45 protein-coding genes and 1 pseudogene (2 of these 46 only partly in view) are annotated in these 57,671 nt (G+C 64.0%); 22 read left to right on the top strand and 24 right to left on the bottom strand.

The features are described from left to right. The 3 genes from A5892_RS02335 to A5892_RS02340 all read left to right on the top strand — a co-directional run. Window positions 1–3,210, top strand: partial view of a two-partner secretion domain-containing protein gene (locus A5892_RS02335; protein ID WP_064121425.1) — the 3' portion only. The gene continues 2,139 nt to the left of window position 1, outside the view; only the last 3,210 of its 5,349 coding nucleotides appear in the window; the start codon falls outside the window, past its left edge; its stop codon occupies window positions 3,208–3,210. Window position 3,211: 1 nt separating this feature from the next. Next, complete coding sequence (locus A5892_RS20110) at window positions 3,212–3,505, top strand: hypothetical protein (RefSeq protein ID WP_150123457.1); 294 nt, start codon at window positions 3,212–3,214, stop codon at window positions 3,503–3,505. A 480-nt stretch (window positions 3,506–3,985) separates the two neighbouring features. Then, window positions 3,986–5,119, top strand: a complete 1,134-nt coding sequence (locus A5892_RS02340) for an L-dopachrome tautomerase-related protein (RefSeq protein ID WP_064121426.1) — start codon at window positions 3,986–3,988, stop codon at window positions 5,117–5,119. 174 nt (window positions 5,120–5,293) lie between these two features. Here the strand turns inward: A5892_RS02340 and A5892_RS02345 are convergent, their stop codons facing one another. Further along, entirely contained in the window at window positions 5,294–6,457 is a 1,164-nt protein-coding gene (locus A5892_RS02345; RefSeq protein WP_064121427.1) for a type III PLP-dependent enzyme, read from the bottom strand. A 277-nt stretch (window positions 6,458–6,734) separates the two neighbouring features. Here A5892_RS02345 and A5892_RS02350 point away from each other — a divergent pair, with 277 nt between their 5' ends. The 6 genes from A5892_RS02350 (at window position 6,735) to A5892_RS02375 (ending at window position 12,098) form a co-directional block, all read left to right on the top strand. Beyond that, a complete protein-coding gene (locus tag A5892_RS02350; protein ID WP_064121428.1) occupies window positions 6,735–6,977 on the top strand; it encodes a hypothetical protein in 243 nt (80 codons plus the stop codon). A gap of 81 nt (window positions 6,978–7,058) precedes the next feature. After that, window positions 7,059–8,372 carry an MFS transporter gene (locus A5892_RS02355; RefSeq protein ID WP_064121429.1) on the top strand — a complete coding sequence of 438 codons (1,314 nt, stop codon included), beginning with the start codon at window positions 7,059–7,061 and terminating at the stop codon, window positions 8,370–8,372. A 104-nt stretch (window positions 8,373–8,476) separates the two neighbouring features. After that, the gene (rdgB, locus tag A5892_RS02360; protein ID WP_064121430.1) at window positions 8,477–9,076 is read left to right on the top strand and encodes an RdgB/HAM1 family non-canonical purine NTP pyrophosphatase; all 600 of its coding nucleotides are present in this window, start codon (window positions 8,477–8,479) and stop codon (window positions 9,074–9,076) included. Continuing rightward, complete coding sequence (gene hemW / locus A5892_RS02365) at window positions 9,076–10,278, top strand: radical SAM family heme chaperone HemW (RefSeq protein ID WP_064121431.1); 1,203 nt, start codon at window positions 9,076–9,078, stop codon at window positions 10,276–10,278. Before rdgB ends, hemW begins: the two co-directional genes overlap by 1 nt. 37 nt (window positions 10,279–10,315) lie before the next feature. Further along, window positions 10,316–11,131 carry an OmpA family protein gene (locus tag A5892_RS02370; protein ID WP_064121432.1) on the top strand — a complete coding sequence of 272 codons (816 nt, stop codon included), beginning with the start codon at window positions 10,316–10,318 and terminating at the stop codon, window positions 11,129–11,131. Window positions 11,132–11,240: 109 nt separating this feature from the next. Continuing rightward, the gene (locus tag A5892_RS02375) at window positions 11,241–12,098 is read left to right on the top strand and encodes a 23S rRNA (adenine(2030)-N(6))-methyltransferase RlmJ (RefSeq protein ID WP_064121433.1); all 858 of its coding nucleotides are present in this window, start codon (window positions 11,241–11,243) and stop codon (window positions 12,096–12,098) included. A 15-nt stretch (window positions 12,099–12,113) separates the two neighbouring features. Here the strand turns inward: A5892_RS02375 and A5892_RS02380 are convergent, their stop codons facing one another. The 10 genes from A5892_RS02380 to norR all read right to left on the bottom strand — a co-directional run bounded on the left by A5892_RS02380 (window position 12,114) and on the right by norR (window position 25,665). Further along, window positions 12,114–13,226 carry a sn-glycerol-3-phosphate import ATP-binding protein UgpC gene (locus A5892_RS02380; RefSeq protein ID WP_064121434.1) on the bottom strand — a complete coding sequence of 371 codons (1,113 nt, stop codon included), beginning with the start codon at window positions 13,224–13,226 and terminating at the stop codon, window positions 12,114–12,116. Between the two features lie 34 nt (window positions 13,227–13,260). Then, on the bottom strand, window positions 13,261–14,106 hold the full coding sequence (gene ugpE, locus A5892_RS02385) for a sn-glycerol-3-phosphate ABC transporter permease UgpE (protein WP_064121435.1): 846 nt from the start codon (window positions 14,104–14,106) through the stop codon (window positions 13,261–13,263). Further along, window positions 14,106–14,981 carry a sn-glycerol-3-phosphate ABC transporter permease UgpA gene (gene ugpA, locus A5892_RS02390; RefSeq protein ID WP_064121436.1) on the bottom strand — a complete coding sequence of 292 codons (876 nt, stop codon included), beginning with the start codon at window positions 14,979–14,981 and terminating at the stop codon, window positions 14,106–14,108. The genes ugpE and ugpA overlap by 1 nt, the downstream gene beginning before the upstream one ends. 11 nt (window positions 14,982–14,992) lie before the next feature. After that, on the bottom strand, window positions 14,993–16,345 hold the full coding sequence (ugpB, locus tag A5892_RS02395) for a sn-glycerol-3-phosphate ABC transporter substrate-binding protein UgpB (protein ID WP_064121437.1): 1,353 nt from the start codon (window positions 16,343–16,345) through the stop codon (window positions 14,993–14,995). 210 nt (window positions 16,346–16,555) lie between these two features. Next, the gene (locus tag A5892_RS02400; RefSeq protein WP_064121438.1) at window positions 16,556–17,263 is read right to left on the bottom strand and encodes a PqiC family protein; all 708 of its coding nucleotides are present in this window, start codon (window positions 17,261–17,263) and stop codon (window positions 16,556–16,558) included. After that, on the bottom strand, window positions 17,260–18,909 hold the full coding sequence (gene pqiB / locus A5892_RS02405) for an intermembrane transport protein PqiB (protein WP_064121439.1): 1,650 nt from the start codon (window positions 18,907–18,909) through the stop codon (window positions 17,260–17,262). The genes A5892_RS02400 and pqiB overlap by 4 nt, the downstream gene beginning before the upstream one ends. Further along, entirely contained in the window at window positions 18,906–20,258 is a 1,353-nt protein-coding gene (locus A5892_RS02410) for a paraquat-inducible protein A (RefSeq protein ID WP_064121440.1), read from the bottom strand. Before A5892_RS02410 ends, pqiB begins: the two co-directional genes overlap by 4 nt. A gap of 115 nt (window positions 20,259–20,373) precedes the next feature. Then, complete coding sequence (locus A5892_RS02415) at window positions 20,374–22,128, bottom strand: ABC transporter ATP-binding protein (RefSeq protein WP_064121441.1); 1,755 nt, start codon at window positions 22,126–22,128, stop codon at window positions 20,374–20,376. Beyond that, window positions 22,125–23,882 carry an ABC transporter ATP-binding protein gene (locus A5892_RS02420; protein WP_064121442.1) on the bottom strand — a complete coding sequence of 586 codons (1,758 nt, stop codon included), beginning with the start codon at window positions 23,880–23,882 and terminating at the stop codon, window positions 22,125–22,127. The genes A5892_RS02415 and A5892_RS02420 overlap by 4 nt, the downstream gene beginning before the upstream one ends. Window positions 23,883–24,090: 208 nt before the next feature. Further along, window positions 24,091–25,665 carry a nitric oxide reductase transcriptional regulator NorR gene (gene norR, locus A5892_RS02425; protein WP_064121443.1) on the bottom strand — a complete coding sequence of 525 codons (1,575 nt, stop codon included), beginning with the start codon at window positions 25,663–25,665 and terminating at the stop codon, window positions 24,091–24,093. 138 nt (window positions 25,666–25,803) lie between these two features. Between norR and A5892_RS02430 the strand changes: the two genes are divergently transcribed. Beyond that, a complete protein-coding gene (locus A5892_RS02430) occupies window positions 25,804–27,000 on the top strand; it encodes an FAD-binding oxidoreductase (RefSeq protein WP_064121444.1) in 1,197 nt (398 codons plus the stop codon). A 32-nt stretch (window positions 27,001–27,032) separates the two neighbouring features. Here A5892_RS02430 and A5892_RS02435 read toward each other — a convergent pair whose 3' ends face one another. The 3 genes from A5892_RS02435 to A5892_RS02445 all read right to left on the bottom strand — a co-directional run bounded on the left by A5892_RS02435 (window position 27,033) and on the right by A5892_RS02445 (window position 29,402). Further along, a complete protein-coding gene (locus A5892_RS02435) occupies window positions 27,033–27,428 on the bottom strand; it encodes an RcnB family protein (RefSeq protein ID WP_064121445.1) in 396 nt (131 codons plus the stop codon). 141 nt (window positions 27,429–27,569) lie between these two features. After that, the gene (locus A5892_RS02440; protein ID WP_064121446.1) at window positions 27,570–28,247 is read right to left on the bottom strand and encodes a DUF2848 domain-containing protein; all 678 of its coding nucleotides are present in this window, start codon (window positions 28,245–28,247) and stop codon (window positions 27,570–27,572) included. A gap of 108 nt (window positions 28,248–28,355) precedes the next feature. Continuing rightward, window positions 28,356–29,402: a lipoate--protein ligase family protein gene (locus A5892_RS02445; RefSeq protein WP_064121447.1), complete on the bottom strand. Its 1,047-nt coding sequence runs from the start codon at window positions 29,400–29,402 to the stop codon at window positions 28,356–28,358. Window positions 29,403–29,622: 220 nt separating this feature from the next. Here A5892_RS02445 and A5892_RS02450 point away from each other — a divergent pair, with 220 nt between their 5' ends. The 7 genes from A5892_RS02450 (at window position 29,623) to A5892_RS02480 (ending at window position 36,484) form a co-directional block, all read left to right on the top strand. After that, on the top strand, window positions 29,623–30,294 hold the full coding sequence (locus A5892_RS02450; RefSeq protein ID WP_064121448.1) for an NUDIX hydrolase: 672 nt from the start codon (window positions 29,623–29,625) through the stop codon (window positions 30,292–30,294). A 72-nt stretch (window positions 30,295–30,366) separates the two neighbouring features. Further along, complete coding sequence (nadA, locus tag A5892_RS02455; RefSeq protein ID WP_064121449.1) at window positions 30,367–31,632, top strand: quinolinate synthase NadA; 1,266 nt, start codon at window positions 30,367–30,369, stop codon at window positions 31,630–31,632. Then, on the top strand, window positions 31,629–33,266 hold the full coding sequence (gene nadB / locus A5892_RS02460) for an L-aspartate oxidase (RefSeq protein ID WP_064121450.1): 1,638 nt from the start codon (window positions 31,629–31,631) through the stop codon (window positions 33,264–33,266). Before nadA ends, nadB begins: the two co-directional genes overlap by 4 nt. A gap of 5 nt (window positions 33,267–33,271) precedes the next feature. Continuing rightward, window positions 33,272–34,132 (top strand): carboxylating nicotinate-nucleotide diphosphorylase, encoded by an 861-nt coding sequence (nadC, locus tag A5892_RS02465; protein WP_150123458.1) that lies wholly within the window; start codon window positions 33,272–33,274, stop codon window positions 34,130–34,132. Beyond that, the gene (locus A5892_RS02470) at window positions 34,129–35,301 is read left to right on the top strand and encodes a cysteine desulfurase family protein (protein WP_223302774.1); all 1,173 of its coding nucleotides are present in this window, start codon (window positions 34,129–34,131) and stop codon (window positions 35,299–35,301) included. The genes nadC and A5892_RS02470 overlap by 4 nt, the downstream gene beginning before the upstream one ends. Window positions 35,302–35,636: 335 nt before the next feature. Then, window positions 35,637–35,939 (top strand): hypothetical protein, encoded by a 303-nt coding sequence (locus tag A5892_RS02475; protein WP_064121451.1) that lies wholly within the window; start codon window positions 35,637–35,639, stop codon window positions 35,937–35,939. Between the two features lie 197 nt (window positions 35,940–36,136). Beyond that, window positions 36,137–36,484 (top strand): zinc ribbon domain-containing protein YjdM, encoded by a 348-nt coding sequence (locus A5892_RS02480; protein ID WP_064121452.1) that lies wholly within the window; start codon window positions 36,137–36,139, stop codon window positions 36,482–36,484. Window positions 36,485–36,564: 80 nt separating this feature from the next. On the opposite strand, the gene surE is transcribed toward A5892_RS02480, so the two are convergent. Beyond that, window positions 36,565–37,338, bottom strand: a complete 774-nt coding sequence (surE, locus tag A5892_RS02485; protein WP_064121453.1) for a 5'/3'-nucleotidase SurE — start codon at window positions 37,336–37,338, stop codon at window positions 36,565–36,567. After that, entirely contained in the window at window positions 37,335–37,874 is a 540-nt protein-coding gene (locus tag A5892_RS02490; RefSeq protein ID WP_064121454.1) for a GNAT family N-acetyltransferase, read from the bottom strand. Before A5892_RS02490 ends, surE begins: the two co-directional genes overlap by 4 nt. A gap of 149 nt (window positions 37,875–38,023) precedes the next feature. Between A5892_RS02490 and A5892_RS02495 the strand changes: the two genes are divergently transcribed. Both A5892_RS02495 and A5892_RS02500 read left to right on the top strand, forming a co-directional pair. After that, window positions 38,024–38,986 (top strand): NAD(P)H-dependent flavin oxidoreductase, encoded by a 963-nt coding sequence (locus A5892_RS02495; RefSeq protein ID WP_064121455.1) that lies wholly within the window; start codon window positions 38,024–38,026, stop codon window positions 38,984–38,986. 151 nt (window positions 38,987–39,137) lie between these two features. Further along, window positions 39,138–40,058 carry a LysR family transcriptional regulator gene (locus A5892_RS02500; RefSeq protein ID WP_064121456.1) on the top strand — a complete coding sequence of 307 codons (921 nt, stop codon included), beginning with the start codon at window positions 39,138–39,140 and terminating at the stop codon, window positions 40,056–40,058. 121 nt (window positions 40,059–40,179) lie between these two features. Here the strand turns inward: A5892_RS02500 and A5892_RS02505 are convergent, their stop codons facing one another. Beyond that, entirely contained in the window at window positions 40,180–42,600 is a 2,421-nt protein-coding gene (locus A5892_RS02505) for a membrane-bound PQQ-dependent dehydrogenase, glucose/quinate/shikimate family (protein ID WP_064121457.1), read from the bottom strand. Window positions 42,601–43,351: 751 nt separating this feature from the next. On the opposite strand from A5892_RS02505, the gene A5892_RS20980 reads away from it, so the two are divergent. Together A5892_RS20980 and A5892_RS02520 are read left to right on the top strand one after the other, a co-directional pair. After that, complete coding sequence (locus A5892_RS20980) at window positions 43,352–43,537, top strand: integrase domain-containing protein (RefSeq protein ID WP_064121458.1); 186 nt, start codon at window positions 43,352–43,354, stop codon at window positions 43,535–43,537. Window positions 43,538–43,646: 109 nt separating this feature from the next. Beyond that, window positions 43,647–44,750, top strand: a pseudogene (locus A5892_RS02520) (IS3 family transposase). A 350-nt stretch (window positions 44,751–45,100) separates the two neighbouring features. On the opposite strand, the gene A5892_RS02525 reads toward A5892_RS02520, so the two are convergent. The 7 genes from A5892_RS02525 to mnmE all read right to left on the bottom strand — a co-directional run bounded on the left by A5892_RS02525 (window position 45,101) and on the right by mnmE (window position 56,230). Then, a complete protein-coding gene (locus A5892_RS02525) occupies window positions 45,101–46,066 on the bottom strand; it encodes a virulence RhuM family protein (RefSeq protein ID WP_064121460.1) in 966 nt (321 codons plus the stop codon). 22 nt (window positions 46,067–46,088) lie between these two features. After that, the gene (locus A5892_RS02530; RefSeq protein ID WP_082890225.1) at window positions 46,089–49,256 is read right to left on the bottom strand and encodes a type I restriction endonuclease subunit R; all 3,168 of its coding nucleotides are present in this window, start codon (window positions 49,254–49,256) and stop codon (window positions 46,089–46,091) included. Then, window positions 49,253–50,293 carry an SIR2 family protein gene (locus tag A5892_RS02535; protein WP_064121461.1) on the bottom strand — a complete coding sequence of 347 codons (1,041 nt, stop codon included), beginning with the start codon at window positions 50,291–50,293 and terminating at the stop codon, window positions 49,253–49,255. The genes A5892_RS02530 and A5892_RS02535 overlap by 4 nt, the downstream gene beginning before the upstream one ends. Further along, window positions 50,290–51,681, bottom strand: coding sequence for a restriction endonuclease subunit S (locus A5892_RS19710; RefSeq protein WP_082890226.1), 1,392 nt, complete (start codon window positions 51,679–51,681; stop codon window positions 50,290–50,292). Before A5892_RS19710 ends, A5892_RS02535 begins: the two co-directional genes overlap by 4 nt. After that, window positions 51,671–53,692 (bottom strand): class I SAM-dependent DNA methyltransferase, encoded by a 2,022-nt coding sequence (locus A5892_RS02545; RefSeq protein ID WP_223302776.1) that lies wholly within the window; start codon window positions 53,690–53,692, stop codon window positions 51,671–51,673. The genes A5892_RS19710 and A5892_RS02545 overlap by 11 nt, the downstream gene beginning before the upstream one ends. 30 nt (window positions 53,693–53,722) lie before the next feature. Next, entirely contained in the window at window positions 53,723–54,715 is a 993-nt protein-coding gene (locus tag A5892_RS02550; protein WP_064121464.1) for a restriction endonuclease, read from the bottom strand. A 123-nt stretch (window positions 54,716–54,838) separates the two neighbouring features. Then, window positions 54,839–56,230 carry a tRNA uridine-5-carboxymethylaminomethyl(34) synthesis GTPase MnmE gene (gene mnmE, locus A5892_RS02555; protein ID WP_064121465.1) on the bottom strand — a complete coding sequence of 464 codons (1,392 nt, stop codon included), beginning with the start codon at window positions 56,228–56,230 and terminating at the stop codon, window positions 54,839–54,841. Between the two features lie 348 nt (window positions 56,231–56,578). On the opposite strand from mnmE, the gene A5892_RS02560 reads away from it, so the two are divergent. Continuing rightward, window positions 56,579–57,671: the 5' portion of an ABC transporter substrate-binding protein gene (locus tag A5892_RS02560; protein ID WP_064121466.1), read on the top strand. It continues 578 nt past the right edge of the window; only the first 1,093 of its 1,671 coding nucleotides appear in the window; its start codon is at window positions 56,579–56,581; its stop codon lies beyond the right edge, outside the window.

Genomic DNA, 57,671 nt, shown 5'->3' on the forward strand with positions numbered 1-57,671 from the left:
TGGAAGCATCGTCGTGGACAGATTTATGCATCCGAAGGTTTGGATATCCATGCAGGCGGCAATGTAACGATCAGTGATCAGCATCCGATCATGAGTCGGAACATCGATATTCATGCTACTGGGAACGTCGTCACACAGTTTACCGACGACGTGTTCAATAGCGACAATATTGCCGGCATGAACAGCGACGATACCCAAAGCGAGTGGTTCAAGCAAGGCATCGATAGCGTCAATAAAATTTCCGCTGACGATAGTCTTACCATTACGGCAGGGGGTTCCATAAAGCTACCTCGAGCGCGGCTATCATCAGGCCAGAACGTATCGCTGATCGCAGGTCAAGATATAGACCTGGAAATGTTGGGATATGATGAAAAATACAAAAGATACTTTGACCCTTATGATGTAAAACAATATAGTCAGGACGACCTGAAAGCTATTTCCCCCATCTTGAGCGCGAGGTCCGATATTCTCATCAGTGCGGGACGAGATATCTCTCTCGAGAGTGGTGATGTGCGAAGCCAAAAAAATGTCATTGTCCTGGCTGGGCGAGACATGAGTCTCGATACGACGGGTTATACGGTTGAAAAACATCAAGGTAATACGTCTTGGTACGGAGAGGACAAGATTTACAGGGAAAAAACCTGGATCGACGAACAGCTGCTTCCCACCCAAATATCGGCTCGTAATATTACCCTGACGGCCCAGGGGAGGGCAGATCTCTATGCTTCCGATCTTAATGCCGAGGAGACGATATCCATATCGGCCCACGGGCCACTTTCACTCCACGCCATCAAGACGGATCATTATCATCACTGGAAATGGGGCGAGAATAAACAAGAAAGTACTCATCAAATCGAGTCCAAGCTCAACGCTGGGAAAGACATCTTTCTCATTACCGATGGGAATTTATTATTTCAAGGGAGTCGATTGACATCGGGTCAGCATATTCAGGGAGCGGCAAAGGGCGGTTTCCTATTTGCACAAGCGATGGAGGAAACCGCTCAAAGCCAAGAAAAATCATCCCAACGTAAATGGTATGGTAAGAAAAAAACCACGACGCATACCAGAAGTGAAGTCAATCACAAGGTCGTCGAATTCATCGCCGACAAGGACATCGAGCTGCTCAGCCGCGATGACAGCACTTATCAGGCGAGCAGGATCAGCGCTGGAGAGAATGCCAACCTCACCAGCCAGAACGGCCGGGTGATTTTCGAGGCGGTCAAGGATAGCCAGTTCGAACAGCGGATCACTCAATCGAAAGGCTTCTACATCAAGCACGCTGATCAGGGCTATCAGCAGGACGTTTGGCGTTTACCCGTGGTCAACGTCGGCGGAAAGCTGACCGTCGATGCGGCCCAGGGCATTACCGCCGCCATCAAGCAGGAGCAGGGCCAGACCCTCGACCAAGCACTGGATCTATTGAGCGCTACCCCAGGCACCGAATGGCTCGAGGCGTTGAAGAACGAAGAAAACGTCCAGTGGAATGTGGTCCAGGATGCTTATGCCAGCTGGAATCATCAGCAGAAAAGCCTGAATCCCGCCGTTGCCGCAGTGATCGCTATTGCGGTCGCGGCAGTGACCGCAGGTTATGGGCTCGCTGCGGGTGCAGGCAATGCGTTGGCCGCCGGTGCGACCGGTACCACGCAAGCGGTGCTGTACGGTGCCGGTGCCTCGGGCATGACCGCGCTGGCCTCGCAAGCCGCTGTGGCGTTGGTTGAAAATCAAGGCAACCTGTCCAAGACCCTGGATACGCTGGGTAAAAGCGAAGCGGTCAAATCGATCGCCGCCTCGATGCTGGTTGGTGGAGCGATGGCAGGCTTCGATCAACGGCTGCTGAATCAATCGCCAACACCCAGCTCGACCCGCCTGCCGGTGCTCAACGATGGAGACTGGCACAAGGTGGCCCAGCGCGTCGCCGGCCAGAGTTTGATCGGCGCGGGTGTAGAACAGACGCTATACGGTGGCAGCTTCAAGGAACAGCTCACCACCGCACTGATGGGTAATATCGGCGTCCAGGTTCATGCCCAAGGCGCCAAGCTGATCGGTGATAATGGTGAGATCCTCGGTAGCGGTGGCAAGGCGCTCTCGCACGCGGTACTCGCAGGGTTGAGCGCGGAGATTGGCAACGGCAGTGCCAAAGGCGCGGTAGCCGGCGCGCTAGCGGCGGAGCTGATGGCCATCTCTATGGGCGAGAACGCGGTCAAGGCTGAGGAATGGGATCGCAAAGCCCACCAGCAAGAGCAAATCGCTCGTGCATTTGGGGGGGTCGCTGGCGCCGTCTTTACCGGGGATGCGAAGGGGGCGTACAGCGGGGCGAATAGCAGTGAGAGTGTCCTTCGCTACAATTATTTGAGTCATCATCAGCAGGAGTTGATGGAAAAAGAGCTGGATGAGGCGAGCGGGTTGGTCCAGAAGGCTCTCATTCAGGCACGCTGGGGATTGTTGAGCCAATCTCAGGACGGTGCCTTTGCGGCGGGTGTTATCACCGCGGTGCCCGAGTCATTGCTGGAGCTAGCGCAAGGTATCATTGGTTCGGTGAGCAATGCCGGTGATATATGGGCATCCTTGAAGCAGCTTTACAGCGAAGAGGGGATCTTAGGTAGCGCGTCGGTCATTGGTAGTAGCGAGCTATCAAGAATAAAGGAAAATATCCAGACCATGGAAGCCCGATACGAACGGGCCGGTTTGGATGGCGCCTATGCATCCGGTGTCGAGGCCGGTAAGCTTATCATTGAAACAGCGGCACTTGCTTCTATAGTAGGAGGTATAGAAAGAGTAGGAACAGGCATCGCAGGGCGTGCGCCCAAAATCTCGGTAGGCTATTCATCAGTTGCCGACACCCCTGCGAAACTAATGGATGAGCTTTCGAAAGGAGGTGTGAAGCATACACCAGAAAGTATCGTAGATATCGCTCGAACGAACAGTAATAGAATTGTATTCTTAGAAGCGGGAAAAGGAGGAGAAGGAGGTTCAGGGTTAGCACATATTATTGAAAGGCATGCTAGCCAGTTTGCAGATAAGGGCATTCCTGTAAATGACATACCTTATGTGATAATGGCAGCAATAAAGGAAGATAAAATAGTTGGAAAAAATGGAACTGCACCTGTTTATGAGATTGTTTACATGGGAGAGAAGAAATATATCGCAATTGGTGTGGGCGACAATGGCTATATTGTAAGGGCTAATCCAACTTCAACTTGGAAGGAATGAAGTGAAAAAACTAATTTTTGGTGTTGAATATATGGCTACTCCCTTCTTCTGCCCTGACACTGATAGTATGGGTCATGTCGATATTGAAGATTTGGAGCTAAGCGCTCAGCTTGAAAAAAGCATATATGAATGGGATAAGCATTATCAGGAATCATTGAATCAGAATTATCCTCCTGATTCTATATTTGAAGAAGTGGATGAGCACAATATAGAGGGAGAGAGGCTTTTCAACGAAATAAAAAAGGAGGTCGGCGAAAAATATGACATTATATTTCATCCTTTGAAAAAAAGATGAAATGCGAAGGCAATTCGGGATGAAGTCACTACCGGCTCGATTTTGATTCATAGTAGATACTAATTTGTCGGAGGAAGATAATAAAAATAATCGCCATGTTTCATATGAGAAACTTTTTCATCGTTAATGGAATATTCCATAGATAGGGCTGTAATATGAAGGAAGATATTAGGATATTTTTTTCTTGCACGTGGCAAAAAAGGTCTCTTGGCTTACTTGCCATTAAGATGATACCGTAGCTGTAATTATTTGTGGTATGAATCCATGTTTGCTCAGAATCTACGACGCAGGCCTTTCATTACATTCGCTTGAACGCGCTGTCAGACTACTTTCCGGGACCTAACATCCAGGCCCTGCGCTCGCCGCCATGCCATGCCATGCCATGCCGTTTAGTGCCCCATTCATTGGGTGCGGTCAGCTGCGAATTCGACTACTGATTTTAGTTCCCTTCAGTGAAATTCGCATTTCAAGGAGAGCGATATGGCTTGGTCTCGTCCCGCTGCGTGGTTGACGGTGCTGCTTGCCTCGGTTGCGACGCCCGCGCTTGCGTTGGATCAGCTGGGCATCCCGATGCCGGAGCGTGAGGATCCGCGGTTGGAGGTGGTGTTCGAGTCGCCGCGGATATGGAACGGTGCGACGATCGATCCCTCGAGTGGCGAGGTGTTCGCGGTCTATCCGCTGCTCGATGGCGCCGGGGCGCAGGTCACTCGTTTGACCGGGCGGGAGAGCGCAGAGCCCTACCCGGACGCAGCGTGGAACCAGTGGGATGAGTCCGAGCCGGGGCGCCATTTCCTGCACGCCAATGCGCTCAGGATCGGTCCAGACGGGCATCTGTGGGTGGTCGATTCAGGTGTCGCCCAAGGGGAGAGCCGGCGTACGCCGGGTGCGGGTAAATTGGTCGAGATCGATCCGGCGAGCGACCAGGTGATCAACGTCCATGTCGTTCCGGACGAGGTGCTGCACGATGAAAGTTTCATCAACGATATCCGCTTCGATGGGGACTTCATCTACGCCGCCGACTCCGGCGCCCCGGGCATCCTGGTCTTCGATCGCAAAGCGGGTGAATTCAGTCGAGTCCTGGATGGGCACCCGCTGGCGACCAGCATCCGCCCCATCCATGCCAAGGGCGCGCCCCAGCTCGAAAGCGACGGCTCGCCGGCGGTGGTCCACGCCGACCAGCTCGAGGTCTCGCCCGACGGGCGCTATTTCTACTTTCAGCCGGTCGGCGGCCCGATGGCGCGGATCGAGACCCGCTGGCTCAAGGATCCCGCGCTGCGCGCCGAGGCCGACGATCACGTCGAGGAGTGGGCCGACACGCCGAGCACCGGCGGCACCGCGATCGATGCCGAGGGCAATATCTATGTCGCCGATACCAATGCGCGCAGGATCCTGCGCTTCGACCCGAACGGCGAGCACCAACAGCTGATCGAGGATCCGCGGCTGATCTCGCCGGATGCGCTGTGGATCGACGCCGAGGGCTGGCTGTGGATTCCCGCGACCCAGATGAGCCTGCTGGGTACCGACGATGGCCAGGTACCGAATTCGGTCGAGTACCCGATACAGCTGCTGCGAATGAAGATCGACGCCAAGCCCGCGCCGAATGATCACGGCTGAATACTTCGGTGTCAGGGCATCATTGCTGATCATTCTCGGTCGATACGCTGCATAGGCGCGCTACGCCGAGCATTGATTCTTCAAAAACCAATACCCCGCGCGAGTTCCCCCGCGCGGGGTATTGGCGTTGCTCCGGCGAGCTGCGCTGCCCGCTGGCGCGCTCGGAGCCCAGGCTTAGAGATAGTAGGATTTCAGCGGGGGGAAGCCGTTGAACTCGATCGCGCTGTAGCTCGTGGTGTAGGCGCCGGTGGAGAACCAGTAGAGCCGGTCTCCGCTGGAGAGGTTGAGCGGCAGGCCGTACTTGTACTGCTCGTACATGATGTCGGCGCTGTCGCAGGTGGGCCCTGCGATCACCACTTCCTCGAGCTCACCCTTGCGTTCGGTCCAGATCGGGAACTTGATCGCTTCGTCCATCGTTTCGACCAGGCCTGAGAACTTGCCGACGTCGGTATAGACCCAGCGCTCGACCGCGGTGCGCGACTTGCGTGCGACCAGCACCACTTCGCTGACCAGTACGCCTGCATTGGCGATCAGCGAGCGGCCGGGCTCGAGGATGATCTCCGGCATGTCGTCGCCGAAGTCCTCTTGCAGGAAGCGGGTGATCTCCTCGGCGTAGACCGCCAGCTCGTTGGTGCGCTGGAGGTAGTTGGCCGGGAAGCCGCCACCCATGTTGATCATCTTCAGCACGATGCCGTCTTCCTCGCGCAGGCGCTCGAAGATCACTTTGACCTTGGCGATCGCTGCGTCCCACACTCCGATGTCGCGCTGCTGCGAACCGACGTGGAACGAGATCCCGTAGGGGTCGAGGCCGAGTTCGCGGGCGAGGATCAAAAGGTCCATCGCCATGTCGGTCTGGCAGCCGAACTTGCGTGACAGTGGCCAGTCCGCGGTGGAGGAGCCTTCGGTGAGGATGCGAACGTAGATCTTCGAGCCCGGCGCCGCCTTGGCGATGTTGCGCAGGTCGGCTTCCGAGTCGGTGGCGAACATCCGCACGCCCTTCTCGTAGAAGTAGCGCACGTCGCGGGCTTTCTTGATCGTGTTGCCGTAGCTGATCCGCGAGGCATCGACCCCGGTGGCGAGTACCTTGTCGAGCTCATAGATCGAGGCGATGTCGAAGTTCGAGCCCTTGTCGCGCAAGAGTTCGGTGATCTCGGTCGCCGGATTGGCCTTCACCGCGTAGAAGATCCGCGCGAAGGGAAAGCTCTCCACCAGCTCATCGAAGGCGCGCGAGATGGTGGCGAGATCGATCACCACGAACGGCGTCTCCTGGCCGTCGGCGAAGGTCTTGAGGCGCTCGAAGGTGGCGGGAGCGTAGTAGTCGTCGATGCGGATGGTCATGCGGTGATGCTCCTCGAACGAGGCAGGAATGGGCACGTGTCGAACGGCCGGTCGATCTCTCCCTCAAGGGTCGCCAAGGCCCACTGCGCGGGCATCGATAGCCCGCTCGTCATGGCTGCCAAGCGGATGGCGAAAGCGGTGGTCGTCGTTCGTCGCGGACTTTAGGGCCGCGCTCGGTCGAGCGCAAATGAATTCTCGTGCGAACGTGATTCTCCCTCTCGCAGCGCCTTGCCCTGCGGTCTTTTGCGGGCGTCGGGCGCCTTGGTCGAGGCGCTCGATGCGATGGCCGCGCGATACGATCGACCGCGACCTCCACAACGAGATCGACAGCCACAAAGGCGTTTGGGATAGTCGGATCGGTTTCGGTAGGCGACCGACCATACGGGTGGCGGATGCGTTCAACGCCTGCGTCGCTCATGGCGCGCCGCGTGATGCTTCGGCGAGGTTCGATCTCGGCAGCGAGTACGGCGATGTCGTCCCGCTGGGCGGGACCTTCGAATGCATCGAGTCTCTGGGCTGAGCGCGCGCGAGGCGCGCTCGTTGCTCCATGGTCCCTATAGCGTCAACAATCAAAAGCAGTCGCTAACGAGGAATCCTTTCCATGTCCCACGCAACGCTCGATGGTCGGACGCAACCCGCGTCCGTCCAGGAGCAATCGCTCTACCGCCGCGTCGCCTGGCGGCTGGTGCCGTTTCTGTGCCTCTGCTACCTGATGTCCTACCTCGACCGGATCAACGTCGGGTTCGCGCGCCTGACGATGGAGAGCGATCTTGGCTTCAGCGCTTCGATCTACGGTTTCGGCGCGGGGCTTTTCTTCGTCGGCTACATCCTCTTCGAAGTGCCGAGCAACTTGATTCTGGCCCGGGTCGGCGCGAGGCTGTGGATCGCCCGGATCATGGTCACCTGGGGCATCATCTCGGGGATGACCATGCTGGTCACCGAGCCCTGGCACTTCTATACCCTGCGCTTTTTGCTCGGTTTCGCCGAGGCGGGTTTCCTGCCCGGGGTGCTCTACTACCTGACCTGCTGGTTCCCCTCCTACCGGCGTGGCAAGGTGATGGCGCTGTTCATCATCGGGCTGCCGCTTTCCAGCGTGATCGGTGGGCCGCTGTCGGGGGGGATCATGCACTTCTTCGATGGCAGCTACGGCCTCGCCGGCTGGCAGTGGTTGTTCCTGCTCGAGGCCTTGCCGACCGTGGTGCTCGGCGTGGTGACGCTGTTTTGGCTACCCAATGGCATCAGTGACGCGCGCTGGCTCGACGCCGAGCAGAAGGCGCTGCTCCAGCGTCGGCTCAAGGATGACAACGACGAGCTCGGCGAGGGCAAGCATTCGTTCAAGGATGCCTTCCTGAGCCTCAGGGTCTGGCTGCTCGGTGGCATCGACTTCTCGATCCTGCTTTCGGCCTATGCGCTCGGCTTCTGGCTGCCGAGCTTCATCCGCGACACCGGGGTCTCCGACACCTTCCATATCGGCGTGCTCACCGCGATCCCGAGCATCGCGGGCGTCCTCGGCATGCTGGCGATCGGATTCAGCTCCGATCACTTCCGCGAGCGGCGCTGGCACATCATCGTGCCCTTCATCATCGGCGCGTTCAGCATGTTCGCCAGCACCTTCTTCACCCACCAGCTGGTCGCCACCGTCGCGCTGTTCTCGCTTGCCTCGCTCGCGATCTTCGGCGCGATCCCGGTGTTCTTCAGCCTGCCCGGCACCTTCCTCAAGGGTACCGCGGCTGCGACCGGCTTCGCCCTAGCGATCTCGGTGGCCAACATCGCAGGCCTGATCAGCAACTCGCTGATGGGGCTCATGCTCGATCTCACCGGCAGCGCGAGGTTTGCGATCTGGTTCTTCGCGGCTTGCCTGCTGCTGAGCTGCCTGATCGTGCTCTGGCTGCCGCCCAAGCTGGTCAATCGCTGAACATGTGCGGGCGGCCGACGGGGCGCTACGTGGAATGAGTGTCAACACGCCCCGGGGCTAGTAAACTCCTCGCCGCAAGACATTCCCCACGGAGAACCGCCGCGATGTCATCACGCGAACTGGTGCTGGCAAGCGCCAACCCGGGCAAGCTGCGCGAATTCCAGGCGTTGCTTTCGCCGCTTGGGTTTTCACTTTCGTCCCAGGCTGACCACGGCGTCCTCGATGTCGAGGAGACCGGGCTGACCTTCGTCGAGAACGCGCTGCTCAAGGCGCGTGCGGCAGCCAAGGCGAGCGGTCGAGCGGCGCTGGCCGATGACTCAGGGCTCGCCGTCGATGTGCTCGACGGTGCGCCGGGGATCTATTCGGCCCGCTACGCGGGCGAGCCTTCCGACGACGGCGCCAACAATGCCAAGCTGCTCGAGGCGCTCAAGGACGTGCCCGAGGGCCAGCGCCAGGCGCGCTACTGGTGCGCGCTGGTCTTCCTGCGCCACGCTGAGGACCCGGCACCGCTGGTGATCCAGCGCGACTGGCGCGGTGAGATCCTCTCGCTGCCGCGGGGCGAGGGCGGGTTCGGCTACGATTCGCTGTTCTGGCTGCCGGACCAGGGCGCAAGCGCCGCGGAGCTGACCGCTGGCGAGAAGAACCGCTTGAGCCATCGCGGTCGCGCGGTGGCGGCGCTGCTCGAGACGCTCAAGGCGCTGTGATGACCGCCCGCACGGCACTGCCGCCGCTCGCGCTCTATGTCCATGTGCCGTGGTGCGTGCGCAAGTGTCCCTACTGCGACTTCAACTCCCACGGGGTCGGGCACGGTGCGGTGCTGCCTGAAGCCGAGTACGTCGAGGCCTTGATCGAGGATCTCGATCAGGACCTGGCGCTGATCGAGCCGCGGGCGCTGCGCAGCATCTTCATCGGCGGCGGTACGCCGAGCCTGCTGTCGCCGGATGCCTATGTCCGGCTGCTCGAGGCCTGCGAGGCCCGGCTCGGCTTCGAGCCGGGGATCGAGATCACCCTCGAGGCCAACCCTGGCACCGTCGAGCGCACGCGCTTCGAGGGCTATCGCCAGGCCGGGATCAATCGCCTGTCGCTGGGCATCCAGAGCTTCGACGATGCGCTGCTCGCCGAGCTTGGCCGCATCCACTCGGGCGACGACGCCGAGCGCGCGGTCGAGGCGGCGCGCGCGGCGGGGTTTTACAACTTCAACCTCGACCTGATGCATGGCCTGCCGGGGCAGTCGGTCGAAGGGGCGCTGGCCGACATCGAGCGCGCCCTTTCACTTTCGCCCGAGCATCTGTCCTGGTACCAGCTGACGCTCGAGCCGAACACCGAGTTCTTCTCCCATCCGCCCCGGATGCCGGAGGAGGAGACGCTGTTCGACATCCAGGACGAAGGCCATGCGCGGCTCGAAGCCGCGGGCCTCGAACGCTACGAAATTTCCGCCTATGCGCGCGCCGGTGGCCTGGACCGGCGCGCGCGGCACAACCTCAACTACTGGCGTTTCGGCGACTATCTCGGCATCGGCGCCGGTGCCCATGGCAAGCTGAGCCGACTCGACAGCGATGGCGAACTCACGGCGACGCGCCGCTGGAAGAGCCGCCAGCCCGAGTCCTATCTCAAGCGCCGCCGCGACCCGCGCGGCTTCGTCGCCGGCCAACGGCAGATCGAGCGCGACGAGATCGGGCTCGAGTTTCTGATGAACGCGCTGCGCCTGGTCGAGGGCGTGCCGCTTGAACTCTGGCAGGCGCGCACGGGTCTATCCAACGCGCGCCTCGCCGCCCAGACCGCGCGGGCGCGGTCGATGATGCTGCTGGCCGAGGACCCCGGGAGGATCAAGGCGAGCCCACGGGGTCTGCTATTCTTGAACGACCTGCTGGCACTGTGTGAGTCCGCGCGAGTACCGCTCGAATGACCTGGTGTCCGGCACTGCCAAGAGAAGGAAGAATGCGATGAACAAGCGTTTCTGGCTGGCACTGCCGCTGGCCGCCGCCGTGGGACTGGCCGGCTGCTCGACCAATGATCCCTACACCGGCCAGCGGGTCAGCAACAATACCGGTAGTGGAGCGCTGATCGGCGCTGGCGCGGGCACCGCGATCGGCCTCGCCACCGGCGGCCACACCAGCGGTGCGGTGATCGGCGCAGCCGCGGGCTCGGTGCTCGGTGCCGGCGTCGGTGCCTACATGGACCGCCAGGAGCAGCAGCTGCGCCAGACCACCCGTGGCAGCGGCATCCAGGTGACCCGTACCGCCGACCAGCTGCAGCTCAACATGCCCAGCGCGATCCTCTTCGCGCATGACTCGAGCCAGCTCTCGAGTTCGATCGGGCCGGCGATGGACAGCGTGGTCAACGTGCTGCGCGACTTTCCCGATACCGGCATCCAGATCGACGGCTACACCGACTCCACCGGTCGGGCTTCCTACAACCAGCAGCTCTCCCAGCTGCGCGCCCAGGCGGTCGGCGACTATCTCGCACGCGGTGGTATCGCGTTCAATCGCCTGACCATGACTGGCCACGGCGCGTCGAACTTCGTCGCCAGCAACGATAGCGAAGAGGGGCGCCAGCAGAACCGCCGGGTGACCATCACCCTGATTCCGCCGAACTACTCGAACCAGGTGATCCAGGGCCAGATCACCCCGCAGCAGTACGTGCCGGGCCAGAGCTCGCCGGGCCAGCAGTACGTACCGGGGCAGAGCACACCGGGACAGTACACGCCGGGTCAGTCGGTACCGACGCAGAGCGTGCCTACCCAGACCATCGGTAACTGAACGTCGAGGCGGACGAGGCGCTGCCTCGTTCGCCGGCGCCGGCGCTCCTGGCCTTGGCGTGTTCCATCAGCCCCTTTTCACGGCGCGTGAGGCGCCCTTGGAGCCCGACGTGCTCGCCTACCAGCATGCCTATCACGCAGGCAACATTGCCGACGTCCACAAGCACCTGACGCTGTTCGCGCTTTCGCGCCAGATGACGGCCAAGACCTCGTCGATCACCTTCGTCGATACCCACGCCGGGCGCGGGCTCTACCCGCTCGATGCCACGGAGACTCAGCGCGGTGGTGAGTACCGCGACGGGGTGCTGCCGCTATGGCAGGCGCGCGACCGTCTCCAGGACGACGATCTGCTCGATGATTGGCTCGCCGCGCTCGATCTGCTCAATCCGCGGACGAAACTGGAGTGCTACCCGGGCTCGCCCTGGTGGTTCGCACAAATGATGCGCGAGGGCGATCGCCTCGAGCTCTACGAGCTGCACCCGCGTGAGTACGCGCATCTCGACGACCTGAGCGTCGCCGCGGGCGGGCTTCCAGTCGCCGCACGGCGGCACTTCGCCGATGGACTCGAGGCGGTGGTCAAGCATTTGCCGGTGCCGACGCCACGACTGTGCGTGCTGATCGACCCCTCCTATGAGGTCAAGCGTGACTATCTGACCGTCGCCGAAACCCTCGGCAAGATCGGCGCCAAGGCGCGCCATGCGGTGGTCGCGATCTGGTATCCGCTATTGCCGGAGGAGCGCCATCTCGAACTGCTCGAGGCGAGCCGAGCGACCGGGCTGCGCAAGCTCTTGCGCAGCGAACTGCGCTATCGCGATCCCGGCAAGGGGCGCGGGATGTACGGCTCCGGCATGCTGCTGTTCAACCCACCGTGGCGGCTCGATGACGAGCTCAGGCAAAGCTTCGACCACCTCGCCGCCTTCTATGGCGGCGGCGCCAGCCATCACCTCGACTGGTGGGTGGAGGAGTAGGCGCCGCTCTCGCGATCAGAGGCTGGCGCTGAGCGGGAGCAGCGGCGCACTGCCGTGATCGAGAGGGCGGCGCTCGAGGCGTCGTCCTTCGGCATCGAACAGGTGCAGTCGGTCGATCCCGGCGTCAAGGCGCAGGCGCTCGCCTTCATCCAGCTGCCGCGCGCCGTCGAGTCGCACCACCAGCGGCGTGGAGGTGCCATCGAGCCGGCAGTAGGCCAGGGTATCGGCGCCGAGTGGCTCGATCAGCTCGACCCGGACATCGAACAGTGCCGTCTCAGCGTCGCTTTCGCGCAGATGTTCCGGCCTCACCCCGAGACTGCTCGGCTGCCCTTCGAGCCCGTCGAGATCCAGGCATGCGCCGCCGGGTAGCCGCCAGCCTGCGACGCCCTGCTCCAAGGGCAGGAAGTTCATCGCTGGAGAGCCGATGAATCCGGCGACGAAGCGAGTCGCCGGGCGCTGATAGAGCGTCATCGGCGTGCCGATCTGCTCGACTTGGCCTGCGTTCATCACCACCAGCCGGTCCGCCAGCGTCATCGCTTCCACCTGGTCATGGGTGACGTAGATCGCGGTGGTGCCTAGCCGCTTTTGCAGCCGGCGGATCTCCAGGCGCATCTGCACCCTGAGCGCGGCATCGAGGTTGGAGAGCGGCTCGTCGAACAAGAACACCTTGGGTTCGCGTACGATCGCCCGGCCCATCGCCACCCGTTGGCGCTGGCCGCCGGAGAGCTGACGAGGGCGCCGGTCGAGCAGCGCCTCGAGCCCAAGCACCCGCGCGGTCTCGCGTACCTTGGCCTCGCGCGCGGGCTTGGGCACGCCTCGATTCTTCAGCGCATAGGCCATGTTCTCGGCCACGCTCATATGCGGATAGAGTGCGTAGTTCTGGAACACCATCGCGATGTCTCGCTCCGCCGGCTCGCGTTCATTGACCCGCTCGCCGTCGATCTTGAGCTCCCCTCCACTGATCGTTTCGAGCCCCGCCAGGCAGCGCAGCAAGGTCGACTTGCCGCAGCCCGAGGGGCCGACGATGACGATCATCTCGCCGTCCTCGACCCTGAGGTCGATACCGTGGAGCGCGGCGTTGCCGTTGGGGTAGCGCTTGTTCAGCGCATCGAGAGTCAGGGTGGCCATGGCTCGTTTCCTTGGCGTCGGTGATGGAGGGTGCTCATTTCTCGCTGTCCACCAGCCCTTTGACGAAATAGCGCTGCATCGTGACGATCACCGCCACCGGCGGTAGCAGGGCCAGCAGCGCAGTGGCCATCACGGTCTGCCAGGGCACCAGGTTGTCGCCCCCGGTGGCCATCTGCTTGAGGCTGACCACCGCGGTGGTATAGGCGGTATCGGTGGTGATCATCAAAGGCCATAGATACTGGTTCCAGCCGTAGAGGAACATGATCACGAACAGCGCGGCGACGTTGGTCTTCGACAGCGGCAGCAGGATGTCGCAAAGGAACTTCCACGGCCCGGCGCCGTCGACCCGCGCCGCCTCGAGCAGCTCCGGTGGCACGGTGAGGTAGAACTGGCGGAACAGGAAGGTGGCGGTGGCACTGGCGATCAGCGGCAGGATCAGGCCGGCGTAGGAGTTGAGCAGGCCGAGATCGGAGACCACCTGGTAGGTCGGCATGATCCGCACCTCGACCGGCAGCATCAGGGTGACGAAGATCGCCCAGAAGCACAGCATCCGCCCCCGAAAGCGGAAGAACACCACCGCATAGGCGGCGAGGATCGCGATCACGATCTTGCCCACCGCAATACCGAGCGCCATCACCAGCGAGTTGAACAGCAGCTGGGAGACGCTGACCCCTAGCCGGCCGACTGGATCTCTCAGCACGGCGATGAAGTTGTCGATGCCTTCACCGCCGAACCACAGCGGCGCGATGCCGGTATAGAGCTCGGCGCGGGTATGGGTGGCGGCGGTCAGCGCCATCCATACCGGGAACAGGAACATCGCGATCGAGAGCAGCAGCAGTGCGTGGCTGAGCAGGTCGAGGCCGGGGCGATGGTAGCGCATCAGTAGTGCACCTTGCGTTCGATGTAGCGGAACTGGACCAGTGTCAGCGCACCGACCAGCAGCATCAGGATCACCGACTGCGCAGCGCTGGCGCCCAGGTCGTAACCGACGAAGCCATCCTCGAACACCTTGTAGATCAGCGTTCGCGTCGCCCCGCCCGGGCCGCCACCGGTGGTGGCATCGATGGTGCCGAAGGTATCGAAGAAGGCGTAGGTAGTGTTCATCACCAGCAGGAAGAAGGTGGTCGGCGAGAGCAGCGGGAAGGTGATCGTCCAGAACCGTTTCCATGGCCCTGCGGCGTCGATCGCCGCGGCTTCGAGCAGGCTCTTGGGAATCGCCTGGAGGCCTGCGAGGAAGAACACGAAGTTGTAGCTGACCTGCTTCCACACCGAGGCGATGATCACCAGCGCCAGCGCTTGGCCGCCGTCGAGCCGGTGGTTCCAGTCCACGCCGAGCGTGCCGAGCATGGCGCTGAGCACCCCCAGGGTAGGATCGAACAGGAACATCCACAGCACGCCGGCGATCGCCGGAGCGACCGCATACGGCCATACCAGCAGGGTGCGATAGCCGCGCGCGCCCTTGACCACCCGATCAGCGAGCACCGCGAGCAAGAGCGCGACCGAGAGCGCCAGCAGGGCCACCGAAGCACTGAATACCACCGTTACACCCAGCGCGCGGCGGTACTCTGGGTCGACCAGTACCTGGATGAAGTTGTCCAGGCCGGCGAAGGTGGCGCTGAGGCCGAACGGGTCCTGGACGTAGAGCGATTGGTAAAGCGCCTGGCTCGCCGGCCAGAAGAAGAACACAGCGATGACCACAAGCTGTGGAGCGAGCAGCAGCCAGGGAGTGAAGCGGTGGCGTTGGAACGTGGTCATCTCGCCGGGGCTCAGCCGTTGGCGCGCTGGAAGCGCTCTAGCAGCTGGTTACCGCGGCGCACTGCGTTATCGAGCCCCTCCTGCACGGTCTGGGCGCCGCTGAATACGCGTTCGAGCTCCTCTTCGATCACATCGCGGACCTGGACCATGTTGCCGAGCCGCAGTCCGCGCGAATTGTCGGTCGGCTCACTCGAGGTGAGCTGCTCGATCGCCGTGCCGGTACCGGGGTGCTGGTCATAGAAGCCGGATTCGCGGGTCAGCTCGTACGCGGCCTCGGTGATCGGCAGATAGCCGGAGAACTGGTGCCAGTCGGCCTGCACTTCGGGGGAAGAGAGGTAGTGGAAGAAGCTCGCGGCGGCAGCGTTCTCCTCCGCGCTCTTGCCCGCCATCACCCAAAGCGATGCGCCGCCGATGATGGTGTTGAGCGGCTGCTCGCGACCTTGGTGTTCGAGCGCGGTGGTGGACCACGGCAGCGGCGCCACTTCGAAGTCGAAGGCCTGGGCGTTGGCGCGGATCCCGGCCAGCGAGGCCGAGGAGGCGGTGATCATCGCGCATTGGCCGCTGTAGAACATCGGCATCGCATCGTCGACCCGTCCGCCGTAGCGGAATCGGCCGTCCTGCTGCCAGTCGACCAAGCGCTGGAGGTGGGCGGCGACTTCCGAAGTGTCGAACGCAAGCCGGGTATCCAGCCCAGCGAAGCCGTTGGCTTCGGTGGCGAACGGCAGGTCGTGTCGCGCGGCGTAGTTCTCGAGCTGGATCCATGAAGGCCAGGTGGTGGTGAGGCCGCAGCGCGCAGCACCCGAGTCGATCACTCGTTCGAGCGCGTCGCCGAGCGCCTCCCAGGTACGCGGTACCTCATCGACCCCTGCCTGGTCGAGAATCGTACGGTTGACGTAGAGCACCGGTGTCGAGGAGTTGAACGGCATCGACAGCATCTGGCCATCGGCGCTCGAGTAGTAGCCGGTCACCGCGGGCAGGTAGGCGCTCGGATCGAAGGGCTGGTTCGACTGCTCCATCAGATGGTAGACCGGCTCGGTGGCGCCGCGGGCGGCCATCATCGTCGCCGTGCCGACCTCGAAGATCTGCACGATGGTCGGCGCCTGGCCTGCGCGGAAGGCGGCGATCGCCCCGGTCATGGTTTCACTGTAGTTGCCCCGGTACGAGGGTTTGACTACGTAGTCCGGCTGACTTGCGTTGAAGTCGCGGGCGATCGCATCGATCTTGTCCGCAAGCTCTCCGGTCATCGCATGCCAGAACTGGATCTCGGTCGCAGCCCAGGCAGGGGTGGTGCCGAGCAGGCAGAGGGCGGCGGCGAGCGGCAGCAGGTGACGGTGGGCAGATGTCGCTTTGGGTGCGGCGTGCATGGCGCTTCCTTGAACGTTCCGATGGATATCCCGAAGGAGCGCGATCCACCCTAATGAGCGTTGATTAAGGAAGCGTGACAGCTGGAGGCTTGAAGCGGGGGAAGGTGGCACAGGCAAGGCGCTCGCCGGACCTGCGCCACGGCGCGCCTTGCCATCGGTCTTTCTTGGTCAGTTTTTCTCGATCGGTCTTTCTCGATCGGCCTTTCTCGATCAGTCCTGCGAGCCCGGGGCCTGCCGGACCGGCGGCTGCTGCGGTGGATACTCCATGCGCGGCTCGATCTCCCGGGTCACCGGCGAGTTGGGTGCGGATTGGCGCATGATGGTGTTGGCGATCTGCTCGCCGGCGCTCTTCCAGCCGGTGCCCAGCGCCTCGACCAGTGCCGGATAGCCGTCGTCGGCAAGCGGCACGGTCAGCGCGAGGGGACGCTCGACCAGTAGCCGCTGCTGGTCGTCGTAGAGCTGGTAGCTGCCCTGGATCACGGCTTCTCCATCGTAGCGGCCCTGGAACTGGTCGAGCTCGACCTCGAGCCGCTGTTCGGCCTGGCCGCTGGCATTCGCCGGCAGCAGCTGATGGCCGGGCAGGCGATTGGCCAGCTGCTCGCGCAAGGACCGGGTCAGCTGCTCGGAGAGATCCCCGGCCCAGAGATTGGCCTGGGCCTGGCTGTATTCCACCGCGCTCAGCTGGTAGACGATCCCGCTGCCGCGCAGGTAGGTCGAGAGCACCACCGGTGCCACCGACAGGCTCTGCGGCTCCGCCCGCGGCGGCAGCACGGCGGAAGGCGCGGGGGGCGGTGCGCTGTATTCCGGCAGGCTGTAGTAGCGCAGCGTCGTAGCATCGCCGCCGCAGCCGGCGAGCACGGTGAGCAGGGCCATGCCGGCGCACGCGCGCAGCGAATGGGCGGAAAGCGGAGCGGTCATTGGCGTGCCCTCGGTTGCGGATCGTCGATCTGGCCTCGGTTGAAGATCAGCGAATTGGGCTTGTCGCTGATCGTTCTCGCCGCGGGTTGCAGGCTGCGCAGCAGCTGGTCGAGCTGCTGGATCGTCGCGCGCAGGTCGCGATAGGCCGGAGCCTGCGGGTCGAAGCCCTGGAGCGTGTGCTCGATCGCCTGGAGCGACGACTGGACATCGCCTGGCAGCGAGCGCATCGCCGGATCGTTGAGCAGTTGGTTCAGCCCTTCGGTCGTGGTGTTGAGCTGCTGGACCAGGGCATTGGAGCTGTCCAGGGTCGCGTTGAGATTGGTGATGGTGCTCTCGATATCGAGCTGGTTGACCTTGTCGAGCAGTGCCGAGACTTTTCCAGTGACCTGGCCGAAGCCGCTCTGGGTGCTGGGGAATACCGGCTTGCCTTCGAAGTTCGCCACCTGCGTCGTGTCGTCGTCCTCGCTGCCGACGAAATCGAGATCGATGTAGAGCGCACCGGTGACCAGGTTGGCGGTCGCCAGCGACGCGCGCATGCCGTTGTCGATCATCCTGCCGAAGGTCTGCCGCATGCGCTGGAGGTCCTCCTCGGTTACCACCGGCTGCAGCCGCTGCGGCTCGATCCGGATCAGCACCGGGATGCGGAAGCCGCTCAAGTGGTTGTCGGCCAGGCGGTTGATCCGCCACGGCAGTGTCTCGACCGTTCCTACCCGCACGCCGCGGTATTCGACCGGGGCGCCGGCGCTGAGTCCACGGATCGAGTCGTCGAGCAGCAGCACGTACTCGAGATACTGGTTGTAGCTGCCCAGGCTCGCCTGCTCTTCGTTGGAGAACAGGTCGAAGGCGGCGCCGTCCTCGACCGGCTGGCCAGGATCGACGCCTTCGGCGACGTCGAAGGTCACCCCGCCGCTGATCAGCGTCTCGAGGGAGCCGACGTTGAGGTTGACCCCCTCCGAGGTGATGTCGAAATTGACTCCCGAAGTCACCCAGAAATGGGTATTGGCGGTCACCAGCGATGTGTAGTTGCTGAAGATGTAGAGATCGTAATGGACGACGCGTTTCTCGGCGTCGAAGTTCGAAGCCTCTACCCGGCCGACGGTATAGCCCTGGAACACCACCGGGTCGCCGACGCTCAGGGCGTTGCCGTTGGTGCTGTCGAGACGAATGCGCAGGCCCGCCGCGTCCGAGGGCGCGACCGGTGGCTGATCGAGCACCCGGAATTCGTCCCTGTCTCCTTCTCCGCTGGTATCCGGCTGCAGCTCGATGTAGGCGCCTGAGAGCACCGTACCGAGTCCGCTGATGCCATCGCGGCCGATCCGCGGCTTGACCACCCAGAACTGGGCGTCCTCACCGAGCAGGCGCGCGGCGTCGGGGGTCATCCGTGCCCTCATCACCGCGTGAGAGGCATCGTCGGAGAGCTCCACCGACTCGACCTGCCCAACCTCCACGCTGCGTGCGCGAATCCTGGTACCGGCCTCGATCCCATCGGCGTTCTGGATCGTCAGCGTGACCTCCGGCCCGCGCTGGGCAAGCGTATGGAACAGCATCCACAGCCCGATCAGCGCTGCGAGCAGCGGCACGAACCAGACCGGTGAGACGTAGTCGCTGAGACGTTTGATGCGCGCCTTGGGAGCGGAGTCGCTCATCGGGTGACTTCCTGTCGTGAAGAGGGGGGGGCGGGCGACAGCCTGGCTGTCCGGGGCGCGACATGGCGCTGGCCGGTCTGCTGCAGGTCGGTGGCATCCCACAAGAGCCTGGGGTCGAAGCACATCGCCGCGATCATGGTGAGCACCACCACCAGGCCGAAAGCGACCACGCCATGACCGGGAACGATGTTCATCAGATTACCGAGCTGGACCATCGCCGCGAGCACGGTGACGACGAAGACGTCGATCATCGACCAGCGGCCGATGAATTCGGTGAGGCGATAGAGTTTCATCCGCGGGCCAGGGCGGAAGGGCTCCGGCCTGCGGGTCTTCCAGCACAGCCACGAAAGCGCCATGACCTTCGCCACCGGCACCATGACGCTGGCGAAGAAGATCACCAGCGCCACCGGATAGTCCCCGTGGGCGAGCAGCAGCAGTACGCCGCCGATGATCGTCTGCGGCTCGGGATGGCCGAACTGGGTGATGACCATGACCGGTAGCGCCATCGACGGGATATAAAGAATGATCGAGGTGACCACCAGCGCCATGGTGAGCTGGACGCTGCGCTTGGTGCGCGCGTGCAGCGCCTCGCCGCAGCGCTGGCAGCGCCCCTTGCCGTGATCGTCGACCTGGCCTGGCTGGCCGCAGGCGTGACAGCTGGTGAAACCCTGGGTCAGCGCGCCGCGGCCGGGTTCCGGTTCAGGGGTGAGGATCGGTCCGCACATCCGCTTGAACAGCCAGTCTCGGTCGACGCTCTGGGTAGTGGTGAGCAGCAGCAGCGAGAAGATGCAGAACGCCCAAAACGCCGGACCGAAGCTGATCGTCGCGAGCGACATGATCTTCACCAGGCTGACCAGTACGCCGACGATGAAGATGTCGGCCATCACCCAGGGCTGCATCCGCGAGAGGCTCCTGGCGATGTAGACCCCACCGGGCGGGCGATGGTCGAGTGCCAAGCTGACATGCAGGTAGATCACCAGCATCAGGTAGACGAATGGCAGGGCCAGCACTCCGACCAGAAAGCAGAAGGAGAGGAAGCCATAGCGCTGCTCGAGGGTGACGGTGATCGCATCGACCAGATGCATGCTCTGCTCGACGCCGGTCGAGGAGAACGAGATGAACGAGAAGCTCAGCGACAGCGCGAGCATGATCACCGCTGCGATCGCGTACGCCAGGGTGTGGTCGATCGGCGTGAACATGCGAGTCGCCAGCCGATGACCACAGCGCGGGCAGCGCGATCGCTCGCCGGCGGCGAGCGGCGGTACGTCGCTGACGAGATCGCACTCGACGCAGATACGAATCCGCGATCGGGAGGGCGCTTGATCATCGACGGTGAAGAGCGTGGTCATTCTTTCTCCGGTATGAAAGAGGGGCGCTCGCTTGCAAGAAACATACGATAACGTATGTTTTCAGGCGTTCCACTAGCCCGCGTTCAAAATGACCCAATTTTCAGCCGCTGGCGTCTCATCCGATCGCATCCGCGCCCTGCGCCGCGGAGCGCCACAGGGCGCGATAGGCGCCTTCGGGACGCGCGAGCAGCTCCGCGTGGGTGCCGCGCTCCTCGATCCTGCCCTGGGTCATCACCAGGATCTGGTCCGCCTCGCGGATCGTCGCCAGGCGATGGGCGACCACCACCAGGGTCACGCGGCCGCGCAGCAGGTCCAGCGCCTTCGACAGCTCCGATTCGGTGGCACTGTCGACGCTGGCGGTGGCCTCGTCGAGCAGCAGCACCCGGGGCTGGCGCAGCAGCGCCCGGGCCAGCGCGAGCAGCTGCCGCTCACCCGAGGAGAGCGAAAGCCCCCGCTCGCCGAGCGGTGTATCCAACCCCTTGGGGAGGCGTTCGACCAGCGTCGCCAGGCGAGCATCGCGCAGCGCCTGCTCAAGGCGCTCCTCGCTGGCCTCGCCGCCGAGCAGCAGGTTGTCGCGCAGCGTGGTCGAGCGCAGGAACGGCTCTTGCGGCACCACCGCCACCGCTTCGCTGAGCGTGGCGCGGTCGATCTCCGCCAGCGGCCTTCCGTCGATGGTCATTCGGCCGGCGGTGGGGCGCTTCAACCCACAGAGCAAATCGAGCAGGGTCGACTTGCCGCTGCCGGTGGCACCGACCACGCCGATGAACGCACCGGCGGGAATCATCGCGTCCAAGCCGTGCAGCGTGTCGCTCGCCGCGCCGTCGTGGCGGAAGCGAACCCCTTCGAGCTCGATTCGCGCGTCCTCGATCGGCGCTTTGTCCTCGCCGAGGCGCTCGAGCGGCCAGTCGAGCACGTCGAGCAGTCGGGTTCCGGCGACGCTTGCCTGCTGGAACAGATTGAAGCGTTGCGAGATATCGATCAATGGTTCGGATACTCGTCCAAGATAGGTGATGAAGGCGTAGAGCACACCGATGCCTATCGCATCACCGCCGCTGTCGATATGGGTGATGCCATAGCCGAACAGCAGCGCTGCCAGCACTACCATGCCGAGCAGGTCGATCGCCGAGCGCAGCAGCAGCGAGCCGATCCGCACCATACGCATCCTCGCGGTGTACTGGCGCTGGCCGATGGCATCGAAGCGCTCGAGAAAACGCTGGCCCTGGCGATAGGCCTGGATCACCGCTATGCCCTGCACCGCATCGACCAGCCGTGCGCTCTGTTCGGCGCGCAGCTGGCGAACCTTCATCGCCGCGGCCACCGAGAGCCGCTGGTAGGCCCAGATCGTCGCGATTCCCGCGGGGATCAGCAGGGCGGCGATGGCGGTCAGCCGCGGGTCCATCAGCGTCATCGCGACCAGGATGCCGATCAGCAGCACCAGGTTCTGCAGCACCGAGGCGAGGAAGCCGACATAGAGCTCGCGCAGCGCATCGGTATCGCTGGTCACCCGGCTGATCAGCTCACCGGTCGGGGTGGCGTCGAGCCGGCTCTGGGGCTGCTGCAGGAGATGGCGGAAGATCCGGCTGCGCAGCTCGCGCACCGCCTCGATCGCCAGCCGGGCGAAGCGCAGGGTCTGCAAGTAGCGCCCGAGCGCGGCGAGACACTGGCTCGAGATGTAGAGGGTCACCAGCAGCGCCAGCGGGGCGATGGCGAAGTCGCCGGGGACCAGGTGCCGATCGATGTAGTACTGGGTCAGCCAGGGCCCGCAGACATCCAGCGCGGTGGCGCCGACCAGCAGGGCGAAGGCGATCAGCAGCTGGCGCGGGCGATCGAACAGCGGCTGCAGCAGCAGCGCGCGCAGGCGTCGGTTCATCGCAGGGTCTCCTCCAGCGGATGACGCTCGCGGGCGGCGGCCTGCTCGCGCCAGAGCGCAGCGTAGAGGCCGTCGATGGAGAGCAGTTCGGCGTGGCTGCCGCGCTCGACCACCCGGCCCTGGTCGAGCACCAGGATCTGGTCGGCGGCGGCGACCGCCGATAGCCGGTGGCTGACGATCAGCCGCGTGCGTCGCCCGCGATCCTCGTTCAGCGTGGCCAGCAAGCGGCGCTCGGTGGCGTAGTCGACCGCTGAAAGGGTGTCGTCGAGCAGCAAAATCGGTGCGTCCTTGAGCAGCGCCCGCGCCAGCGCGACCCGCTGGCGCTGGCCGCCCGAGAGCGTCACCCCGCGTTCGCCGATCGGTGTCTCGAGCCCCTGCGGCAGCGCGTTGAGGTCATGTTCGAACGCCGCGGCCGCGAGCGCGGCGTTAAGCGCCTGCTGGTCCGCGTCGGGACGCCCGAGGCGCAGGTTGTCGGCGAGGCTGGCCGCGAACAGGAAGGCGTCCTGGGGCACGTAGGCGAAGGCGGTGCGCAGCGTATCCAGCCGATAGGCCTCGATCGGCTCTCCGCCGAGGGTGATCCGCCCGTGTTCGAGCGGATACTGGCGCATCAACAGCTTGAGCAGGGTGCTCTTGCCGCTGCCGGTGTGGCCGACCACCCCGATGGTCTGGCCCGGTGCGAGGCGCAGCGAGATTCCCTCGAGCGTAGGATGCGCATCTCCTGGATAGGCGAAGCGTTCGATTTCGACGCTGAGCTCGGTGGCGTCGACCCGGGTGATCTGCCCGAGGTCCGCGATCGCCTCGGTCTCGTCGAACACATCGAACAGCCGCCGTGCTCCGGCCTCACCGCGCTGGAGCAGGTTCAAGCACCAGCCGATCGCGAACATCGGCCAGATCAGCTGCACCAGGTAGAGGGTGAAGCTGGTCAGGCCGCCCAGGGTCAGCGCCCCCGCGTCGAGCCGCAGGCTTCCGACCACCAAGGTCAAGAGCGTCGCTGAGGCGAGGGCGATGAACACCACCGGCTCGTAGCGCGCCTCCATCCGCTGGACCTGGAAATCGGCCTCGGCGGTGGCGCGGGCGCGACGCTTGAAGTCCTCGATCTCTGCTTCGATCAAGGCATGGCTCTTCAGCGTGCGGATGCCGGAGAACGCCTCCTGGGTACGCTCGTTGAGCCGCGAGAAGCGCTCCAGGGCGACGCCGAAGCGGGCCTGCACCCGCTTGGCGATACGGTAGAAGCCCCACGCCATCAGCGGGAACGGCACGATCGCGACCAGAGTCAAGGGCGCATCGATGCTGATCAGCATCATCCCCAATACCAGCACCAGGGTCATCGCGCCGTCGACGCTCGACAGCACCCCTTCGCCCGCGGCGAACTCCACAGCGTCGATGTCCTGGGTCGCGCGGGCGAGCAGGTCTCCGCTGCTGCGGCGCTGATAGAAGCCAGGGTCGAGGCGCAGGAGCTTGGCGTAGAACTGCGCGCGCAGCTCTACGCCCAGGCGGTAGGCGGTGCCGAACAGCAGCACGCGCCAAAGATAGCGCAGCCCATACATCGAAACGCCGACCAGCAGCAGCGCCAGCACGCTTTGGATCAGCCGGGCGCGGTCGAGCTCGCCGGCGGCGAGCGCATCGACGATTCTGCCGACCCACCAGGGGAGCAGCAGGTTGAGAATCCCGACCGCAAGCAGGCAGAGCACTGCCAATGCGTAGGTGCGACGATGACGGTCGAAGAATTCACGCAGGATGCGCCACAGCGACATAACCGGTTTCCTGGCTTGGGTCTCGGGTCAGGCGCCATCGGGTTGGCCCGCTGGCGTGCGGGTCGCGATGTCCGGTGACCGGATGGTCCATTGAGATGGGGCCATAGGATAGAGGGATCGGCTGGGAAGCACACTGCCCGCCGGTGGATATTCGGCGTTTGCCGTTCCTTCGAGCGGGCGCGGCTATTTCAATTTTGTCCCGGTCGCTTCATTTCAGCCCCAGCCTCGTGGCCAGCCGATGCAGGTTGCTCTTGTCGATGCCGAGGCGGCGGGCGCATTCCGCCCAGTTGCCTTGGCTTTCGGCCAGCCCCAGCTCGATCAGGCCGCGCTGGTAGGCATCGACCCGGGTGCGCAGGTCGGCACCGGGCGTATCCGACGCCGGCGCTGGTGGAACGACGATGGCGGGGGCGGGTGGCTCGCCTGCGCCGAGGCCGAGGTGGATGGGTTCGAGCGTAACGATCGAGCCGCGTTCGCCGCGAGCGCGCAGCGCCGCGCGACCGAGCACGTGCTCGAGCTCACGCACGTTGCCCGGCCAGGAGTGGCCGAGCAGCGCATCCGCGGCGGCGGGCGACAGGCGCAGATTGCGCAGCCCAAGGCGGACGCGGTTGTCCTCGAGATAGATACCGGCGAGCAGCAGCACATCGTCGCCGCGCTCGCGCAGCGCAGGCACGCTGATCGGGTAGGCGCCGAGGCGGTGGAACAAATCGGCGCGAAAGCGTCCGGCGGCTACCTCTGCGGCCAGGTCACGGTTGGTGGCGCAGATCACGCGCACATCGACACGCTGGACCCGCTCGGCGCCGACCGGTTGGATCTCGCCTTCCTGCAGCGCGCGCAGCAGCTTGGGCTGCAGCGCCAGTGGCAGCTCGCCGATCTCGTCGAGCAGCAGGGTCCCGCCGTCGGCCATGGTGAAGTGGCCGCGGTGGTCGCGCACCGCGCCGGAAAAGGCGCCGCGGGCGTGACCGAACAGTTCGCTTTCGATCAGCGACGGCGACAGCGCCGCGCAGTTGATCCGCACCATCGGCCTGGTGCTGCGCGGCGAGCGCTGGTGGATCAGGCGCGCCACGCGCTCCTTGCCGACCCCGGTCTCGCCCTCGACCAGCACCGCGAAGTCGGTCGCTGCCACCATCGTCAGCTCCTCGTCCAAGCGGGCGATCACGCGGCTGCGCCCGTCCAACCTCGGCTGTTCGCGCTCGCCGAGGGTATCGGTCAGCACCGCGTCCAGGCGCTCACGGGTGCGGCCGAGCTCCTCGGCCAGGTGCAGGCCAGTGCCGAGCAACGCCGCGACCGCCTGCAGCTCGTCGTGGTCGATCCGATCGAGCTGGCCAGGGTGCAGGGCATCCAGGGTGAGCATGCCGATCAGCCGCTGGCCATCACGCAGCGCCACTCCCATGCAGTCGTGGACGTGCTCGAGCGCCTCCAGCGGTAGAGGCAGGTCTTCGCCGTTATCCTCGCCTCGGGGCGAGAGCAGTCCATCGAAGGGGTCGGGCAGCGGCTCGTCGGCGGCGAAGCGGTGTACGCCGTTCGCCGCCGCAATCCGCTCCAGACGAGGGTTGTCGTCGAGACCGTAATGGCGCCCGAGCACTTCGAGCGGCAGGCCGTGAATCGCCACCGGTCGCAGCATCCGGTCGTCGATCGCGACCATTAGCGTGGCCGCATCGCAGGCATAGCGGCGGATCACCGCCTCGAGCACCGTCTGCCAGGGCGGTGCGCTTCGCCGCTCGAAGGCCTGGAGCAGCGCAGCGAGGGCGGCATATAGCGGAGTCATTTGTACATCCAGGGTCATTTCGACTCCTGCCTGGCGAGGTCTAAATGACCCTCTGCGGAGAAAATATTCATGATTTTCAATTGATTGAAGATTGGCATGCGGCTTGCCAAGCAGCTGGATGAATGGCCACAGGGGCCAGCTTCCACGGAGATTCGCATGCCTACCCTCATCCAGGAAACCCTCATTTCCCAGACGGCCGCGTTCGTCGCCGAACATCTCGAGCGGATCACTGCGCGGTTCTATCCGCTGCTGTTCGATCGCCACCCCGAGGTGGTGGCGATGTTCAACCCCGCCCACCAGCGTAGTGGAGCGCAGCCCCGTGCGCTGGCGCGGATGGTGCTCGAGTACGTCATCGCCCGGCAGGACCCTCGCTGCGCGGACGCGGTGATCGCCCCGGCGGTGCACAAGCATGTGTCGCTGTCGGTGCGGCCCGAGCATTACCCGCTGGTCGGTGACTGCCTGCTCGATGCGGTCGGCGAAGTGCTGGGCGAAGTGCTGGGCGAGCCGTTGGATGCGGAAGTCGCTGTGGCCTGGCGCGCGCTCTACGACGAGCTCGCCGAGCGGATGATCGGCGCCGAGCGTCGCCAGTACCAGGCACTCGCCGCAAGCAGTGGCGGATGGCAAGGGCTGCGGCCGTTCCAACTGGTCGCGCGGGTCGATGAGGCGGATGGAATCGCTTCGTTTCATCTGGCGCCCCGCGACGGCGGCGCGATCCTCGCCGGTGAGCCGGGGCAGTACCTTAGCGTGGTGGCCGAGATCGACGGGCAGCGCCATCCGCGCCAGTACAGCCTGACTTCCGACCGCGACGCGGCGCACTACCGGATCAGTGTGCGGCGCCACCCGCAGGGCGTGGTCAGCCGCTATCTACATGATCGACTCGAGATCGGCGATACCCTGCTGCTCTCCCCGCCTACCGGCCTGCTCACCCTCGACCAAGGCGATGGGCCGGTGGTGCTGATCAGCGCCGGTATCGGCCAGACACCGATGCTGGGCCTTGCCAAACGGGCGCTGGCGTTTGGTCGCCGGGTCGTCTATCTGCACGGTGCCCGGGATCCGCAGCACCATGCCTTCGCCGACGAGACCGCTGCTCTGGCGGGCCTTTGGCCGGAGCGTTTCACGCCGGTCACGCGCTACAGCCGGGGCGGTGATCCCGCGCTGCGGGGACGGATAGATGGTGCGCTGCTCGATTGCTATCTGCCGTCTAGAGAGGCTCTGCCGAGCTGCTATTTCGTCGGCCCGGCCGGCTTCATGGCCGAGATCGAGCGGCTGCTCGCCGAGCGGGGCGTTGCCGAGGATCGGCGCCGGCATGAGTGGTTCGGTGCCAGCCAGGGGTTGGCGGCATCCCTTGGCTGACGTTTTCGAACTTTGGAGGAGGGAGTGGCTGGTCAGCGGCTGATGATCGAATAGATCACGCCGGTGGCGATCGCGGCGAGGACGAAGTCGCCGTTCACCTGCAGCCAGTGCTGGCCGCTCGGTGGCGGCGCCAGATTGCGCGAGCGCCAATCGTTGACCACGTAGTTGCCGCCGCGATACTGCTGCGGCACCGCTTGGCCACGTTGCCAATCCTGGTGAGGACTCGGCCCTTGGCGCTTCGCCTGGTTCTGCCCGCCCTGGCCGCTCTGTCGTGCTCCGCCTTGGCCGTGGCCACCATTCTTGCTCTGCCCCTGACCGCCCTGGGTCTGATGCTGGCCCTGGGAGTGGCCGTTCTGCTGGGCCATGGCGAGCGGAGAGGCGAGCAGCAGTGTACTGAGCAGCATCGCCAGGGATCGTTGATTACGCATGGGCACCTCTGCATGCCTTGGGTTCAGTACTCAAGATGAACCACTGGCGTGCAAGAAATGATCATCGATCGTGGCTTTTCGTCTGAATCGGTGAGGCCGCAGCGTCGAGCGCTATCCCGCGCCCGATCAGCGTCGTTTCGCTCATGACGCCACTTCCAGCGCCTCGACCCGGTAGCGGTGGCGCAGCTCGCGGCCGAGCACCGGGTCGATCAGCGCAACCTCAAAGGCATCGCCGTGGCCGAGCTCGCCGATTACCGGCTGGGTACCGCAGAACATCGCCCAGCCGATCGGCAGCCGTTCACCGCCGGTGAGGCGCTGGATCAGGTCGCGAGGGTCGAGCAGGCTCGCCACCTCGCCGTCCTGGTAGAGCTCGTCCGCGCCATCGCGGCTGCGCCAGCACTTGAGCTGCAGACGCTCCCAGTGTGGCGCGACCTCCTCGAAGCGCCAGAGCTCAAGGCCGATCGGTTTGGCGCAGAGCTGCTTGGAGACGGTGACGTCGTAGCTCTCCACTTTGCGGTCGGTGTGGTCCGAGCCGATGCCGAGCAGCAGGCCCTCGGGCGCCTGGATCAGCACCACCTCGGCCTCGCCGGAGGAGTTTCGCCCCGGCGTCTGCAGCCGTTGGTCGCTACTGAGCAGGCTGGCGGCGAGGCGGTAGAAGCACGGCACCTGGCTCGGGCGCGGTACGCCGAGCTCGGCAAGCTCGGCGATGTGTGCCTCGACCGCCGCCTGGTCGCGTCCGGCCCAGCCGGCGATCACCAGTTGATCGATGGCGACCTGGATCGGTCCGTGGCCGGTGAGTTCGAAAGAGAGAGTGGGCATGAAGGCTCCTGGTTGTCTTCAGTGGTTGTCGTTGTAGTTGGTCTTCATCGTCGATGGTCACCCGCACAGGGTTTCACCAATTCGAAGCCCATGGGGGCCCTGGCTCGCTCAAGGCACCCGGGCGAGCCAAGCGGGATCCTCGAACTTTTCCCTGGCCAAGCGTTCGGCGCGCTCGAGCTCAGCGGCGGTGAGGTCGCCGGGCTCGAGGCCTGCGCGGGCGGCGAAGGAGGCGGACATGCGACTGATGATCTCGTCGCGGGGCAGCCCGGTCTGGCTTTTGAGCGGGTCGACACGCTTGCCCGAGCTCTTGATCCCCTTGTCGGAGATCTTCTCCTTGCCGATCCGCAGCACCGCGAGCATCGCGTCGACGTCGATGTCGTAGGCCATGGTCACATGGTGGAGCACCGCCCCGCGCAGGCGCTTTTGCGCAGCGCCTGCGATCTTGCCGGCGGGCGAGACGATGTCGTTGATCGGTACGTACCGGGCCTCGATGCCGAGCTCCTGGAGCGCATTGATCACCCAGTCGTCGAGGAAGGCGTAGCTGTCGACCAGGCTCAGTCCCTGGACCAGCGACTCCGGCACCACCAGCGACCAGGTGATGGTGTTGCCCGGCTCGACGAACATCGCGCCACCGCCGCTGATCCTGCGCATCACCGCGACGCCGCGCGCACGGGCGGCGTCGAGATCGACCTCGTTGGAGAGCGACTGGAAGCTGCCGATGATCACCGCCGGGCTGGCCCATTCCCACACCCTGAGCAGCGGACCGCGCCGGCCGGCGGCGACCTCCTCGGCGAGCACCTGATCGAGCGCCATGTGCAGCGCGGGCGCCTCCGGGGCGCGGTGGATCAGGCTGAAGCGGTGATCGCGCCACTCGCTGGCCTGTGCCAGTGCACGGCGCACCACCACCCCGACCGCCTCGGGGGTCAGGCCGAGCAGGGTCGCGTCGGCTGGCAGCGCGGCCCTGACCCGCGCCGCCAGCGCCTCTATGTCGAGCCCGGCGGGGGCGCCCTCGAGCGCGGCATCGATCCGCTCCAGGAGGTCGTCGGGCTCGAGGAAGAAGTCCCCCGAGAGCCTTACGCCGCTCAGCCTGCCGTCGACTTCGTCCAAGTCGACCACCACCAGTTTGCCGCCCGGGACCTTGTATTCACCGTGCATGCCGCGCCTCTGTGCGAATTCGAGAATTGTTCTCGATCATAGCAGCACGGGCGGCGTAGCAGGTGACGCTACGATGGCCGGCGTAGGGTCCGAGGGGGCTTCTACTTTGGTCGTCCCACTGACGCTGATGGTTGGACAGCCGCGGCGTGGTGGGGATATGCTTTGTAAAAGAGTTAAGGTTTTTTTGACTTTAAGTCGATCGAGAATATTTGGAAATCCGATGACCGATCATCCGCAGATCGCCGTCTCGACGGTGATCTTCGCGCTGCGGGAAACCGACGACCAAGCGTTGCCGGCGCTATGGATGCCGCTGGTGCGCCGCATTCGCGCACCCTTCGAGGGCCATTGGGCGCTGCCGGGCGGGCCGTTGGGGATCGACGAGAGCCTGAGCGAGGCCGCGCGGCACAACCTCAAGGCGACTACTGGGCTTGCGCCACGCTACCTCGAGCAGCTCTATGCCTTCGGCGATCCGGCGCGCTCCGGGGACCAACGGCTGGTCTCGATCGTTTATTGGGCGCTGGTCGGCAACGATGAGGCCAGCCGCAGCGAAGCGGACGACAACGTGTGCTGGTTTCCGGCCGATGCGCTGCCGGCGCTGGCCTTCGACCACCAGCTGATCGTCGACTACGCGCTGTGGCGGCTGCGCAACAAAGTCGAGTACGCGCAGATCGCCCACCGGCTGCTCGGGGAGACCTTCACCCTCGCCCAGCTGCGCAGCGTCTATGAGGCGATCCTGCAGCGCCCGCTCGATCCGGCCAACTTTCGCCGCCAGATGGCGGCCTCGAAGAGCCTGGCCGCCACCGGCGAAATGCAAAGCGGCGCCCGCCATCGCCCGCCGCGGCTCTATCGCTATGTCGAGGTACCGGGGACGACCCCGAACCCTTGGGCCTGAGGCCCGTTTTTCGCCGTTCCATCCGTGCGCCCGCAGGTCGTTGGTTCGCGCACCTCTACAGGAGAGCCGTCGATGTCGACCATCGCCACCTCCCTTGAAGCGTTCGAGAAGTCGCAGGCAGGCGCTCACTGCAGTACCGGGCTCGCCACCGATCCCTGGCGCTTCGATCGGATTCCCACCTACGGGCCGGGCGCCTCCGAGACCGACGAGCTGCCCGACCAGGCGCCACGGCAGTCGGCGCTGCCGGGCGAGTATCGCAATGCCAGCGACGAGGAGCTTAAGGCGCGGATCATCGCCGCCAAGCGCACGCTGGGTGAGCGGCTCTTGATCCTCGGCCACTTCTACCAGCGCGACGAGGTGGTGCGTCATGCCGACTTCGTCGGCGACTCGTTCCAGCTCGCCCGCGCGACCCTTGACCGGCCGGAGGCCGAGGCGATCGTGTTCTGCGGCGTGCACTTCATGGCCGAGACCGCCGATATCCTCTCCGACCAGCGCCAGACCGTATCGCTGCCTAACCTCGGTGCCGGCTGCTCGATGGCCGACATGGCCGATCTCGCTTCGGTCGAGGCCTGTTGGGAGGCGCTGTCGCAGCTGTGGGGGGATGCGCGGGACGCCAGCGGGCGGGCACCGGTGATACCGGTCACCTACATGAACTCATCGGCGGCGCTGAAAGCCTTCTGCGGCCGCCATGGCGGTATCGTCTGCACCTCCTCGAACGCCGCCAAGGTGCTCGACTGGGCCTTCTCCCAGGGCCAGCGGGTGCTGTTCTTCCCCGACCAGCATCTGGGGCGCAATACCGCCAAGGCGATGGGCATCGGCCTCGACCAGATGCCGCTGTGGGACCCGAACCGCCCGCTCGGTGGCAACCAGCGTGATGCGCTCGAGCGCGCGCGGGTGATCCTGTGGCATGGCTACTGCTCGGTGCACAAGCGTTTCACCGTCGAGCAGATCGCAAGCGCCCGGCGGCATTTTCCCGACGTGCGGGTGATCGTCCATCCCGAATGCCCGATGGCGGTGGTCGATGCCGCCGATGAGGCGGGTTCGACCGACTACATCAAGAAGGCGATCGAAGCCGCGCCGCCCGGGGCGACCTTCGCGATCGGCACCGAGATCAACCTGGTCCAGCGGCTCGCCCGGGAGCATCCTGAGCACACCATCTTCTGTCTCGATCCGGTGGTTTGCCCCTGTTCGACCATGTACCGCATCCACCCGGCCTACCTGGCCTGGATCCTCGATGGCCTGGTCGAGGGCGAGGTGCGCAACCGCATCCGCGTCGATGCCGCCACTTCGCGCGATGCGCGGGTGGCGCTCGAGCGAATGCTGGCGGCGCAGCCATGAACCGGCCGTTCGGCTTCACCCCCAGGCCTCGTGCCGAGCGCCGCGGGCGCTTCGCGCTGGTCGTGGTCGGCAGCGGTGTCGCTGGGTTGAGCTGTGCGCTGCTGGCGCAGCAGCGCGGTCTCGGGCCGGTGGCGCTGGTGACCAAGGCGGGGCTCGAGGAGAGCAACACCCGCTATGCCCAGGGCGGCATCGCAGGCGCCTTGCATCACGTCGACCGTGCCGGGCTCCATGCGCGCGACACCCTCGTCGCCGGTGCCGGCGGCTGCGTGGTGGAGTCGGTGCGCCGGCTCTGCGCCGGCGGGGCCGCGGCGCTCGAGTGGCTGATCGCGCTCGGCGTGCCGTTCGACCGCGAGGGCGGTGACTGGGCGGTGGGGCTGGAGGCGGCCCATTCGCGGCCACGCATCCTCCATGCCGGCGGTGACGCCACGGGGCGCGCGATCGAGGCGACCCTCGCCGATCACGTTCGCCGGGCCGACGTGACGCTGTTCGAGCACTGCATGCTCGCCGAACTCCAGCTGCATGGCGGTCGGGTCAGCGGGGTCGAGTGCCTGGATGCCAATGAGCAGCGCTTCGGCCTCGAGGCTGAAACGGTGGTGATCGCGACCGGGGGAGCAGGCCAGGTCTATGCGCATACCACCAATCCCTCGGTCGCCACCGGCGATGGGGTCGCCTGCGCGTTTCGCGCCGGCGCTGCGATCCTCGATGCCGAGTTCTATCAGTTCCACCCGACCGCGCTTGCACTCGGCGAGCAGCGCTTTCTGATCACCGAAGCGCTGCGCGGCGAGGGCGCGGTGCTGCGCGATGCCCTCGGGCGGCGCTTCATGCCGGCGCTGCACGCCCAGGCCGAGCTCGCACCGCGCGACGTGGTCGCACGCGCCATCGCCCGGACCATGGCCGCACAGCAGGGCCAGCCGGTCTGGCTCGACGCCACCGGGCTCGAGGCCGAGCGGCTGGCGGCTCGCTTCCCCGGGATCTCCGCGCACCTCGAGGGGCTGGGGCTGCGGCTGGCCCACGACTGGCTGCCGGTGACGCCCGCGGCGCATTACTGGATGGGTGGGATTCTCACCGACACCCTCGGACGCAGCTCGGTGGCCGGGCTCTACGCCCTCGGCGAGGCGGCCTGCACTGGCGTACATGGCGCGAACCGGCTGGCCTCCAACTCGCTGCTCGAAGGCGTGGTGTTCGCCCGCAGGCTGGTCGAGGCGCTGGCTTGCGATGAGAGCCAGGGCCTGCCGGCGCGCTTCGACGAGATCCGGATCCAGGTCCTGCCGATCTTCGGCGCCAGCGCCGAGATGCCTTTCTCCCTTAGCGCGCTGCGCGAGACGATGTGGCGCGAGGTTGGGCTCGAACGCAGCGGCGAGGGGCTCTCCCGCAGCCTCGAGCGGCTCACCGGCTGGCAGCGGGGCTGGCGCTTCGCCACCCATCGCGCCGCGCTGGAGGCGCGCAACCAGCTCGAGATCGCCACGCTGATCTGCGAATCGGCGCTGGCCCGCGAGGAGTCCCGCGGTGCCCACCATCGCCTCGACTTTCCCAACGCCGAGCCCCGTTTCGCGCGGCGGCGGGCGGTGACCCGCCTGTTCGCCGAGGAGTCGTCCGAGGCGCGGCCGTTTCCCCTGTCATTGGTCATGAGGTGATCACGATGCTGCTCTCACCTTCCCAGATCGACGCCGTGGTCGAGGCCGCGCTCGCCGAGGACGCCCCCTGGGGCGATCTCAGCTCGGAGACGTTGATTCCCGCCGAGCGCCGGGCCAGGGCGCTGCTCGCCGCGCGCGAGCCCGGCGTGTTCGCCGGTGGCGAGGTGCTGGCGCGTACTTTTCGCGCCGTCGATCCTGGCGTCGAAGTTCGCTTGCTGCGCGCCGACGGTGAGCGTTTCTCCCGCGGCGACACGCTTGCGCAGATCGAAGGCCCGGCGCGGGTGCTGCTGCGCGCCGAGCGGGTGGCGCTCAACCTGGTGCAGCGGATGAGCGGGATCGCCACCCTCACCTCTCGTTTCGTCGAAGCGGTGGCCGGGACCTCGGCGCGGATCGTCGACACCCGCAAGACCACGCCCGGGCTGCGCGCGCTGGAGCGCCACGCGGTGCGCGCCGGCGGCGGCCACAATCACCGCTTCTCGCTATCGGACGCGGTGATGATCAAGGACAACCATCTCGCCGCGCTGGGGGCCGCCTCGCCCGCGGCGGTCACTCAGGCGCTCGAGCGCCTGCGCGAGCAGCTGCCGCACACGGTGCATATAGAAGTCGAGATCGACCGGCTCGATCAGCTCGATGCGGTGCTCGAGGCCAAGGTCGACACTGTGATGCTCGACAACTTCTCCCTCGATGAGCTGCGCGAGGGGGTGGCGCGAATCAAAGGGCGGGCATGGATCGAGGCCAGCGGCGGGGTCGATCTGACCACGGTGAGGGCGATCGCCGAGACCGGCGTCGAGATCATCTCGGTCGGGGCGCTGACCCACAGCGCCCGCGCCCTCGATCTCGGGCTCGATTTCGAGCCCGAGCGATGATGACCGAGGCCGAGCCGCTCTATCTCGATCACGCCGCGACCACGCCGCTCAGGCGCGAGGCGCTCGAGGCGATGTGGCCGTGGCTGACCGCTCGATTCGCCAACCCCTCGAGCCCGCACGGGCCCGGGCGCGAGGCCCGCGCGGCGCTCGAAGCGGCGCGCGAGGAGCTGGCCCGCGGGCTCGGCTGCCGCGCGGGGGAGCTGATCTTCACCTCCGGCGGCACCGAGGCGGACAACCTGGCGATCAAGGGCATCGCGCTCGGCGTCGAGCGCCCGCCGGCGGCGAGGCGGCTGATCATCTCTCCCTTCGAGCATCCCGCGGTGGAGGGGGCTTGCGACTACCTCTGCCGCCATCACGGTTATCGGCTCGAGCGCCTCGCGGTCGATCGCAACGGACTGATCGACCTCGACGACCTTGCCCGCAGGCTCGCGCTTCCGGCGGCGCTGTGCAGCGTGATTCTCGGCCACAACGAGATCGGCACCCTGCAGCCGATCGAGCGCATCAGCGCGATCGCACGCGCCCACGGCGTGGCGCTGCACGTCGATGCGGTGCAGGCCGCCGGCTGGGAGGCGATCGACGTCGAGCGCCTCGGCATCGCCGCGCTGAGCCTCAGCGGCCACAAGCTCGGCGCCGGGCGGGGGATCGGCGCGCTGTTCCTCAGGCGCGGCGTACCGCTCGAGCCGCTGCTCCACGGCGGCCACCAGGAGCGCGGCCGGCGCGGTGGCACCGAGCAGCTGCCGGGCGTCATCGCCCTCGCCCGCGCCTTCACCCTGGCCCGGGCGGAGGCCGAGCGCCACGGCGAGCGGGTCGCCGCACTGCGCGATGCGTTCATCCGTGGCGTGCTCGAGGGCTGCCCCGGCGCCCGTCTCACCGGCGCCGCCGAGCGGCGCCTGCCCCACCACGCGTCTTTCCTTTTTCCCGGTACCCACGGCGAAGCGGTGCTGCTCGCACTCGAGGCCCGGGGTGTGATCTGCTCCAGCGGCTCGGCCTGCAAGGCCGGCGAAGACGAGCCCTCACCTGCGCTGCTCGCGCTCGGCATCTCCCGCCAGGAGGCGCAGACCGCAGTGCGCTTCTGTTTCGACATCGATATCGACCAGCCCCAGGTCGACCGCGCCGTGCGCGCGGTCGTCGAAGCGGTGGCGCAGGTGCGGGGGTTGGGCGGGCGCTGAAGGCAGATGACAGCGGGGCAAGAATTTAGTTCCAAAGCATAGGAGAAAAAGCGTTGCTTTAATCGTTCAGCTTGGCTTTAATCCAACGACGCCTTGCAATCAGGGCGTATCAGCCGCTCAGGAGTACCTGATCATGATGATTTCTTTCCGAGTCAATTACGCGCCGGCCCTCGTCTCCCTGCATGGGATGCGAGTACTCCGCTCGCCGCGCGCCCGGAACTGAAATCAATCGACCGGCCGCGGATCTTGCCGCGGTCGTCTGATCATCATCGTTTTACCGATCATTCCACCTTTGCCGGGTCCGTGGCCTCCAACTGCCCTTGGAGACCGCCACCATGGCTTTCATCGCTGGCTTGCTCGACCACCTCACCACACTGCGCGCGCGTCGCCATCATCGTCGCGCCGAACGTTCGCTGCGTGGCCTGCCCGCCTATCTGCTCAAGGACATGGGCCTGCACTACGAGGCGGGAGAGCTGCGACCGCTGGCCAGCGAGAGCTGCCAGACGCTTTTGCCCGCGCCGCCGAAGCTGACCCTGATCCAGGGCGGCGCGGGCCGCGAAGAGCAGATGTTTCATGTGAAACGCCGCCGCCAGGAAGCGCCGCCGGTGTGTAGACACTGTGGAGCCCCCCTGCCGTAGCGCATGCCCCGGGGCCGTCAGGCGACCGGGGCGCTGCAAGGGCCCTTCGGGGCCGGGCGCGGGTGGGTGGACCCACTCGCGCTGCATGGGGCGTCGCTGCGTGCGCCCCACTCCTCGATGTCCGGTCGTGATCGGCGCTCACCGCTATTGCTCAAAACCCTATACAATTGCCGGTCTTTAGCATCGAGGAGCTTCGAATGAGCCAGCTGCCCCCCTGCCCCCAGTGCCAGGCCGATTACACCTACGAGGATGGACTGATGCTGGTCTGCCCTGCTTGCGCCCATGAGTGGTCCTCGACCGAGGAGGCGGCGGACGCCGCCAGCGACGAGCAGGGCGTGATCCGTGATTCGGTGGGCAATGTCCTCGCCGACGGCGACAGCGTCTCGGTGATCAAGGACCTCAAGGTCAAGGGCTCTTCGCTCGTGGTCAAGGTCGGCACCAAGGTGAAGAACATCCGTCTGGTCGACGGCGATCACGATATCGACTGCAAGATCGACGGCATCGGGGCGATGAAGCTCAAGTCCGAGTTCGTCAAGAAGATCTGAAGAAGCGGTTTTGCGCAGAAAGAGACCGGCCTTCGGGCCGGTTTCTTGCGTTCAAGGGGCGTGCGCCGCTCCGCTCGGGCTCAGCCCAGCCGCATGGCCAGCTCGGTGCGGGCCTGCTCGGCGGTGCGCTCGAACTGCAGCGGGGTGACGGTGATTCTGCCGTGGCGCAGCAGGTAGGCTTCGCTCTGCGGGTCGTCGTCGAGCTCGCGGCGCTTGATGTTGAACCAGTGGTAGCGCTGGTCGCGAAGGTCGGTGCGTTCGACCACGTCGATCGTCTCGAGCGTGCCGCGCCCTTGGCGGCTGGCGGTGATCGGACCGGCCTGGTCGGCGGCGACGTCGGGGAAGTTGACGTTGAGCGCGACCTCCCGGGGCCAGCCGATCGCGTGGAGACGGCGGATGGTATCGGGGGCCAGCCGCTCGGCGGTCGCCCAGCGCACCGCCGAGCGATCGGTGAACGCCTGGCTCAGCGCGATGGTGGGTACGCCGAGCAGCAGTGCGGTCAGCGCCGCGCCCACGGTGCCGGAGTAGAGCGTCTCGCGACCCAGGTTGGCGCCGCGGTTGATACCCGACAGTACCAGGTCGGGCGGGGCGTCGCGCATCAGGTGGCGCACCGCCATGGTCACGCAGTCGGCCGGCGTGCCGGTCACTGAGTAACGACGCTCGCCGAAGTGCGCCAGGCGCAGCGGATGGTGCAGGCTGATCGAAGTCGCCACCCCGCTCTGGTCGAAGGCGGGCGCGACGATCCACACCTCGCGGGCCAGCGCCGAGGCGACCCGGGTGAGGGTTTCGAGGCCGGGGGCGTCGATGCCGTCGTCGTTGGTCAGCAGGATACGGTCGACGATCGGTTGGCTCATGCGGGGATCTCCAGATGGTGGGAAAGTGGTCGATGCATGGTGTAGTCGTGGTGAATCTCGCCGGCGAAATCGAACCGATGGGTGCCGGTGATCTCGAAGCCCTGGCGCTGGTAGAAGCGGATCGCCCGGTCGTTCTGGCGCCAGACGCCGAGCCCGAGCCGGCGCTTGCCGAGAGTGCGCGCGCGCTCGGCCGCCGCTTCGATCAGCCGCGCGCCGAGCCCTGCCCCCTGGGCCCTGCGGTCGAGATAGAGTCGTGCGATCTCGAGAGTGTCGGCGTCGAAGGTTGCAGTTCTTGCGTCGTCCGCGTGGAGCTGCAGGAAACCGGCCAGTTCACCCGCGCGCTCGATCAGAAGCACAGTGATATCGGCGTCTTCCAATGCCGCGCTGAGGGCCTGGTGGGAATAGGCCTCGGCGATGTAGGCATCGATCCTGGCGGCGTCGCAGCCTTCTGCATAGGTATCGAGGAAGGTGTTACGGGCGAGTTCGCGCAGCGGTGCGATATCGCGGGCGTTGGCGGGACGGACTGCGGCGAACATCGATGGTTTCCTTGGGTGCTCGATCGAACCGGGTCACTCGATCCTCAGCGATGTGCGTGGGTAAGTCCAGGACTCGGCCGATCGTCGTAGAGCCGGTTTTCAAACGAGTGTTTAAACTGGTGTTCAGTCGATACCAGAGGAGACGCTCGATGACCGTCGAGGAATTGAAGGCCCAGCTGCGCCTGCCGCTGATCGGCGCTCCGATGTTCATCGTCTCCACGCCCGAACTGGTGATCGCCCAGTGCGCAAGCGGCGTGCTCGGCGCCTTTCCCGCACTCAACGCCCGGCCCCAGGCGCAGCTCGGCGACTGGCTGGGCCGCATCACCGCCGCGCTCGACGCACTGCGGCGCGAGCACCCCGAGCGCGCCATCGCGCCGTTCGCGGTCAACCAGATCGTTCATCCGAGCAATCCGAGGCTCGAGCAGGATATCGACACCTGCGTCGAGCACCGGGTGCCGCTGATGATCTCAAGCCTCCACGCCCCCGACCGGGTGGTCGAGGCGGCGCACGCCTATGGCGGGCTGGTGTTCCATGACGTGACCACCGTGCGTCATGCCAAGCGCGCCCTCGACGCCGGGGTCGATGGGCTGATCCTGGTCTGTGCCGGCGCTGGCGGACACGCCGGGCGATTAAGCCCCTTCGCGCTGGCCGGCGAGGTGAGGCGCTTCTATGACGGGCCTATCGCGCTCGCCGGCGCGATATCCCACGGCGAACACCTGCTCGCCGCCCAGGCGCTCGGCGCCGACTTCGGCTATCTCGGTACCCGCTTCATCGCAAGCCGCGAGGCCAACGCCTCAGAGCGCTATCGCCAGATGCTGATCGAGGCAGGTGCCAGTGAGGTGATCTACACTGACCTGTTCACCGGCATCCACGGCAACTATCTCGCCGCCAGCATCCGCGACGCAGGCCTCGACCCCAGCGCCCTGCCGGCCTCGAACGGCGAGAAGCTCACCCTCGGCGATGGCGGGCTCAAGGTCTGGCGCGACGTGGTTGGCGCAGGACAAGGCGTGGGCGCGATCGAGGCGATCGAGCCCGTGGCACGCATCGTCGAGCGCATCGAGCAAGAGTATCGAGACGCTCGCCGCCGGCTGCTCGGCAGCGCCTGTGGATGACCAGGCCACTCACCGCGGCCACCGTATCTCTCCCTCGACCGCCTCGCGCTCGAAGGCTTCGAGCTAGTCGCGGGTAAAGCGCACCGTTTCGGTCGAATCGGCCAGCAAACCGGCTAACATGCCACTTTGAATTGCTTGGATCGAGCGAATAATGGACCGGATCAAGGCCGCGCAGGTCTTCGTCGCCATCGTCGAGCGTGGCAGCCTGACCGGCGCGGCCGAGGCGCTGGACATGTCGCGCGCGATGGTGACGCGCTATCTCGCCGAGGTGGAACGGTGGGCAAGCGCGCGGCTGCTGCACCGCAGCACCCGCCGGCTGGGCCTGACCGCCGCTGGCGAGACCGCGCTTGCGTACTGTCGCGAGATGCTCGGGCTCGCCGAGCAGATGGCGCTGGTCGCCGATGCCGAGGCGGCCGAGCCGCACGGCATGCTGCGCATCGCCTGCGTGCAGTCGCTGGCGCAGGCGGCGGTGGCGAGAGCGGTCGCCGCCTACCTGCAGCGCTACCCGCGTACCGCGATCGATCTGCAGGTCGACGGCCGGACGGTGAACCTGGTCGAGGAGCGCATCGACCTGGCGATCCGGATCACCAACCAGCTCGATCCGAACCTGATCGCCCGGCGGCTGGCCCGATGCGCCTCGGTGGTCTGCGCCTCGCCCGCCTACCTCGCCGCCCATGGCACACCGCGGCGTGCCGAGGAGCTGAGCGCGCACAACTGCCTGACCTACTCCTATTTCGGCAAGAGCCTGTGGCGGTTCACCCATGACGGCGAGCAGTTGGACATCCCGGTCGACGGCAACCTGAGCGCCAATGAATCCCTGGTGCTGCTCGAGGCCGCCGTGGAAGGCGCTGGCATCGTACTGCAACCGCTGCATTCGGCGGCGGCGCTGATCGCCAGTGGCTGCCTGGTCGCGCTGCTGCCCGGCTACCAGCCCCAGACGCTGGATATCTACGGCATCTATACCTCGCGCCAGCACCTGCCGGCGACGCTGCGTACCCTGCTCGACTTCCTGGTCGAATGGTTCGCCACCGACGAGGGCTGGGCGGGGCTGCACGAAGGCTTTCCCCGCTGAGCGTGCTCCGCTTCGATGAATGAAAAAGCCCGGCGGCAAGCCATCGCACGATGACCTGCCGCCGGGCGGATATCGACTGGCGAGACCCCGGTGCCGCCGGGGGCCTCGCCAAGGTGGCCGCTTACTCGGGCAGTGCGTAGGTGACCACGTAGTCGCCGGTTGGCGTCTCCATGAAGTGGTGGCCGGTGGCGACGATCGTCAGGTACTGGCGACCGTCGACCTCATAGACCATCGGATTGGCCTGTCCGCCGGCGGGCAGCACGTCTTGCCACACGGTCTTGCCGGTGCGCATGTCGATCGCCCTGATCAAATCGTCGGTCGCCGCGGCGATGAACACCAGGCCCCCGGCGGTGACCACCGAGCCGCCGTTGTTGGGCGTGCCTATGTCGATCGGCAGGCCCGAGCGGATGCCGAATGGGCCATTGGAGCGAGCGGTGCCCAACGGGCGATCCCAGATCGTCTCGCCGCTGGCCAGGTCGATCGCGCGAATCCCGCCGTAGGGTGGCTCCTTGCACAGCATGCCGGTGAACGGCACGCGCCAGCCGGCGTTGACGTTGATCGCGTAGGGCGTGCCCTGCTGCGGGTCGCCCGCGCCCTCGGCGCCGCCGCGGTCCTGCGCCATCTCGTCGCGCGGTACCCAGCCCAGGCGGTCGGCCTCGGCGCGCGGCACCAGCTCGTTGTAGTTGGGCATGTCGTTGTAGTTGGCGATGATCACACCACGCTGCGGATCGACCGCCACGCTGCCCCAGTCCGACCCGCCGTTGTAGCCGGTGTACTGGATCCACGGCTTGTCGGCGTTCGGCGGCGTATACATGCCCCGGTAGTCGGCCTGGCGATACTGGATGCGGCAGAACAGTTGGTCGAACGGCGACATCCCCCACATGCTCTGCTCGGTCAGCTCAGGCTTTTGCAGCGAGTGGTAGAGCGAGAATGGCTGGGTCGCCGTGCGCATCTCGGGCTCCGCGCCGCCCTGCGGTACCGGGCGCTCCTCGATCCCGGAAAGCGGGGTGCCGTCGCGGCGGTCGAAGACGTAGATCTCCCCCTGCTTGGTCGGCATGATCACCGCGGGCACCTTGCCCTGGTCGGTGGGGAAGTCGATCAGCGTCGGCTGCGAGCCCGGATCGTAGTCCCAGACATCGACGTGCGAGGTCTGGAAGTGCCACGCGGGCAGGCCGGTCTCGACGTTCAGCGCCACCAGCGAGGCGGCCCACTCGTTCTCCTCCGGCGTGCGCGAGCTGCTCCAGTAGTCCGCGGCGGCGTTGGCCATCGGCAGGTAGACTAACCCGAGCTGGCTGTCGCCGGCGGCGGTGGTCCACATGTTCGGCGAGCCGCGCACGTAGGTCTCGTCACCGCTCACTGGTTCGCTGCGATCCGGCCGGCCCGCGTCCCAGGCCCAGCGTAGTTCGCCGGTGAGCGCATCGAAGCCCTTGATCACCCCGGAAGGCGGGTAGCGCCGCTGGCCATCGAGCACCTGGTGCCCGGTCACCACCACATCGCGCACCACCACCGGTGCCGAGTTGATCGAGACGTAGCCCGGCGGGGTCTCGCCCATGCCGACCTTGATATCGACCTGGCCGTTGTCGCCGAAGTCCTCGCAGGGGCGGCCGGTCTGCGCGTCCACCTCGATGATCCTGCCATCGAGCGTGCCCGAGATAATCCGCGCCTGACACACGCCGCCATCCGCGAGCTCGGCCTGGCGCTGCGCCGGTACCTCGTAATAGGTCACCCCACGGCACGCCGCGGTATAGGGGATCGCATCCTCCGACACCTGCGGGTCGTAGCGCCAGCGCTCCTCGCCGCTGCTCGCCTCGAGCGAGATCAGGATATTGCGCGAGGTGCACAGATAGACGCTGTCGCCCACCTTCAACGGCGTGGTCTCCGCCCCCCAGCGGTGATCGAGCAGGTCACCGGTGCGATAGACCCAGGCGCGCTCGAGCTTGCCTACGTTGTCGACGTTGATCTGGTCGAGCGGAGAGAAGCGCGTCGCCGCCGAATCGCGCCCATAGGCGGTCCAGTCCTCATCGCTTGGGCGATCCGCCGGCTGCAGGGTGCCTACGTCGGTGGCCAGCGACGCCGCCGCGATATCCGGCAGCTGGCCGGGGTTGTCGTAGCCGCGCGGCACGAACGCCAGCGCACCCGCGACCACCAGGCCCAGGAACAGCACACCGGCGCTGGCGAAAGCGCCACGGCGCGAAGGCCCGCCATCGAGGCGGTGCATCACCAGCGCGACCAGGATCGCAAGGATCAGCACCACATCGAGGCGAGGAATCCAGCGCCAATAGTTCAGCCCCGACTCCCACGCCGTCCACCCCAGCGTGCCGACCAGCACCGCCGCGTACCACCACGCACCCGACGCCCGGCGGCGGATCAACTGCACACCGGAGATCAACAGCGCCACACCCGCGATCAGGTAGTACCAGGAGCCACCGACCACCGCCAACCAAGCACCGCCCGCGGCAAGTACCACCCCAACGACCGCGACCAGCACACCCACCAGCAGCGTCGGTATTCCACTCCCGCGACTTCCACTCTCATTTCCCATGCCGTTCACCTTGCGTGATCAACGTTGCTAAACGTCTGTTTCGGCTGGCTCAGACACCCATACCCACGACCAGCCCATCGACGCAGCTTCAAGGCTGAGCGCGCCGATTTGGTAACTGATGATAGTCTGAAGAAAACAGTGGGTCAGCCTATTAATGTAAATCATTCTCTTTTGTGGAGAGGCAAAGGCGGCATGTCCAACTCGTCTACCTTTGTGTCGCTGCCCCGCATCGAGCGCGAGGAAAGGCCCATGGTTGGTGGCCTAACGGCTTGATCGCGTCGGCGAGGTAAGTGGTTGAAAAAGGAAGCGGGATGGAGCACGGCCTAGGCGGTGAGGAGGGTGGGGTTAGACCAAAGGACTAGGGGGTGGATGCGCGAGGGTGGCGGCCCGTCGATGCTAGTCAGGCTGGTTTGCAGTTCTTCAGGCAGGGATTCGATATGGATTTCCAGCGCGGCACGTGACCGGCCTTGTTCCCGGGTGCGCCGGGCGTTGGCTAGGCTCTGTCCGCCTGCTTCAGCTTGGTTAGCAATACTAGTTGTATGGGCTCAGGGTGTAGGGGATTGTGGTATCAACCTATGTCTCTGGAGGACCCATGGCTCAGATTCTTCACCCACGCGCCACGACTACGCACGCCATCCGAAAATAAATACAGCGATCGAAGGCTTCGGTCGCCGCATTGAGCCGCCGCTATGGCCTCAATCCCAAGACCGTTCGTAAATGGCGTGCACGGGATCCAGTCGAGGACTTGGTCATGGGACCCAAACGGCCTCGTTCAACCTTTTTGACGCCGCTGGAGAAAAGCACGGCCAAAGAATTGGGCGGCGAGTTGGGCAGGATCACCGACCCTCATGTCCGCATGAGCCTGCTTTTGCAGGCCGCCTTTGGCCTGCGGCGGGAGGAGTTCATCCAGGGGCTAGTGGGCCAAGGGCGGACGTGATCGAGCCGTTTCGATTACGACACAGGAGCAGCGCGTGGTGCCGACGTCCCCCCGCACTTGAGTAGCAGGCAGCTTTGGAGTCCAATCCCGAACGAGAAGGAGATTGGACGTGAAGAAGCGTTTCAGCGAAGAACAGATCATCGGCTTCCTGCGTGAGGCCGAGGCCGGCCTGCCGGTCAAGGAGCTGTGCCGCCGGCATGGCTTCAGCGAGGCGTCGTACTACCTGTGGCGCAGCAAGTTCGGCGGGATGAATGTTTCCGAAGCCAAGCGGCTCAAGGAACTCGAAGTCGAGAATGCGCGTCTGAAGAAGCTGCTGGCCGAGCAAGTCCTCGAGAACGAGGTGATCAAGGACGTACTGCGAAAAAAATGGTGAGCGCACCGGCCCGTCGTGAGCAGGTGCGCTACATGGTCGGAAAAGGACTCAGCGAGCGGCGCGCTTTGCGCGCGGTGGGCATGAGCGCCAGCGCACTGCGTTACACACCTCGTCCGGATCGCAATGTCGAACTGCGGGCGCAGATCCAGGCATTGGCGCATCGGCACAAGCGCTACGGCGTGGGCATGATCTATCTCAAGCTGCGGCAAGGCGGCCATACCGTGAATTACAAACGCGTGGAGCGGCTGTATCAGCACGCGAAGCTGCAGGTGCGGAGACGCAAGCGCAAGAAGGTGCCGGTGAGCGAGCGGCAACCGCTGATCCGTCCGGTTGCGGCCAATGAAGTGTGGTCGATGGACTTCATCTTCGACCGCACGGCCGACGGCCGCGTCATCAAGTGCCTGGTGATCGTGGACGACGCGAGCCACGAAGCTGTGGCGATCGAAGTCGAACGCGCGATTTCCGGGCACGGGGTCAGTCGTGTGCTCGACCGCCTGGCGCTAAGCCGTGGCCTGCCGAAGGTGGTCCGAACGGACAACGGCAAGGAGTTCTGCGGCAAGGCGATGGTGGCCTGGGCGCACGAGCGGGGCGTGATGCTGCGCTTGATCCAGCCGGGCAAGCCGAATCAAAACGCTTACGTCGAGTCCTTCAACGGGCGCCTGCGCGACGAATGCCTCAACGAACACTGGTTCCCGACGCTGCTGCATGCCCGAAGCGAGATCGAGCGCTGGCGGCGGGAATACAACGAGGAACGACCAAAGAAATCACTCGGCGGGCTGACGCCCGCCGCCCACGCAAAACAACTGGCAGAAGCTCAGCTACAGTAACCCCGGGCTCTAAATGGTCCCGCTACTGAAAGCGGGGGGACGTCGGTGCTGGATGAAGCCCATCGGCTGGCAGGCTCGGGATCATTGATTCCGTCGCACAAAACCTATATCCAGCAGCGGCATGTCTACCACGGTCAGTGCAAGGCGGCAGGGCTGAGCAATATGCATGGATTGCGACATCGGTATGCGCAGATGCGGTATGAGGCACTGACGGGATGGAGAGCACCAGCAGCGGGTGGCCTTGGTAAAGTTCAGCTCAGTATCAGCTAGCGATTGAGTGACCAACACGCCCGACAGCAGATCAGCCGTGAACTCGGGTATGAAAGGCTGAAAGTGATGTCGATCTATCTGGGAACCTGAGGCCTATCCGTCATCTCTGGTGTTCAGCTCACCGGCCGCCAGTTTTTTCACTGCTTTGTCGAAATCGCTTTCAAACAGGCGATCCTGCACAATTCTGTATTTCTCAAATTCGCTTTCCGCATGCGTCTGGGCAAGTTTTGCAGAAATCTTGCCGCTGTTCTGTAGCACTTCCCGTTCATCAAATTCGAGGAAGGCGTCCAGCCGCTTGGACCAGTCTTCCATGCTCATGGGAATCTTGCGGCGAGCACGATCCTCGGCCAGCTCCAGATAGGCGTTGACGATACGACCCAATGAATCCAACTCGTCCTTGGTCAAGTAGTTCTTGGCCACGGCCACATCGGTTTTCAGAATCTTGCCTTCGGGCGCGCTCGCCCAGGAAGTCAGCCCCATATGTGGCTTGCTGCTATCGGCCCGCTTGCGGATCAACTCTGCAGCGGTATGGCCGTGGATGGCGTAGATGTCGGTTATCTTCTGGTAGAAGCGTCGCTCGCTGAGGCGGATCTCGCGGATTTCCGCCAGCAGCCGCTCGAAGTAGTCCTCGCCCAGGAAGCTGCCGTTTTCCATGCGCTGACGATCCAGCACATAGCCCTTGATAGCGAACTCACGCAGGACACCGGTCGCCCACTGGCGGAACTGCGTTGCGCGTAGGGAGTTGACCCGATAGCCGACGGAAATGATGGCATCGAGGTTGTAGAAATCCACCGCCCGGGACACCTCCCGCTGACCCTCCTGCTGAACTATCCGGAATTTCCGGATAGTTGCCTCAGGCGCGAGCTCATGGCTGCCAAAGATGTTCTTCAGGTGCTCGCTGACGGTGCGCACATCCACCCCGAACAGCTCGGCCATCAGCTTCTGCGACAGCCACAGGGTCTCGTCCTCGTAGCGGGCTTCGATGCTCTGCTCGCCGGCCTGGCCAGTGAAGATCAGGAACTCGGCGGTGCTGTTGCGAATCAGTTTTTTGCTATTCATTCCAAGTACTCCTACGCAGTCATCACTTCGACCAAGCGTTCGACAGCGATTCCGCCTGCTTCAGCACCAGTTCGATTGCGGCATCCTCACCTACCGGCGGGTACTTCCACTTCTTCAGCGTGCGTCGCACTAGAATCCGCAGCTTGGCGCGGACGCTCTCACGCACCTGCCAATCCACCGTGGTGCTGTTGCGCAGCTTCTCGGTGATCTCGACGGCGATCTTCTTCAAGGTGTCGTCACCCAGCTTGCGCACGGCGCTTTCGTTGTTGGCCAACGCGTCGTAGAAGGCGATTTCGTCCGGATTCAGGCCCAGCGCGGCTTCGCGTTCCAGTGCGGCCTGGAAGTCCTTGGCCATCTGGATCAGTTCCTCAATGACCTGCGCCGTTTCCACCGCACGGTTATGGTACTTGCGCAGGGTTTCCAGCAACCGGTCGCCGTACTTCTTCTCCTGCACCACGTTATTGCGTGCGCGGGCCTTGATCTCATCGCGTAGCAGCTTCTCCAGCAGTTCTACCGCCAGGTTACGACTGGGCATGTTGCGCACGTCTTCCAAAAACTCATCCGAAAGCAGCCCGATGTTGGGCTTGTCCAGGCCCGCCAGGGCGAAGATATCCGCCACGCCGTCCGCCACAATGGCGTTGTCCAGGATCTGTTTGAGCGCGCTGTTCTTGTCCGCGTCGGAACGCTTGCGGTCCACTGTGGTGAACTTGACGATGGCGGCCTTGACGGCGGCGAAGAAGGCAATTTCGGTGCGCAGCGCAGCAGCTTCATCCAGCGTGCTGCACAGGGAAAACGCCTTGCTCACGGCCAGCATGGCATCGAGGAAGCGCTGCTTGCCGTCCTTCAGCCCCAGGATATGGTTGGCCACCGGCACCAGCAGCTTCATCGCATCGGTCTCAAACCCGCTGTAGTCGAAGCCACTCATCATGCCGCGCACAGCATCCAGCCTGCGCAGCAGCTCGGCCAGGGCCTCGGCCGCGTTGTGCGCCGGGTCACCCTTGCCCTTGGATTCGGTGTAGGTCTTGAGCGCTGCCTTCAGCTCGTTGGCGATGCCGATGTAATCCACCACCAGTCCACCGGGCTTGTTGCGGAACACCCGGTTGACGCGGGCGATGGCCTGCATCAGGTTGTGGCCCTTCATGGGCTTGTCCACGTACATGGTGTGGCAGCAGGGCGCATCGAAGCCGGTCAGCCACATGTCGCGCACGATCACCAGCTTCAACGGATCTGCCGGGTCTTTGAAGCGCTTTTCCAGGCGTTTCTTCACCTGCTGGCTGTACAGGTGCGGCTGCAGCAAGGGCTTGTCCGCCGCCGAGCCGGTCATCACCACCTTGATTGCTCCCTTTTCCGGGTCAGCGGCTGCGCCTAATGGAGAGCCATGCCAGTCCGGGCGCAGGGCGACGATGGCGTTGTACAGCTCGGCGCAGATGTCGCGGCTCATGCACACGATCATCGCCTTGCCTTCCAGCGTGGCCGTGCGCGTCTCGAAGTGCTGCACCAAGTCGACAGCCACCTGTTCCAGACGCGGCCTGGCGCCCACCAGCTTGGTCAGTGCGGCCCAATCGCTCTTGGTCTTCTCGCGGGCGGTGATGTCTTCCTCGTCCTCGATGACCTCATCTACCTGAGCATTGAGTGCGTCGATCTCGGCCTGGTTCACGTCCAGCTTGGCCAGGCGGCTTTCGTAGTAGATCGGCACTGTGGCGCCATCGTCCACCGCGTCCTGGATGTCGTAGATGCTGACGTAGTCGCCGAACACCGCCCGCGTGTCCTTGTCTTCCAGGGCAATGGGCGTGCCGGTAAAGCCAATGAAGGTGGCGTTGGCCAGCGCGTCGCGCATGTGCTTGGCGTAGCCAAATACGTACTTGCCGGTCTTGGTGTCTAGTCGCCCTTTCATGCCGTACTGGCTGCGGTGCGCCTCGTCGGAGATCACTACGATGTTGCTGCGGCCCGACAGCAGCGGGTGCCGTTCCTCGTCGTCCAGCAGCGCGAACTTCTGCACCGTGGTGAAGATGATGCCGCCCGCCTCACGCGAGGCCAGCATCTCGCGCAGTTCTTCGCGGCTGCCCGCCTGCGTCGGCGTCTGCCGGAGCAGGTCTTCGGCGGCGCAGAAGGTGCCATACAACTGCCCGTCCAGATCGTTGCGATCCGTCACCACCACCAGCGTGGGGTTCTTCATCTCCGGCTGCTGCAACAGCTTGCCCGCGTAGCAGGCCATGGTGATGCTCTTGCCCGAGCCTTGCGTATGCCACACCACGCCGGCCTTGCGGCTGCCGGGCTGCACTTCCTTGCCGTAGGTGGCACGCGGCTCCTGCACTTCCAACAAGCCCTTGCTCGGGTTGCTGGCGGCGATCACCGTGGCATTCACCGCCTCGCGCACTGCATGGAACTGGTGGTAGCCCGCGATCTTCTTGATGATCTGGTCGGCGTCCTGTTCGAACAGCACGAAGTGGCGCACGTAGTCGAGAAACAGCGCAGGCTCGAAGAAGCCGCGCACCAGCGTTTCTAACTCGAACTCCAGCAGCGGCCGGTCGTCCTCATTGGCAATCGCCCGCCAGGGCTGCATGCGCTCCTGATTCGCCGTCAATGAGCCCAGACGCGCCGTAAAGCCGTCGCTGACCACCACCGCCACATTGGCATTGAACAGGTCGCCGATCTCGTCCTTGTAGGTCTGGATCTGGTTGAAGGCATCCCAGATGTCGGTCTGCTCGTTGGCTGGGTTCTTCAGTTCGATCACCGCCAGCGGCAGGCCGTTGACAAAGGCCACCAGGTCCGGACGGCGTGGCTGCCTGGTGCCGGTCACGGTGAACTGGCTGACCAGCAGGAAATCGTTGTTGCGTGGCTCGGCGAAGTCGATCAGGTTGACCAGATCGCTGCGCTTGTCATCGCCCACAGCAAACTCGACCGGGATGCCAGACAGTAGCAGCCGATGCACGTGGTGGTTGCGGGCGATCAGCAGGGATTCGCTGACCGTCAGCAGTTCATGCGTGGCTTGTTCCAGTGCGGCGGTAGGGATGTGCGGATTGATGCGCGTCAGCGCGGCCAACAGGCGTTCGTGCAGTACGGACTGGCGATAGTCCGTACGGGCAGGGTTTTCCCCATCTGGTGCGATGTTTGAACCCTGAGCGTGCTGCCAGCCAAGCTCCTGAAACCAAGAGATGCCGTAATTTTCGAGCTCTTGTTCTGTAATCACAGCCCGTCCTCCATAAGCGCCATCAAGAGAGCCTCAATGGACTCATCGTGCGTGCCTGCGGGGTACCAAATTGGATAGATATTGCATTCCATCAGTGCATCACGGCGTGCAATTTTTTCAGCGTTGCTGTTTGGTACAGGTAAGAACGCATAGTGGCGTGCGATGTTGTCATGCCCTTTGGCTTGCACAAGTGCCTTCATTGCTGAAAGGGTTCGATCGACCGTAAGACTGCAACCAATAAAAAGCAGCGTCTTGGTACAGATAGCCTCTACCGCTCTTTGCAGCTCATTTCCTTCACTGTAGTGCCTGTCATACTCCGAAGCCGTAAGAATTCGGCTTCGAGCGCTCGTGGATGTTCCATGCAGTTTGAGCAGAATCCTCTTCCCCTCTGCCAACTTCCTTGGCAATTCTTGGGAGAACTCTCCAGACAGTTCTTCGGAAAATGGCTTTCCTTCTGCTTCGTAACAACGCTTGGCCACATCATCGAAATTCGTTGTAATCACGCAGGAGTCGAAGACATGAGGCAATATCTGCACACAACCCGAAATTTCACGCGAACGCCCAAAGGCGTTTTCCACTCCTTCGTTGAAAGCGGGACCAAGTGCATCTGCTAGTTTCTGGGCTGCCTCCTCATATTGGCCAACATCCAGCATTTTATCGAACTCACCCAAATCAATCGCCGTCTCGCGGTTCTGTTGCTTGAGAAAAGTAGTCCACCCAGGATAACCACTTGGAACTGACAAACCAGCGCCTACAAAAGGTACAACTGCCCCTCTGGCATAAACCTCTTTGAGCTTTCCAAACCGGTCTTGCAAGTCAAATTCATCCAATATTGTTTTTGCTGATTCGATCAGTTCTTCTTTGCGCTCCTGTACCCAGTCCAGAAAAAGATCATTGTATGCATCTGGGTCAAGCAATCCCTCCAGGATTTCATCCGGTGCCCAGTGCTTGTTTCGGATATGTATCCTTCCTTTATCGACATAGAGATTCTGCTCTTGCGCTAAGGCATCTGCAAACATGGGTCTGAGATGCTTCATGCCGGCACCTCGACCTCACCAGAAAGAAGCTTGGGCAGCAAAGTGTCCCGAGTCGCGCCCAAGGTTGCAATCTCATTTTGCCGGTTTCGCATTTCCTCAAAGATAGGGATGACTGATTTTGTAAAGCAACCAATCAGATCAGAATTGGCTACGATGATCGGCATCTCACGAATGGTCTTTGAATTGACTGCATCCGCAATAGACGACGTACTACCAAGCGTCGAATAGTCGAAGTTCTTCAGGTACAGATATAGGTATTCTGACGAGATCGTTGCAGCGAGGGGCAACTTAAAGTGAGCAATGGCCTCATTGGTCACCATCGTGCCATCAGTGATGGCTACTCGACCGATAGTCAACTTGAAGCTAAGCAAAACGGTTTTGTCTGGCACGACACGCACATTAAAGCGCGAGACGGCCTCCGAAGTCAGGAACTCTGAAGATCGTTGCTGAAAAACCCCACTAGTTCCCATATCCTTGATGGACACCCAGCGCCAATCTCCTTCACCCTCGGTGAACCATTGGGGCTCTTTTCTTGGTGGAGTTTTGCCAATGCCGACTTCCGTTAACAAATCCGCGGTTTGAAATGCCCACCCCTTCGGAATCTCCCCCAACTCCGACTCTTCCATTGCATCGGGAAACAGCTCGGCCGTGGCAACGAGTTGGGCATGATACTCGCGGGGCATCTGGTCGAGTTCGGCATCGGTTTTGCCGCTGATGGCGCGCATGGCGGCGCGCAGCGGGTCTTCGCCTTGCTCGATGGCGGCGATCTTCGCCTTGACCGGGTCGAAATCGACAAACCAGGACTTGAAGATGGCTAGCGCCATCGCTTCGAGGGTTTGATTGATGCGGCGATTGAGGTCGATTTTTTCGTTTATTGAGGTGATGACCGACTCTATGCCATGCCTTACAGATATTGGCGGAATTGGTATGGGAATATTTTTTACGTCAGCAAGATTCAATGTTTTCTGAACAGTTGTGTTCGCACGGTCATCCAAGAAACGTTTGGTTTCGGCTGACTGCAAACAAATATTTATCCACTTGGCTCCGATTTCTTGAGACGGACGAATAACTGCAACAGCACGCGCGACATTCCACCCCGCCAGATCATTTGAGACAATGGCCGTCTGACCTGTGCTTCCTACAAGAGTAAGCAAAACTTCGCCGCCACTAAGGCGTGTTCGCTTGTAGTTTTCCTCGATGGAGGTAGCTACGCGAAGCACATTTGAAATATCTAGCCGTCCATTATTGAAATTATTCACGCGCACAATCGGAACACCTTCGTTATCGTGCTGTCCCGGTTGAACAATGCCGTACGAAATCAACCCATCAATCGTACAGTCAATTAGTTCCTTGCAGGGCCATATACCCATTGGCAAGTCAGATTGCATAACCCAACCCCGCCAAATTCTTCTTGATTTCCTCTTCCAGCTTCGCACTCTCCGCAAACTGCTCCGCCAGTTGCGCCGTCAGCCGCTGCATTTTGTCGGCAAAGGGCTCACCGTCTTCTTCCTGTTCCGCCGCCCCCACATAGCGTCCCGGCGTCAGCACATGCTCATGCTTGCGCACGTCTTCCAGGGCGGCGGAGTAGCAGAAACCGGGCACATCCTCGTACCCCTCGCCCTGCTGCCAGGCATGGAAGGTGTCGGCGATTTTCTGGATGTCGTCCGGGGTGAAGTCGCGCAACACGCGGTCTTTCATGTAGCCCAACTGGCGGGCATCGATGAACAGGAGCTCGCCGCGCCGGTCGCGCTTCTTCTTGTCCAGCGCGAAGCCGTTCTGCTTGTCGCGGGTCAGGAACCAGATGCAGGCCGGAATCTGGGTGTTGGTGAACAACTGGCCGGGCAGCGCGACCATGCATTCGACGTAATCGTCCTCGATCAGCCGCTTGCGGATTTCGCCCTCGTTGTTGGTGTTGGAGCTCATCGAGCCGTTGGCCAGCAGCAGCGCCATGCTGCCGGTGGGCGCCAGGTGCCAGAGCATGTGCTGCAACCAGGCGAAGTTGGCGTTGCCCTGTGGCGGCGTGCCGGCGATCCAACGCGGATCGTTGGCGAGCTTTTCGTTCCACCATTCCTTCATGTTGAAGGGCGGGTTGGCCATGACGAAGTCGGCACGCAGATCCGGGTGCAGGTCGTTCAGCAATGTGTCGGCAGGGCGGCCGCCGAAATTGAAGTCGATACCGCGAATGGCCATGTTCATCGCGGCCAGCCGCCAGGTGGTGGGGTTGCTCTCCTGCCCGTAAACGCTGATCTGCCCACTGCTACCATTGGCTGCCTTGCCGCCGTGCTGTTCGATGAACTCCTCGCTTTGCACGAAGAAGCCGCCGGAGCCCATGGCCGGGTCGTAGACGCGCCCCTTGAACGGCTGGAGCATTTCCACGATCAGGGTAACGATGCTCTTGGGCGTGTAGTACTGGCCGCCCTTCTTGCCTTCGGCCAGAGCGAACTGGCCGAGGAAGTACTCGTAGACGTGGCCGAGGATGTCCTTGGATTTCAGGTCTAGCGGCTGGCCCTTGTATTCGCGCGCAGCGAAGTCGGTATCTGAGAAATGGCTGATCAACCCGGCCAGCTTGCTGGAGTCGAGCTGCACGCGGGCGAAGTCCTTGTTCAGCACGTTCTTCAGCCGGGCGTTCTCGCGCTCGACGGCCTCCATGGCGTTGTCGATCAGCCAACCAACCGAGCGCATTCTCTCGGGCATGCTTTTGCCGGCTACGTTCCATGGCAAGGCCTCGCCTGGCGGCAGTTGCGCGCAATCACGCAGGGTTTGCCAGCGCGCTTCAACCGGCACCCAGAACACGTTTTTCTCTGTGTAGTAGTCGCGGAGTTCCAATTCATCGGAAAGGTTATCCTTGTACTCTTGCGTCCCTTCTCCGCCGTAGTCCTGCGGATCCAAATAGTAGTCATGGTTTGGGTCGGTGAATTGGGCGCGCAACTCACGCTGTCGCTCTTCGAAGGCATCGGATACGTATTTCAGGAAGATCAGTCCAAGCACGACGTGCTTGTACACGGCTGCGTCGAGGTTGGAGCGCAGTTTATCGGCGGCGCTCCAGAGCTTCTTCTCCAAGTCGTTGAAGAATTGTTGTTCGATGGGTCTCATGCTGTGGCCTCGTATTGCATCATCATTGGCTTTCTTGCGGGGCTCGTTACGCTGCCGTTCAATGTCTTCCGACTGCTCCACGTTGGGCCCTGGCGCTGGCGAGAGACTTCCGACCAGGGCCACTGAACCGCCTCTTCCTCTTCCAGCACGGATGCATCCGTCGTCGATCAGTTGCTGCTTGATGAGCTGATACGTGATTTCCTGCCAGTCCAATGCCTCGCGAAGGCGCTGGTTTCCTGCGCTTCCCCCATAGGACGAGAGGGTGGTGATGAAGCGCTGGACCTGTTGATCTGTAGTAGATGCCACTTTATTTCCTTAACTACAAAATGAGCTGTTTCAAGCAGGCCAGTACAGCCGTTTCAGCGGCACGATGCGTTTGGTTTCGGCATCGGTGGCGTCGTAATGCTCGATCAGGGCACGGACCACATGATCCAGCGTCCACATCGCCAGCGGAATGGAGGCGCGGTCGGCTTCGTACTGGGCATCCTTGCTGAAGCCGCCGGTGCTGACGTACAGCCCACGGTCGTCCTTGTGGCGGCCGCCGAGGAAGCTTCTAATCTCCTGGCTGCCCATTTGTCCCTTGCGGTGCTTGACCTCAACGACGATGCGCGGATGCTCGAAGCCGAAGCCGTCGGGCGAGGCAACGATGTCCTTGCCTCGATCCGAGCCTGGCGGCGAGACCTGGGTCTTGTAGCCCATGGCGCGCAGGATGCCGGCGACCAGCTGTTGCATGTCATCCCAGTCGAGTTCGCTGACCCTGTCCTTGATCCGCTCCAGCGCCTGCGATTCGATATCGGCCAGCGGGTCGGCGATGGCTTCTTCTGCCTCTTCTTCCACCGCTGGCAACGGCTTGCCCTTTAGCGCCGCCAGTATTTCAGCTGCCGCACCGGATGGCACTTCGAACAAAGTCAGAGTCGAGCCGAGGCTGTTCTTGGTGCTGGTGCCCAGGCTGTCACGCGTGAGTTCCTGCTGCTGCCACTGCACCTTGCGTGCCATCGACATGTTCTGTTCGGACCACTCGGGATGATGCTCGGCGGGCCCGGTGACTTTGCCAATCGAGTAGAGGCGATTGGCCGGCGAGTAGGTCACGATCCAGTCGCCATTCTGGATCTCGTTGACGAAGCGCCAGACTTGCGAAGCTCCAGCGATCACGGTGCCCTGTTTCGCCTGCGGTTCGGCGGACTGGTAGAGGGCAATCAGCTGTTTGCGCCCGATGCCGGGCTTGGCGTGAGCCGCCAGTTGGTTCCAGCCGATCGCAGCTACGCTGCGTTCGCGGAATGTGTCGTACAGGCTTCCACCTTCGCTGCGGACCATCCACATTCGCGTCATTAACCGCTCCCTTCCACTTTCTCATGCGCTCTTGGCGAGTGACTGCTCACCTACGTAGGTTTCCTGGGATCAGCATATCGCATCCCGTACGGCCCAAGTGGGTGGATCAAGAGCCGTTTCCCCTCACTTCCCAATACAAAAACTGCCGAATATCTCCCCGAGCAGATCGTCGGCGGTGAATTCGCCGGTGATCTCGCCGAGGGCTTGCTGGGCGGCGCGGAGGTCTTCGGCGAGCAGTTCGCCGGCGCCGCCGCCTTGGAGCTGGGCGGTGCCGGTGGTGAGTGCGGCGCTGGCGCGTTCGAGGGCTTCGAGGTGGCGGCGGCGGGCGGAGAATTGGCCTTCGCTGGTGGTGGTGTAGCCCATCACTTGCTTGAGGTGGGCTTTCAAGTTATCCACACCCACTCCTTGGCGGGCTGAGAGGCGGATGACGGGTGGGGTTGTGGATAGTTCGCTGGCGTCGCCTTCGCCGCTAAGATCGACTTTGTTGCGCACCAGGGTCAGCCGTGCGGGGTCGGGGAGGCGGGAGACGAATTCGGGCCAGATATGGAGCGGGTCGAGGGATTGGGTCTCGGTGGCGTCGACCAGCAGCAGGACGCGGTCGGCGCGCTCGATTTCGGCCCAGGCGCGCTGTACGCCGATTTGCTCTACGGCGTCGGGGGTGTCGCGCAGCCCTGCGGTGTCGATCACGTGCAGCGGCATGCCGTCGAGGTGGATGTGTTCGCGCAGTACGTCGCGGGTGGTGCCGGCGATGTCGGTGACGATCGCGCTGTCGCGCTCGGTCAGGGCGTTGAGCAGGCTCGATTTGCCGGCGTTGGGGCGCCCGGCGATCACTACGCTCATGCCTTCGCGCATCAGCGCTCCTTGCGCCGCTGCGGCTCGCACTTGGTCGAGGCGTTGGCGCAGCTCGGCGAGCCGGGTGGCGACGACGCCGTCGTTGATGAAGTCGATCTCTTCCTCGGGGAAGTCGATCGCCGCTTCGACGTAGACCCTGAGCTCGACCAGGGCGTCGGTGAGCGCGCTCACCCGGCGTGAGAATTCGCCCGACAGCGAGCGCAGTGCGTTGGCGGCGGCCGCGCGCGAGCTGGCTTCGATCAGGTCGCTGATCGCTTCGGCCTGGGCAAGATCGAGCTTGTCGTTGAGAAAGGCGCGTTCGGAGAACTCTCCGGGCCGGGCGAGGCGCGCGCCGAGGGCGAGGGTGCGTTCGAGCAGCCAGTCGATGATCACCGGGCCGCCGTGGCCCTGGAGCTCGAGCACGTCTTCGCCGGTGAACGAGTGAGGCCCCGGGAAGTAGAGCGCGATGCCTTGGTCGAGGACGCTGCCGTCGTGGTCGAGGAAGGGGCCATAGTGGGCGTGGCGCGGGCGCGGGCGATAGCCGAGCAGGGCCTCGGCGATCGCGCTCGCCTTTTGGCCTGAGATTCGCACGATGCCGACCCCGCCGCGTCCGGGCGGGGTCGCCTGGGCACTGATGGTGTCCTGGTCGAGGGTGGACAGCGTAAGGGGGGACGAAGTGGCCATGCGAAGCTCCTCGGCACGCCGTGAATGGCGGATGACGCTTGCGTGTCATCCGAGGCGGCAAATGATAAGGCCTCGCTTGCTCAGCGACCAATTTGTGTGGGTTGGGGGTGGGTGCACCAATTGTTGGCGGGGTGGTGTCGGTGGGGGTGGTGTTGGCACCATCTTGGGGCTGGCGTTTGGGTTGGCCTTGACGTCGGGCCGTGGTTCGAGAGGCTCGTCCCTCGCTCCTCACTACGAAGGGGTGGGGGCTGGCGTTGCCGTGGTCGTGGTTGGCGTGCGCTTTGCTTTGCTTAACAAGTCAGCGCTTTGGCTGCGCTCGGATAACAACGATAAGCACAGGACCACGATATGGACTTCGGATCTCTCGCTCCGGCGACCCGTTTGCGCCGGGCGGCGCTCGCTCTGGCTATCTCTACGGCACTTGCGCTGCCGGGCCTTGCCGCTGCGCAGACTACGCTGCGCATCGGTATGACCGCCGGTGACATCCCGCTGACCCACGGTCAGCCCGACCAGGGCTATGAGGGCAATCGTTTCAGCGGTATTCCGATCTACGATTCGCTGGTCCAGTGGGATTTGTCCCAGGGCGATGCGCCGAGCGGCCTGGTGCCGGGCCTTGCCACCGAGTGGCAGGTCGATGCCGAGGATCACACCAAATGGCGCTTCACCTTGCGCGAGGGTGTCGAGTTCCATGACGGCACGCCGGTCAATGCCGATGCGATCGTCTGGAACGTCGACAAGGTGCTGAACAGCGAGGCGCCGCAGTACGCGCCGGGTCAAATCGGCAATACGCTGTCGCGGATGCCGACTTTGCGTTCGGCGCACAAGATCGACGATTACGCCGTCGAACTGGTGACCTCCGAGCCGGATGCCTTCTTGCCGTTCAACCTGACCAACCTGTTCATCGCCTCGCCTTCGGCCTGGCAGGGTTTCTATGATGCGACGCCCTCGAGCGCGGATGCGGCGACCCGCAGCCAGCAGGCGTGGACCGAGTTCGCGGCCCATGCGGTCGGCAGTGGTCCGTTCAAGCTCGAGCGGCTGGTGCCGCGCCAGCAGCTGACGCTTGCCAAGAATCCCGACTACTGGAACCCGGACCGGGTGCCGAAGGTCGACCGCGTGGTGCTGCTGCCGCTGCCGGAGGCCAATGCGCGTACCGCCGCGCTGCTCTCCGGCCAGGTCGATTGGATCGAGGCGCCGGCGCCCGATGCGATCCCGCAGATCGAAAGCCGCGGCTTCAAGATCTACTCCAATACCCAGCCGCACCTATGGCCGTGGCAGTTCTCCTTCGTCGAGGGCTCGCCGTGGAACGACAAGCGCGTTCGCCAGGCCGCCAATCTGTGTCTCAACCGCGCGGATCTCAAGGAGTACCTCGGTGGCTACATGGTCGAGGCGACTGGGATCTTCGAGCCGGGTTCGCCGTGGCGCGGCGAGCCTGAGTTCCAGA

This window comes from Halotalea alkalilenta (assembly GCF_001648175.1).
Classification (GTDB): Bacteria; Pseudomonadota; Gammaproteobacteria; order Pseudomonadales; family Halomonadaceae; genus Halotalea; species Halotalea alkalilenta_A.

Coding starts and splice junctions, on each gene's coding strand:
- hemW (WP_064121431.1), top strand. CDS start 9,076: ATGACCGCCCGCACGGCACTGCCGCCGCTCGCGCTCTATGTCCATGTG.
- ugpB (WP_064121437.1), bottom strand. CDS start 16,345: ATGCACGCCGCACCCAAAGCGACATCTGCCCACCGTCACCTGCTGCCG.
- A5892_RS02525 (WP_064121460.1), bottom strand. CDS start 46,066: ATGAATAGCAAAAAACTGATTCGCAACAGCACCGCCGAGTTCCTGATC.
- A5892_RS02500 (WP_064121456.1), top strand. CDS start 39,138: ATGGACCGGATCAAGGCCGCGCAGGTCTTCGTCGCCATCGTCGAGCGT.
- nadB (WP_064121450.1), top strand. CDS start 31,629: ATGAACCGGCCGTTCGGCTTCACCCCCAGGCCTCGTGCCGAGCGCCGC.
- A5892_RS02445 (WP_064121447.1), bottom strand. CDS start 29,402: ATGCACGGTGAATACAAGGTCCCGGGCGGCAAACTGGTGGTGGTCGAC.
- mnmE (WP_064121465.1), bottom strand. CDS start 56,230: ATGGCCACTTCGTCCCCCCTTACGCTGTCCACCCTCGACCAGGACACC.
- norR (WP_064121443.1), bottom strand. CDS start 25,665: ATGACCCTGGATGTACAAATGACTCCGCTATATGCCGCCCTCGCTGCG.
- A5892_RS02420 (WP_064121442.1), bottom strand. CDS start 23,882: ATGTCGCTGTGGCGCATCCTGCGTGAATTCTTCGACCGTCATCGTCGC.
- ugpE (WP_064121435.1), bottom strand. CDS start 14,106: ATGCGCTACCATCGCCCCGGCCTCGACCTGCTCAGCCACGCACTGCTG.
- ugpA (WP_064121436.1), bottom strand. CDS start 14,981: ATGACCACGTTCCAACGCCACCGCTTCACTCCCTGGCTGCTGCTCGCT.
- A5892_RS02450 (WP_064121448.1), top strand. CDS start 29,623: ATGACCGATCATCCGCAGATCGCCGTCTCGACGGTGATCTTCGCGCTG.
- A5892_RS20980 (WP_064121458.1), top strand. CDS start 43,352: ATGGGACCCAAACGGCCTCGTTCAACCTTTTTGACGCCGCTGGAGAAA.
- surE (WP_064121453.1), bottom strand. CDS start 37,338: ATGAGCCAACCGATCGTCGACCGTATCCTGCTGACCAACGACGACGGC.
- A5892_RS02480 (WP_064121452.1), top strand. CDS start 36,137: ATGAGCCAGCTGCCCCCCTGCCCCCAGTGCCAGGCCGATTACACCTAC.
- A5892_RS02475 (WP_064121451.1), top strand. CDS start 35,637: ATGGCTTTCATCGCTGGCTTGCTCGACCACCTCACCACACTGCGCGCG.
- A5892_RS02435 (WP_064121445.1), bottom strand. CDS start 27,428: ATGCGTAATCAACGATCCCTGGCGATGCTGCTCAGTACACTGCTGCTC.
- pqiB (WP_064121439.1), bottom strand. CDS start 18,909: ATGAGCGACTCCGCTCCCAAGGCGCGCATCAAACGTCTCAGCGACTAC.
- A5892_RS02535 (WP_064121461.1), bottom strand. CDS start 50,293: ATGAAGCATCTCAGACCCATGTTTGCAGATGCCTTAGCGCAAGAGCAG.
- A5892_RS02355 (WP_064121429.1), top strand. CDS start 7,059: ATGTCCCACGCAACGCTCGATGGTCGGACGCAACCCGCGTCCGTCCAG.
- A5892_RS02345 (WP_064121427.1), bottom strand. CDS start 6,457: ATGACCATCCGCATCGACGACTACTACGCTCCCGCCACCTTCGAGCGC.
- A5892_RS19710 (WP_082890226.1), bottom strand. CDS start 51,681: ATGCAATCTGACTTGCCAATGGGTATATGGCCCTGCAAGGAACTAATT.
- A5892_RS02400 (WP_064121438.1), bottom strand. CDS start 17,263: ATGACCGCTCCGCTTTCCGCCCATTCGCTGCGCGCGTGCGCCGGCATG.
- A5892_RS02415 (WP_064121441.1), bottom strand. CDS start 22,128: ATGAACCGACGCCTGCGCGCGCTGCTGCTGCAGCCGCTGTTCGATCGC.
- A5892_RS02470 (WP_223302774.1), top strand. CDS start 34,129: ATGATGACCGAGGCCGAGCCGCTCTATCTCGATCACGCCGCGACCACG.
- A5892_RS02550 (WP_064121464.1), bottom strand. CDS start 54,715: ATGACGCGAATGTGGATGGTCCGCAGCGAAGGTGGAAGCCTGTACGAC.
- A5892_RS02490 (WP_064121454.1), bottom strand. CDS start 37,874: ATGTTCGCCGCAGTCCGTCCCGCCAACGCCCGCGATATCGCACCGCTG.
- A5892_RS02495 (WP_064121455.1), top strand. CDS start 38,024: ATGACCGTCGAGGAATTGAAGGCCCAGCTGCGCCTGCCGCTGATCGGC.
- A5892_RS02370 (WP_064121432.1), top strand. CDS start 10,316: ATGAACAAGCGTTTCTGGCTGGCACTGCCGCTGGCCGCCGCCGTGGGA.
- nadA (WP_064121449.1), top strand. CDS start 30,367: ATGTCGACCATCGCCACCTCCCTTGAAGCGTTCGAGAAGTCGCAGGCA.
- A5892_RS02340 (WP_064121426.1), top strand. CDS start 3,986: ATGGCTTGGTCTCGTCCCGCTGCGTGGTTGACGGTGCTGCTTGCCTCG.
- A5892_RS02430 (WP_064121444.1), top strand. CDS start 25,804: ATGCCTACCCTCATCCAGGAAACCCTCATTTCCCAGACGGCCGCGTTC.
- A5892_RS02505 (WP_064121457.1), bottom strand. CDS start 42,600: ATGGGAAATGAGAGTGGAAGTCGCGGGAGTGGAATACCGACGCTGCTG.
- A5892_RS02350 (WP_064121428.1), top strand. CDS start 6,735: ATGCGATGGCCGCGCGATACGATCGACCGCGACCTCCACAACGAGATC.
- rdgB (WP_064121430.1), top strand. CDS start 8,477: ATGTCATCACGCGAACTGGTGCTGGCAAGCGCCAACCCGGGCAAGCTG.
- A5892_RS02440 (WP_064121446.1), bottom strand. CDS start 28,247: ATGCCCACTCTCTCTTTCGAACTCACCGGCCACGGACCGATCCAGGTC.
- A5892_RS02380 (WP_064121434.1), bottom strand. CDS start 13,226: ATGGCCACCCTGACTCTCGATGCGCTGAACAAGCGCTACCCCAACGGC.
- nadC (WP_150123458.1), top strand. CDS start 33,272: ATGCTGCTCTCACCTTCCCAGATCGACGCCGTGGTCGAGGCCGCGCTC.
- A5892_RS02410 (WP_064121440.1), bottom strand. CDS start 20,258: ATGACCACGCTCTTCACCGTCGATGATCAAGCGCCCTCCCGATCGCGG.